Consider the following 52,589-nt stretch of genomic DNA (forward strand, 5'->3'; position numbering starts at 1 on the left):
CAGTAATAAAAATAAGACAATAACCACGTAACGGCTACTGTCTTGATATTATTTTTGGGCTTAAAGCATTGATATACTTGACAAATGGTAGAAAAGCAAATCAAGGAGATTTAGTAGTTGCGACAACCAGCGAAAATATTGAAGATGTAGGAAAGGCGTTGGTTTGGTTAGGAAAAGATGAATTAGGTATTGGAGGTCATTCTTGTATTTTAAAAACGGATGTTGACACGAAATACCTTAGTTATGTTTTTGAAACGGTTCATTTCCAAAAACAAAAAGAGAAATTAGTAGTGGGTACAAAGGTTATAGAATTATATCCAAAGAACCTTGCTAAAATAGTAGTTCCCGTTCCACCTCTTATAGTCCAAAAAGAAATCGTCAAAATACTTGACAAATTCAGTGAATATGTTACAGAATTGACCGCAGAATTGACCTTACGCCAAAAGCAATACTCTTTTTATAGAGATAAACTCTTATCTTTTGAAGGTGAGGTTTATGAAGTAGAGTGGAAGACATTGGAGGAAATTTGCGATGTTCGTGATGGCACACATGATTCTCCCACTAAACAGAATTATGGTAACTATTTAATCACTTCAAAAAATGTAAAGCAGGGTTCAGTAACATTTGAAAATGCATACTACATTAGTCCAGAAGATTTTGAAGCTATCAATAAGAGAAGTAAAGTAGATGTTGATGATTTACTTTTTACAATGATTGGAACGGTAGGGGAAGTAGCTCATGTGGTGGAGGAGCCAGATTATGCGATTAAGAATGTAGGTTTAATAAAAACATCTAATAGAGTTTTATCCCGTTATTTATTTCATTATTTGCAGTCAAGTAATGCAAAGCAATATATCGAAGAAAATAAGAGCAAAGGCAGTCAGGTTTTCTTGGCTTTAGGAAAAATAAGGAAATTTCCTATCCCTTATGTTAGTCATAATATCCAATCCCGCATCGTTCAAGTTCTGGATAACTTTGATACAGTCTGTAACGATTTGAACATCGGATTACCCAAAGAGATTGAACAGCGTCAGAAACAGTATGAATTTATTCGAGATAAACTCTTGACCTTCACCGCCGAAGGCGTGTATGCTAAGAGTAGAGTAGAGTAGAGTAGAGTAGAGGAGTGGGATGCTATTATCATCAAGATTCTGCAATGGGTATTTGGACCGATTCGAGTGGAGTTGGGCAGTATTTGTGCTTTTACACGAGGAAATGGACTGCAGAAAAAAGACTTTGTAGAGGTTGGTCTTCCAGTTATTCATTATGGTCAAATCTACACCAAGTATGGATTCTCAACATCAGAGACAATTTCATTTGCTGAAAAATCTGTATTTGAGAAATTGAAGAAAGCAAAGCCAAATGATATTATCATGGCAACGACGTCTGAAAATGTTGAGGATGTTGGCAAGGCTACAGTTTGGGAAGGTAATGAAGAGGCAGGGATTTCTGGCGATGCTTATATTGTTCGTACCAGTCAGAATAGTCGATTTTTGAATTATTATTTTAAGTCAATACATTTTCAAATGCAGAAAGAGAAGAAAGTTACGGGAACAAAAGTTATTCGTATCAATTCTAAGGATATGGAAAAATTTCTTGTTGACTTACCTCCCCTTACTCAACAAGAATTAATCGTTTCTACTCTAGATAAATTTGATATTTTAACTCACTCCCTTTCTCAAGGTTTGCCAAAAGAAATTGAACAAAGACAAAAGGAATATGAGTATTTTAGGGATAAATTATTACGCTTTTAAATAGGGAAATAATATGGGTAAAAGACTAGAAGAAATTGCTGAAGAATTAAAACAATCTCAAAAATCTGTACAGTTGATATATGCCTTTAATGGTACAGGAAAGACAAGGCTATCTAAGACGTTTGCACAATTAGTTCAAGGGGATCGTGGTAGTCTTACACGAGATAAAATTCTTTATTATAATGCTTTTACAGAAGATTTGTTTTATTGGGATAATGACCTTGAAAATAATCAGGAATATAGTTTAAAGATACAACCCAATTCCTTTATTTCATGGATAATTGAGGAACAAGGTCAAGATCAAAATATTATTACGAATTTTCAGCATTATACAGACGATAAACTAAATCCTAATTTTGATTTGAGAAATAATCAAATTATCTTTACATTTCAAAGAGGAAATGATGAGGATGTTGAGAAAATCAAACTTTCCAAAGGAGAGGAAAGTAATTTTGTTTGGTCTGTCTTTTTCACGTTGCTAGAGTTAGTGATTAGTGAAAGAAAAATTGTAGAAGTAGAAGAACGAAGTACTAGGGATTTTGATAATTTAGAGTATGTTTTTATTGATGACCCTGTTTCATCACTGGATGAAAACCATTTGATTGAGGTAGCTTCAAACCTTGCACAGCTTATCAAGGAAAGTAATAGTGAAAAATTGGGCTTGAAATTTATTATTACAACCCATAATCCTCTATTCTATAATGTATTGCATAATGAACTTGGAAATGCAAATAAGCATAGATTGGAAAAGTATGAAGATGGCACCTATCAACTCCATACCCAGCGTAAGGACTCTCCTTTTGCGTATCATCTATTTCTGAGAAATGAGCTTAGAGCTGCTATTGATAATGATGCTGTTCAGAAATATCATTTTAATTTACTAAGAAATCTTTTTGAAAAGACAGCGACATTTTTGGGGTACAAAGAGTGGAAAGAGATATTACCTGAAGAAGCAGATGATAGAGCTAGAGATAGTTACAAAAAACGGATTATAGAAATTTCTAGTCATTCAAAGCAGTCAGGTGATGAAGTAGCTGCATTGACTCAGAGTCATAAAAACATGTTAGCATATCTATTTAATGATTTTGAGAGTCGCTATCATTTTTATAAAGAAGAAACAAGAGAGGAGTAGCTATGTCTGAAGTGAATAAAACAGCGACTATTGCTGAATCCAATAATTTCATCGTTCTAGAGAAATACACAAAGCTAGAAAAGCCAAGTCACTATCAAACAGAGGCTGATTTGGAAAGGGAGTTAATTGCAGACTTGCAGCAACAAGGTTATGAGTATCTGCCTGGTGTGACGACTCCTGAAACCTTGATGAAGAACCTTAAAGTTCAGTTAGAGGATTTGAACCATGCAAGTTTTACAGATGATGAATGGCGTCGTTTCCTTGATGAGTATTTGAATAGGGCTAGTGATAGTTTGATTGATTGTACGAGAAAGCTTCACGATGACTATGTTTACGATTTTATTTTTGATGATGGACATATCCAGAATATCTATCTATGGGATAAGAAGAATATTCATCGAAATAAGCTTCAGGTCATCAATCAAATGCAGCAGACTGGAAGGACTGCTAATCGTTATGATGTGACCATTCTGGTCAACGGATTACCGCTCGTTCAGATTGAATTGAAAAAACGTGGTGTCGCTATCAGAGAGGCATTTAACCAAGTTCATCGTTACAGTAAGGAAAGTTTTAATGATGAAAGTTCGCTCTTTAAATACCTGCAGTTGTTTGTTATTTCAAATGGGACAGATACACGCTATTTCGCAAATACGACCAAACGTGATAAAAATGCCTTTGAATTCACGATGAATTGGGCTTTAAAGAATAATGATCCAATCAATGATTTAAAGGATTTTACACAGACCTTTCTAGGAAAAAATACGCTCCTAAATGTTTTGATCAATTACACTGTCTTTGATACTAATAATACACTCTTAATTATGCGTCCCTATCAGATTGCGGCGACGGAGAGAATTATTTGGAAAATAAGCTCTGCTATTGCTTCAAAGATCAAGAGTGGTCCAGAGACTGGAGGCTATATTTGGCATACGACGGGTTCGGGTAAGACACTGACGAGTTTTAAGGCAGCTAGATTAGCGACAGAGATGCCTGAGGTAGACAAGGTTTTCTTCGTTGTGGACCGAAAAGATCTGGACTACCAAACCATGAAAGAATACCAGCGTTTTTCACCTGACTCTGTGAATGGTTCTGATAGTACAGCGGGTCTTAAGCGAAATATTGAAAAAGAGGACAATAAAATTGTTGTCACGACCATTCAAAAGCTCAATAACTTCATGTCAAGTGAGGCTCAGCATGAGATTTATGGAAAGCAAGTCGTCTTTATTTTTGATGAATGTCATCGTTCTCAATTTGGTGAAGCCCAGAAACGCTTACGCAAGAAGTTTAAGAAGTTCTGTCAATTTGGTTTTACAGGGACACCGATTAAGGTTGAAAATGCCTTAGGCTCTGAGACGACAGCCTCTGTATTTGGGCAAGAATTACATTCTTATGTTATTACAGATGCTATCAGAGATAATAAGGTTTTGAAATTCATGGTGGATTACAATGATGTCCGACCACAGTTTAAATCTTATGAGACGGAACAAGATTTGCAAAAGTTATCTGCTGCAGAAACCAAAGAAGCTCTTTTACATCCAACACGTATCACAGAGATTACAAGCTATATTTTAGAGCATTTTAACCAAAAGACACACCGACAGTCAGGTCAGGGATTCAATGCTATGTTTGCAGTATCCAGTGTTGATGCTGCTAAGGCTTATTATCAAGAATTTCAGCGCCAGCAAATGGGCAAAGAAAAACCCTTAAAGGTAGCGACCATATTTTCTTATGCAGCTAATGAGGAGCAGTCAGCTATTGGGGATATTGATGATGAGACTTTTTCACCAGCTGACTTAAAAGACAGCAGCAGTAAAGAATTTTTGAGTCATTGTATTTCTGATTATAATCAGCTATTTGGAAGTAGCTTCAGTATCAATGGCAATGAATTTCAGAATTACTACCGAGATTTGGCCAAGCGAGTTAAGAGTCGTGAGGTGGATTTACTGATTGTTGTTGGGATGTTCCTAACAGGTTTTGATGCACCAACTTTGAATACCTTATTTGTAGATAAAAACTTACGTTATCATGGCTTGATTCAAGCTTTTTCACGAACCAATCGTATCTATGATGCGACTAAATCCTTTGGGAATATTGTCACTTTCCGTGATTTAGAGAAAGCAACAGCGGATGCTATTAAGTTATTTGGAAAGTCTGAGACAGCAGATGTTCTTCTAGAACGACCTTACCGTGATTATATGGAAGGCTTTACAGAGAATGGTGAGGAGCAGGAAGGTTATTTACAAATTGTTCAGGAGTTGAAGGAACGCTTTCCAGATCCAACTGCGATTGTTAAAGGTGCGGATAAAAAATCCTTTGTTACCTTATTTGGGAAATTTCTAAAACTAGATAATATTCTTCAGAATTATGATGAGTTTGCAAGTTGGAAAGCTTTGCAGGAAATTGACAAGAGCGATGCAACAGAGGTTCATGAATATCAGGAGACTTATCATGTAACGAGAGAGAAACTTGATTCAATAATGACGACTGATTTTCTATCCGATAGAGAGATTCAGGATTATCGCTCTACTTATAATGATATTCGAGATTGGATAACACGTGGACGTCAGTCGACAGAGGCTGAAAAATCAGATGTTGATTGGGACTCTGTCGTGTTTGAAGTAGAGTTATTGAAGTCACAAGAAATTAATTTAGATTATATTTTGGAATTAATTTTTGAAAAACACCAAAAAGTTAGTGATAAAGAGCAGTTGACTCATGAAATTTCTCGTCTGATTCGATCTAGCTTGGGGAATAGAGCCAAGGAAAGTCTGATCGTTGATTTTATTCACCAGACAGATTTGAATAAGTTGAAGGATAAGACTGAAGTGATTGAAAGTTTCTTCTTATTTGCTAGAGAAGAGCAACAAAAAGAGGCAGACGAGCTTATTCAAGAAGAGCAATTAAACGAAGCGAGTGCTAAGCGTTATATCACAACTTCATTAAAACATGAGTATGCGAGCGAGAATGGTAATGGTTTAAATGAAGTGTTACCTAAAATGAGTCCGCTTAACCCTAAATATCGTAGTCTTAAACAAACCGTCTTTCAAAAAATTAGTCATTTCGTTGAGAAGTTCAAGGGAATAGGAGGAGATTTGAAATAGAGGGGTCTTATAGGTTCATTATTTTTGAGACTGGGAAATCATTTTCCAGTCTCTTTTACATATCAATTTTTCCAACTTTATGGTAAGTTAGGGGCAGGTATTAATAGAAAAAAGAAGGAGTCGGTTGTGCGCTATTGTCTATTATTAAGAGGAATCAATGTTGGTGGTAAGAATAAGGTTGTCATGGCAGAGCTTAAGGCTCTCTTGGCGGAGCAGGGTTATGAGGATGTGGCATCTTATATCAATAGTGGTAATCTCTTTTTTACCTCTAGCAAACCAGAGCCTGACTTGAAGGAAGAGCTTGAGCATTTGTTAGCGCAGCATTATCCTTTTGTGACGCAGTTTAGTTTCTTCAATCAAGAGGCATATGAGGTGGAGCGCCAGCAATTGCCTGCCTGGTGGCAGGAGGACTTGGCAAGAAAGGATACGCTTTTCTACACGCAGGCAGTGACCCGCCAGCTTTTGGAGCAGGAGCTATCTGGCTTGCCCATGGGTGATGAGGTGCTTTATCTGGGAGATTTGGCGGCCTATTGGGGTAAGTTTGATGAGGCTAGTTATGCCAAGACGGCCTATCACAAGCATTTTATCAAAACCAAGACTTACAAGCAGGTGACCATTCGCAATCACAAGACCTTTGCTAAGTTGGCAGATTTTTTGGAAAAATAGCAGAGCTCTTTTTGAAAAAGATGACATTTCTTTTGACTATTTCTGACCAAGTGATATAATAAGTTTTGTAATATTAGCACTCAGATAGTAAGAGTGCTAAAAATATTAAATGTATGAGTGGAGGGAAGTCTGATGACTTTGAAACCTTTAGGCGACCGTGTTGTCGTAATTTTTGAAGAAACAGAAGAAACAACTGCTAGCGGTTTTGTTTTGGCAGGTGCCAACCGTGAAAGCAGCAAAAAAGCGCAGGTTGTGGCAGTAGGAGACGGAATCCGTACCTTGACAGGTGATCTGGTTGCACCAAGCGTTAAAGCAGGAGATACCGTCCTTGTTGAGAACGGTGCAGGACTAGATGTTAAAGATGGCGATCAGAAAGTGACCATTATCCGCGAAAGTGACATTTTAGCGATCATCAAATAAGCTTGCTTGCAGGCAAAAAATTCAAAGTTTAGAAGAAAGGATTCAACCTATCTGATAATATAGGTTCGGTAATCTATTATGGCAAAAGACATTAAATTTTCATCTGATGCCCGCTCTGCAATGGTGCGTGGTGTCGATATTCTAGCAGATACGGTCAAGGTAACCCTTGGCCCTAAAGGACGCAATGTCGTTCTCGAAAAAGCTTTTGGCTCACCGCTTATCACTAATGACGGTGTGACTATTGCGAAAGAAATTGAATTGGAAGACCACTTTGAAAACATGGGTGCTAAATTGGTTAGCGAAGTTGCTTCAAAAACCAATGATATCGCAGGTGACGGAACAACTACGGCAACTGTTTTGACCCAAGCAATCGTCCGTGAAGGTCTTAAAAATGTGACAGCAGGTGCTAATCCAATCGGCATCCGTCGTGGAATTGAAGCAGCTGTTGAAACTGCGGTTGCAGAGCTTAAAGCTATTGCGCAGCCTGTTGCCAACAAGGAAGCTATCGCTCAAGTTGCTGCCGTCTCATCACGCTCAGAAAAAGTCGGCGAATACATTTCTGAAGCTATGGAACGTGTCGGTAAAGACGGTGTTATCACTATCGAAGAGTCTCGTGGAATGGAAACAGAACTCGAAGTGGTAGAAGGTATGCAGTTTGACCGTGGTTACCTCTCACAGTACATGGTAACTGATAATGAAAAAATGGTCGCAGAGCTTGAAAATCCATTCATCCTCGTCACAGACAAGAAAATTTCAAACATCCAAGACGTTCTTCCTCTCTTGGAAGAAGTGCTTAAAACCAACCGTCCACTCTTGATTATCGCTGATGATGTGGATGGCGAAGCCCTCCCAACCCTTGTCCTCAACAAGATTCGTGGAACCTTCAACGTGGTTGCTGTTAAGGCTCCTGGCTTTGGTGACCGCCGCAAGGCCATGTTGGAAGATATTGCAGTCTTGACTGGCGCTACCGTTATCACAGAAGACCTTGGTCTTGAGTTGACTGATGCGACAATGGCTGCGCTTGGACAGGCAGCTAAGGTTCAAGTTGATAAGGATAGCACAGTTATCGTCGAAGGCGCTGGCGCTGCGGAAGCTATTGCCAACCGTGTCCACCTCATCAAGTCACAATTAGAAACAACAACATCTGAATTTGACCGTGAAAAATTGCAAGAGCGTCTGGCAAAACTTGCTGGTGGTGTGGCAGTTATCAAGGTCGGAGCTGCAACAGAAACAGCTCTGAAAGAGATGAAACTTCGTATCGAAGACGCCCTCAATGCCACTCGCGCAGCTGTTGAAGAAGGTATCGTAGCAGGTGGTGGTACTGCCCTTGTCAACGTTATTGAAAAAGTAGCAGCGCTTTATTTGGAAGGTGACGATGCCACAGGACGTAACATCGTACTCCGTGCCTTGGAAGAACCAGTGCGTCAGATTGCCTTTAACGCAGGTTATGAAGGCTCAGTTGTCATCGAGCGTTTGAAAAACTCTGAAATCGGAATCGGCTTCAACGCTGCCAACGGTGAGTGGGTTAACATGGTTGAGACAGGAATCATCGACCCTGTTAAAGTGACTCGCTCAGCCCTTCAAAATGCAGCCTCAGTTGCTAGCCTTATCCTAACAACAGAAGCCGTTGTCGCTAACAAACCAGAACCAGAAGCTCCAGCAATGCCAGCAGGAATGGATCCAATGGGCGGTATGGGCGGCTTCTAAAAATAAAGATTGAGCTTAAGCTTATTTTAAGTAGGCGACTATATACTATAGTCAATCCTAAAACTTTTCTTTTTCATAAATCTCCTGAAAGAACGTTGAGAAATCAACGTTCTTTCGTTTTAAGAAATAATAAATATAGAGAGGTATAACAATGAAAGCAACAACAATAGAAAAATTAGCGCATGAATTAGTAGAGGTAAAAAATAACCTTGAGTTACAGAGTGTGTCAATAGATATGTTAGGTGGTTATAACAAACCAAATAATCGTGAGTTATTAACAATTTATCTATATAAAATGACAGAAGTTTTATATGATAATCTTCAGAATGTGTCTCATAAAATTGATGATGTAGTCTGTGAATTATATCAGGCGGCGGAAAATTTAAAAATCACAGAAGATACTAAACTAAAACATTCTTAATTAACATAGAATTTTATCTGCCAACATTATTCCTTTAAAATTTAAGAAATAAACGGATAGCCAATTTATTAGCTATATGTATTCATAATCCGTACTTATTAAAGATTATTGCTAACGAAACTAATGGTGCTTATTTGAAAGAGTTATTGGAGTATCTCTTATTCTTATACTAAAATTCTTTTAGAACTTAAGAAATATTTAAGCAAGACTTCATATACTATAACCATCCTAAAACTTTTCTTTTTCATAAATCTCCTAAGCAAGTTCAGCATGATGTTGGACTTGTTTTTGTCGTGACAGATGAGGTTAGTTCCTATACTAAAATTCTTTTGGAGATTAAGAAATATTTAAGCAAGTGACTATATACTGTACTCAATCCTAAAACTTTCACCGAACAAGTTCGGTATCCGCCACTGTAATGGGCTAAAGCCCAAACAGTGGACGTATCTTTTTCATAAATCTCCTGAAAGAACGTTGAGAACTCAGCGTTCTTTCATTTTATTTTGTCAAAGGGTGACTTTGCCTTTTCTGGGTCACCCCTTCAAAAGTCCACTGGACTTTTGAACTCATAAATCTCCTGAAATAGCTAACTTCGGTTAGCTATTTCTTTTTGTTTTCCAAAATTTTTTGCTTTTAGAGGGAGTCTTGACGAATAGATATAGTGTAGGCCTTTAAGGGCTTACAAATTTAGTTTTTGGAGGTTCTTTTTTGAAGAGAAAAGTTAGCAAATTGATGTCACTGATGGGTCTTGCTTTGGTGACTTTGGGGATGAGCCATTCAGCCTTAGCGGCAACCTATGTGCGACCAATCGACAATGGAACAATTACAACAGGCTTCAATGGCTATCCTGGTCACGGAGGTGTCGATTATGCGGTACCAACTGGAACTCCTATTCGAGCAGTTGCGGACGGCAAGGTTAAGTTTGCTGGTCCAGGTGCGCAGCATTCGTGGATGACCTGGCTTGCTGGAAATAGCGTCCTGATTCAACATAACGATGGCATGCACAGCGGTTACGCCCATCTCTCAAGTATCGCTACAAGTACAGGCGCTAGCGTCAAGCAGGGTGATATCATTGGCTATGTTGGCTCAACGGGGATGGCTACAGGTCCCCACCTCCATTTTGAATTTTTACCAGCTTCTCCTAATTTTAAAAATGGATACTCTGGGCGCATCGATCCGACTGGTATGATTGCGTCAGCTCCAAACTTTTCAGGGCAAACAGCTGCGCAGAGCGCACCAGTAACTCCTGTAAATCAGACAACAAGCACCGCTCCATCGACCAGTGCTAAAAAACAGAAAATTTATCGTGTTGATCAACTTCAAAAAGTCAACGGTGTTTGGCTCGTTAAGAACAATGCCCTTGTGCCAACTGATTTTGCTTGGGCAGATAACGGTATTCCAGCGTCTGAGATTGACGAGGTTGATGCCAACGGAAATCCAACTTCAGACCAAGTTCTCCAAACGGGTGGCTACTTCGTCTTCAATCCTAAGACGGTATCGCGCGTGGACTCACCTCTGCAAGGGACTGCAGGTTACCGCTGGGCTAAGACGACCTTTGCAAATGGTCGTACTGGCTGGTTTGTCGTTGATGGACGAGATCAACTCATTTATGGACAATAATTAGAAATAATAGAAAGAGCGAGCCAGTAGGCTTGCTTTTTGTTTGGTTAAAAAGAGAGTTATCAAATAAAATAAAGACCTCTTTTATAAGAAATGTATTTTTTCCGAACAAATATGTTATAATATTTTTATAAAATTCGTAAATAAAAAGACTGGTGCTTTTTATCATTTTCAACATGAGGTATCTTTGTTATGAAACTTTTGGTTGTTGGTTCTGGTGGTCGTGAGCATGCGATTGCTAAGAAGTTGTTAGCGTCTAAGGGTGTGGATCAGGTTTTTGTGGCACCTGGTAATGATGGTATGACCTTGGATGGTCTAGACTTGGTAAATATCGGAATTTCCGAACATTCTAGACTGATTGACTTTGCTAAGGAGAATGAGATTGCTTGGACCTTTATTGGTCCTGATGATGCGCTTGCAGCTGGTATCGTTGATGATTTCAACAGTGTTGGACTCAGAGCTTTTGGTCCAACCAAGGCAGCAGCGGAGCTAGAGTGGTCAAAAGACTTTGCCAAGGAAATCATGGTTAAATACAATGTTCCAACAGCAGCCTATGGCACATTTTCAGATTTTGAAAAAGCTAAAGCCTACATCGAAGAGCAGGGCGCACCAATCGTGGTCAAGGCTGACGGCTTGGCGTTAGGTAAGGGCGTGGTCGTGGCTGAAACCGTTGAGCAGGCGGTAGAGGCGGTGCAAGAGATGCTTTTGGACAACAAGTTTGGCGACTCAGGTGCGCGCGTGGTTATCGAGGAATTCTTGGATGGTGAGGAGTTCTCCCTCTTTGCCTTCGCTAATGGAGACAAGTTCTACATCATGCCGACAGCACAGGATCATAAGCGTGCTTTTGACGGAGACAAGGGACCAAACACTGGCGGTATGGGTGCCTATGCACCCGTTCCTCACCTGACTCAGAGCGTGGTGGATACAGCTGTTGAGACCATCGTTAAGCCTGTCCTTGAGGGGATGATTGCCGAAGGGCGTCCTTATCTGGGTGTCCTCTATGCAGGGCTTATCCTGACGGCTGATGGCCCTAAGGTTATTGAGTTCAACTCACGTTTCGGTGACCCAGAAACTCAGATTATCCTCCCTCGCCTGACTTCTGATTTCGCTCAGAACATCGACGATATCATGATGGGCATTGATCCTTACATCACTTGGCAGAAGGACGGCGTGACTCTGGGCGTTGTTGTTGCCTCAGAAGGCTATCCGCTCGATTACGAGAAAGGCGTGCCACTTCCTGAGAAGACCGACGGCGACATCATCACCTACTATGCAGGAGCTAAGTTTGCGGAAAATGGCAAAGCACTGCTCTCAAACGGTGGACGTGTCTACATGCTCGTCACCACAGAAGACAGCGTCAAAGCAGGGCAGGACAAAATCTATACCCAACTGGCTCAACAAGACACCACAGGTCTCTTCTACCGAAATGACATAGGAAGCAAAGCTATTAAGTAATAAGACTACTCATTCAAATATTAGCGTCAGCAATCAGCGACCGAAGGTCGCTCCAAAAAGATAATGGGCGCCGTAGTGAAAAGACCGTAACTATAAGTTACGGTCGAGGGAACTGTTGAGACCTTAGGCTCAACAGTTAGGGATGAAACCGCAGGTTTGCTCCCGACCTCACTACTTAAGCCCATTATCAAAAAGAAAGAAGAAAGGAACTGAACACGGGACTAATTTTCTAGTGAAAAAGATAAATCTTCCTAGATGCTAAAGCATCTGCGTAAGATTTCCTATTTTCATACGAAAATTTTCGACAAGTCGAAACGTCCCTTTGTATCTTATATATGAACCCAATTATTTCTATTATCATGGGCTCCAAATCCGACTGGGCAACCATGCAAAAAACCGCTGAAGTTCTAGATAACTTTGGCATTGCTTACGAGAAGAAAGTCGTCTCTGCCCACCGCACGCCTGACCTCATGTTCAAGCATGCTGAGGAAGCACGTGGTCGAGGCATCAAAATCATCATCGCTGGGGCAGGTGGGGCAGCTCACTTGCCTGGTATGGTAGCAGCTAAAACAACCCTGCCTGTTATCGGTGTACCTGTCAAATCACGTGCCCTCTCAGGTTTGGATTCGCTCTATTCCATTGTGCAGATGCCTGGCGGTGTGCCTGTGGCAACCATGGCTATCGGAGAAGCGGGAGCGACTAACGCTGCCCTGACAGCCCTCCGTATCCTCTCTATCGAGGACCAAAATCTAGCTGATGCGCTAGCTCATTTCCATGAGGAACAAGGAAAAATCGCAGAGGAGTCAAGCAATGAACTCATTTAAGACCATTGGGATTATCGGTGGTGGTCAGCTGGGGCAGATGATGGCGATTGCGGCTATCTACATGGGCCACAAGGTCATCACGCTGGATCCTGCTAGCGACTGCCCTGCCTCCCGCGTTAGCGAGGTGATTGTGGCGCCTTACGATGATGTTGAGGCTTTGGGACAATTAGCTGCGCGTTGCGATGTTTTGACCTATGAGTTTGAGAATGTCGATGCTGACGGCTTGGACGCCGTGGTGTCAGCAGGTCAGCTACCGCAAGGGACAGATTTGCTCCGCATTTCTCAAAACCGTATCTTTGAAAAAGACTTCTTGGCAAATAAGGCTGGTGTGGCTGTCGCTCCCTATAAGGTGGTGAGTTCTAGCCTTGACTTGGAGGGGCTTGACCACTCTAAGACCTATGTCTTAAAGACCGCGACAGGTGGTTATGACGGTCATGGGCAAAAGGTCATCCGCTCTGCGGACGACATGGCAGAGGCGAGCCAGCTTGCCAACTCTGCCGAGTGTGTCTTGGAAGAGTTTGTCACCTTTGACCTTGAAATCTCAGTCATCGTGTCTGGTAACGGCAAGGATGTGACGGTTTTCCCAGTACAGGAAAATATCCACCGCAACAATATCCTCTCAAAAACCATCGTGCCAGCCCGCATTTCCGAACAGCTCGCTGAAAAAGCCAAGAGCATGGCAGTGCAAATCGCCAAGAAACTAGAGCTTTCAGGAACCCTCTGTGTGGAAATGTTTGCGACCGCAGACGACATCATCGTCAATGAAATCGCCCCACGCCCCCACAACTCAGGGCACTATTCTATCGAAGCCTGCGACTTTTCACAGTTTGACACTCACATCTTGGGTGTACTGGGGCAACCTCTCCCCAAAATCAAACTCCATGCCCCAGCCGTCATGCTCAATGTCCTGGGACAACATGTCCAACAGGCAATTGACTATGTTGCCCAAAACCCTAGCGCCCACCTTCACATGTATGGTAAACTAGAAGCGAAACATAACCGCAAAATGGGACATGTGACGGTGTTTGCAGAGGATGCGGATGAGGTGGAGGAGTTTGGAGAAGGGGTGGAATATTAGGAAGAGGTTATTATATTATTTTTGTTAGTATAATAGCTTAGGAATATTATGACGAGTAAAGAATGGTATTATAAAAATTTTAATATGGTTTCAGAGTTAGATATCTCGGGAGAATTTATATACACTGGGATCTCTATTGTGAATAATATGAGTAGTATTAACCCCGAAATGCCTACAGAATTATTTTTAGCTTTATATAATATTTCTGTGGGAATTGAAAGACTACAAAAAATAATTTTAGTATTATGGGAATTCAATGAAGATGATTCTATTGAGGATTTTTCTGAAAATATAAAGATTCATAATCATGTTGAATTACATAACAAGATTGAAAAAGCAATAAATAAGAAAACTAATTTTAACAAACAAGAGCACCAATTTTTAGATCTTTTAAAAGAATTTTATTCTAATGCGAGATATGATAGATTTTCAAAAGTGGGAAATAACTGGGAATATGAACTTATTAGTAAGTTTTTCTCTAATAATCAAATTAGTTATGAAAAGTCAGTGTCTGATTCACGTGTAATTCTAATCAACAGTAGTATTAGGGAATTGATAGGGCGAGTGCTCTCTAAAATAGTAAAAAAATACTATTTACTTGTTGAGGAGGGAAGTAGTAAATCAAGGACTTATTCATATGAACTTAGAAATGATTCAAAGGCTCAAAAGATATTTTTACATATGGAGAATGGTCGTCGAGGATTAAGTTCCATAAAAATAGATGAACGGATAGCTTTAAGTGAAATTATTATTTATTTGAAAAATACATCTGATAAATCATCATATTTAAAATTTATCGAGGGAATATCTCCTCTTAATTTTGATAAAATGGAAATTAGTGGGTATTTATCTGTAATTTTGTTGGAGAATAGAGTTCCTCAACGTTTAATTGATGAAATTGACTATATTTACGCAGAAGAAGATATTGATATAAAAGAACGGATAGCAAATTTGGATTTATTAACAAAAGATAATATGCAAGTTTTATTCGAATATCCTTATCTGAAGGATGTTTATATAATTTTAAAAGATGTAAAAAAACAGGAAGATATTAGTGCTGAGGCAATAAATAAACTACAAGAGTCTAATTGTTATATTGATGATAGTGATACTCAAGAAGTTATAGAATCTATCATTGATGTTGCCAATCAATACCGTAATAATGAAATTTCAAGGGAAGTGTTTATTAATGAATTTAATAGGCATTACAAAAACTTAGAGGATGAATCTATATTAGAATTTGTCAGTGGCTTAATATCTAATGAAATGAAAAGTAAATAATCTCAAATGTCATTTCTTGATACAAAAACAATTTACAAAGTTGGCTTTTAAATAAATAACATGAAAACAATCGGTTCTTTGGGTACCAAGTACACCATGACTCAAGATTTTTATATGGAAAAACTGCTTGAGACAGGGTTTGAGGTGCTGATTCCAGTGGAAGTGACATATTACACTGCTCATACTAAATTTTGCAAAAAGTTAATTGATTATTTTAATTCGCTAAATGCTCCGACTCATGCTACAAAGATACACGATGAAAATAATTATTATATTAACGAGTTAAATAGCGATTTAGCTAGAGCGAGTGACTATAAAGAGAAAATTACTATATTAAAAGAACAGTTAAATAAAATGAATTAAGGAGAAACAAAATGATCGAACGTTATTCACGCCCTGAGATGGCGGCAATTTGGACAGAGGAAAATAAATACCGTGCTTGGTTGGAGGTCGAGATTTTGGCTGACGAGGCATGGGCTGAGTTGGGTGAGATTCCTAAGGAAGATGTGGCTAAGATTCGTGAGAAGGCGGATTTTGACATTGACCGTATTCTTGAGATTGAGCAGGACACGCGTCACGATGTGGTGGCTTTCACTCGTGCGGTTTCTGAGACGCTCGGTGAGGAGCGCAAGTGGGTGCACTACGGTTTGACATCAACTGACGTGGTGGACACTGCCTACGGTTACCTCTACAAGCAGGCCAACGACATTATCCGTCGTGACCTTGAGAATTTCACAAATATCGTGGCTGAGAAAGCTAAGGAGCACAAGTTCACCATCATGATGGGTCGTACCCACGGTGTTCACGCCGAGCCAACGACTTTCGGTCTTAAGTTGGCGACTTGGTACAGCGAGATGAAACGTAATATTGAGCGTTTTGAACATGCTGCCGCAGGTGTGGAAGCTGGTAAGATTTCAGGTGCCGTTGGTAACTTTGCTAATATTCCTCCATTCGTGGAAAAATATGTCTGTGACAAATTAGGCATCCGTCCGCAAGAAATTTCAACACAGGTTCTTCCACGTGACCTCCACGCAGAATATTTTGCAGTGCTTGCAAGCATTGCAACTTCTATCGAACGTATGGCGACAGAGATTCGTGGTCTGCAAAAATCAGAACAACGTGAAGTTGAAGAGTTCTTTGCCAAAGGTCAGAAAGGTAGCTCTGCTATGCCTCACAAACGCAACCCAATCGGCTCTGAGAACATGACTGGGCTAGCGCGCGTGATTCGTGGTCACATGGTGACGGCTTATGAGAACGTGTCACTTTGGCACGAGCGTGATATTTCGCACTCATCAGCTGAGCGTATCATCACACCTGACACAACGATCTTGATTGACTACATGCTCAACCGCTTTGGGAATATCGTCAAGAACTTGACGGTTTTCCCAGAAAATATGATCCGCAACATGAACTCAACATTCGGGCTTATTTTCAGCCAGCGTGCCATGTTGACCTTGATTGAAAAAGGCATGACTCGTGAGCAGGCTTACGACTTGGTACAACCAAAGACAGCCCACTCATGGGATAACCAAGTGGACTTCAAACCATTGCTGGAAGCAGACCCAGAAGTCACAGCCCGCCTGAACCAAGACGAAATCGACGAAATCTTCAACCCAGTCTACTACACAAAACGTGTCGATGAAATCTTCGACCGTATCGGACTCGGTGAGTAAAAGAGTAACTTCAAACATTCTAGTATTTTCCAGAATGTTTTTTTCTTAAGAAATATTTAAGTGAGCGACTATATACTATACTCAATCCTAAAAAACTTTCTTTTTCATAATCTCCTGAAATAGCTGACTTTGGTTAGCTATTTCTTTTTGTTTTGTCAAGGGTGACTTTTCCATTTCTGGGTCACCCCTTCAAAAGTCCACTGGACTTTTGAACTCATAAATCTCCTGAAAGTCTCAGCTTATAAGAGTTGGGGCTTTCTTTGTTTCTCGAAAAAATATGTCTTTTATGATAGAATTAAGGAGCTATATTGTGTATTTGAACATAGGCTATGGACAGTATTGTTCTATCGCCCTTTGTATCATGTGATTTGAACACGGGACTAAGATCTAGGGAAAAGAGACGTAGCTGTTGCAATTTTAATTGCTTACAGATATGGCTACTTTTAAGTATGAATTGTACCTAGACGCAAGCGTCGTCGGTAAATTTCCTACTTTCGCTCTTTTGTTTTAAAGCTCAAGGCTAAAACAGTTCACTGAACTGTTTTACTCCCTTACGAAAATTTTCGGCAAGCCGAAACGTCCTTTTGTATCATTTATTAGAACACGGGCTACGAGCGGTGCAAAAAAGATAAACATTTCCTAGACGCAAGCGTCTTCGGAAAGTTTCCTATTTTTGCTTTGCTCGCTTAACGCCCTTTGTATCATTGTTAGGAGTTGTCATGTCAGAACTTTTCAAGAAATTGATGGATCAGATTGATATGCCGCTTGAGGTTAAGTCTTCAAGTGCTTTTTCGTCTGCGGATATTATTGAGGTTAAGGTTCACTCAGTCAGTCGTCACTGGGAGTTTCATTTTGCCTTTCCTGAGATTCTGCCGATTGAGCATTATCGTCTCTTGCAGTCTCGTTTGACGGCTTCGTTTGAGGCGGCTGATATTAAGGCGACTTTTGATATCAAGGCGGAGCGTATTGATTTTTCAGATGATCTGATTTCGGCTTACTATAAGGAAGCTTTTGAGCAGGCGACTTGCAACAGCGCCAGCTTTAGGTCTTCTTTTGCCAATCTCAAGGTCTCTTATAGGGACGGGAAGCTCATCATAGAAGCGCCAGCTTTTGTCAACAACGACCACTTTAGGAAAAATCATCTGCCTAATTTGGAGAAGCAGTTTGAGCTGTTTGGTTTTGGCAAGTTGACTGTGGATATGGTATCTGATGAGGCTATGACCCAGCAGTTGCAGGAGGATTTTACGACCAGTCGCGAGGCTTTGGTGGAAAAGGCGGTGCAGGAAAATATGGAGGCGGTCAAGTCTCTGGAGGCTTCTATGCCACCGCAGGAAGAGGCTGCGCCTAAGCCACAATTTGACTATAAGGAGCGTGCAGCCCAGCGTCAGGCTGGTTTTGAAAAGGCTGAAATCACGCCCATGATTGAGATTGAGACTGAGGAGAATCGTATTGTTTTCGAAGGTCTGGTCTTTGATGTGGAGAAAAAGACAACCAGAACAGGTCGCCACATTATCAACTTCAAGATGACTGATTACACATCAAGCTTTGCCATGCAAAAATGGGCTAAGGATGATGAAGAACTTAAGAAGTTTGATATGATTGCCAAGGGAAATTGGCTGCGCGTGCAAGGGAATATTGAGAACAACCAGTTCACTCGCAGCTTGACCATGAATGTTCAGCAGGTTAAGGAAATTGTCCACAATCCTCGTAAGGATTTGATGCCTGAGGGGCAAAAACGTGTGGAACTTCACGCTCACACCAATATGTCGACCATGGATGCCCTGCCGACTGTTGAGGACTTGATTGACACAGCTGCTAAGTGGGGGCATAAGGCAATCGCCATTACAGACCATGCCAATGTGCAGAGCTTCCCACACGGTTATCACAAGGCACGCAAGGCTGGTATCAAGGCAATCTTTGGCTTAGAGGCAAATATTGTTGAGGACTCGGTGCCTATCACATACAATGAAGTGTCTATGGATATCCGAGAAGCAACCTATGTTGTTTTCGACGTGGAGACCACAGGGCTTTCTGCTGTCAATAATGATCTGATTCAGATTGCGGCTTCTAAGATGTACAAGGGTAATATCATTGAACAGTTCGATGAATTTATCGATCCTGGTCATCCATTGTCTGCCTTCACGACAGAATTGACAGGGATTACAGACAATCATGTGCAGGGCGCTAAACCTATTAAACAGGTTCTAGAAGAGTTTCAAGCTTTCTGTCAGGACACGGTCTTGGTTGCCCACAATGCCACCTTTGACGTTGGCTTTATGAATGCCAACTACGAGCGTCATGGACTGCCCCGCATTACGCAACCAGTTGTTGATACCTTGGAGTATGCCCGCAATCTCTATCCTGAGTACAAGCGTCATGGTTTGGGACCTTTGACCAAGCGTTTCCAAGTGGCGCTTGAGCACCACCACATGGCCAATTACGATGCGGAGGCTACAGGTCGCTTGCTCTTTATCTTCATCAAGGAAACGGTGGAGGAGAAGGGGATTACAGACCTAGCCAAGCTCAATACAGACCTTGTCTCGGAAGACTCTTACAAGAAAGCGCGTGTCAAACATGCCACTATTTATGTGCAAAATCAGACAGGTCTGAAAAATATTTTCAAGCTGGTCAGCTATTCTAACGTTAAATACTTTGAAGGTGTGGCTCGTATTCCAAGGACGGTCTTGGATGCTCATAGAGAAGGGCTGCTTCTGGGAACAGCCTGCTCAGAAGGGGAAGTTTTTGATGCAGTGCTGTCATCAGGTGTGGATGCTGCAGTCCAAGTGGCTAAGTACTATGATTTTATTGAAGTCATGCCACCTGCTATCTATGCTCCCTTGATTGCCCGTGAATTGATTAAGGATGAGGCTGGTATTGAGCAGGTTATCCGAGACTTGATCGAGGTAGGCTGTCGTCTGGATAAGCCCGTCATGGCGACTGGGAATGTCCACTATTTGGAGCCAGAAGATGAGATTTACCGTGAAATTATCGTGCGTAGTCTGGGACAGGGTGCCATTATCAACCGTACTATCGGTCGTGGTGAAAATGCCCAACCAGCTCCGCTTCCAAAAGCACACTTCCGTACAACCAATGAAATGCTGGATGACTTTGCCTTTCTAGGTAAGGATTTGGCTTATGAGATTGTCGTGACCAATACCAATGCCTTCGCTGATCGTATTGAAGAGGTGGAAGTGGTCAAGGGTGACCTTTACACGCCATTTATCGACAAGGCTGAAGAAACGGTTGCTGAATTGACCTATCAGAAGGCTTTTGAGCTCTATGGTAATCCCCTTCCTGATATTATCGACCTGCGTATTGAGAAGGAATTGACCTCTATTTTGGGGAATGGCTTCGCCGTGATCTATCTAGCCTCTCAGATGCTGGTTAACCGCTCTAATGAGCGTGGTTATCTGGTTGGTTCTCGTGGGTCTGTTGGTTCTTCCTTTGTAGCGACCATGATTGGGATTACTGAGGTTAATCCTATGCCACCACACTATCTCTGTCCAAATTGTCAGCACTCAGAATTCATCACAGATGGTTCTTATGGTTCGGGCTATGATTTGCCCAATAAGGATTGTCCAGAATGTGGGACTCTCTATCGCAAGGATGGACAGGATATTCCTTTCGAAACCTTCCTTGGTTTTGATGGGGACAAGGTTCCCGATATTGATTTGAACTTCTCAGGTGATGACCAACCGTCAGCCCACTTGGATGTTCGTGATATTTTTGGTGAAGATTATGCCTTTCGTGCAGGAACGGTAGGAACGGTCGCAGACAAGACTGCCTACGGTTTTGTTAAGGGCTACGAACGTGACTATGGTAAATTCTACCGAGACGCCGAGGTTGACCGACTTGCTATGGGCGCAGCTGGTGTTAAGCGAAATACTGGTCAGCATCCAGGGGGGATTGTTGTTATTCCTAACTACATGGACGTTTATGATTTTACGCCTGTCCAGTTCCCTGCAGATGATGTGAGCGCTGCTTGGAAGACGACCCACTTTAACTTCCACGATATCGATGAAAACGTCCTGAAACTTGATATTCTGGGACATGATGATCCGACCATGATTCGTAAACTGCAGGACCTTTCAGGTATTGATCCTAAGGAAATTTTGGCAGATGACCCTGGTGTTATGGCCCTTTTCTCAGGAACTGAGATTCTTGGTGTAACACCGGAGCAGATTGGTACCCCTACGGGAATGCTGGGCATCCCAGAGTTTGGGACAAACTTCGTTCGAGGCATGGTTGAGGAGACGCATCCGACTACTTTCGCGGAGCTTCTGCAATTATCAGGGCTTTCTCACGGAACAGACGTTTGGCTGGGAAATGCGCAAGACCTGATTAAGCAGGGCATTGCCACCCTATCGACCGTTATCGGTTGTCGTGATGATATTATGGTTTACCTCATGCACGCAGGTCTTGAGCCTAAGATGGCATTTACCATCATGGAGCGTGTGCGTAAAGGCTTGTGGCTAAAAATCTCAGAAGACGAGCGTAATGGCTACATTCAAGCTATGCGTGACAATAATGTGCCAGACTGGTACATCGAGTCCTGTGGAAAAATCAAGTACATGTTCCCTAAAGCCCATGCGGCAGCCTATGTTCTTATGGCACTTAGGGTAGCTTACTTTAAGGTTCACCATCCGATTTATTACTACTGTGCTTATTTCTCTATCCGTGCCAAGGCATTTGAGCTCCGCACCATGAGTGCAGGTTTAGAAGCTGTTAAGACCCGTATGCAGGATATTACGGATAAAAAGCACCGCAATGAAGCAAGTAATGTCGAAAATGATCTCTTCACAACCCTTGAAATCGTTAATGAGATGCTAGAACGTGGCTTCAAATTTGGTAAGTTAGACCTTTACCGCTCAGATGCTACGGAGTTTATCATTGATGGCGATACCCTCATTCCACCATTTATTGCCCTTGAGGGACTTGGTGAGAACGTTGCTAAGCAAGTCGTTTCAGCACGAGCCGAAGGTGAATTCTTATCCAAAACAGAACTCCGCAAACGAGGAGGGCTTTCACAAACCCTAGTTGAAAAAATGGACGACATGGGCATCCTCGGCAATATGCCAGAAGATAACCAACTCAGCCTTTTTGATGATTTCTTTTAGAAAATAAAAAACAGCTTAAATTTGGATTGTTTTTGAGCTTGAAATTCTTTCAAAAAACTTATAAATTACAGTATATAAGCGATTGACAATATAACAATATATATATATATAATAAGTCTAGGATAAATTAGACGTAATAAATGAAGTGATTTAGGAGGAAACCGTTTTGTATTGTAAAGCATGTGGGGAAGCAATGAATGATAATCAGGCTATTTGCTTAAATTGTGGAGTTAAAACTGGACAAGGAAACGCCTTTTGTTCAAATTGTGGAAATTCAGTAAATCCAGAAGCTGAAGTGTGTTTGAGCTGTGGAGTTGCCACTAAACGTAGTAAATTGGGAAGTCTTGACTTTGGGACTAGTCACTCTGGAAATGGAGACTTAGGTAACTATAATAAGGTAACAATGGCACTGATCGCATTCTTTGTTGGTGGTTTGGGTATCCATAACTTCATGTTAGGGGAAACTAAAAAGGGTCTCGTAAAGATAGGTGCCACATTATTAACATACGGTTTAGCTGGTGAGGTTCTTGCTATTATTGATTTTGTTAAAATTCTTACTGATAAATACGAAATTAATCCAGATAAGTTTATCTAAAATATTTAGATTTATCCAGCTATATAATTATTCAGAGAGTTGATTTAGGTCAGCTCTTTTTATTTTCTACATACGATCTTATTTGTCAAAAATACTAATTAGTGATAAAATAGACCTATCAAGATGATATCTGTAGAAAGGAGAATTTATGGGAGAAGAATTAGATAAAGACTTGGCAATCAAGTCCATGGTAGTTATGAGAAAGGCGTTTCGAACGATTGATGCCTACGTATCCGAATCTTACAAGTATGATGATTTGACACCGACTCAGTTTGGTGTTCTGGATGTCCTTCTTGCCAAAGGGACTATGAAAATAGGAGCCCTTATCGACAGCATGTTAGCCACATCAGGCAATATGACCGTCGTGATCAAGAATATGGAGAAAAAAGGTTGGATTACTAGAACAACCTGCCCCAGTGATAAACGTTCCTATCTGGTTGCCTTGACTGATGAGGGGCGTCGTATCATTGAGCATAATTTGCCAATCCACCAGCAGAGGGTAAGAGAGGCATTCTCTGTTCTAACAACAGATGAGCAAGCGCAGCTCATTGATTTATTGAAGAAATTTAAAAATCTTTAAAAAAGTGAGCAAATGACTTTACAAAAGAAAAAAGAAGGTCTATACTTACTACATAGTAATAAATAACACTACTTAGTGATAAGTGGTTTAGAGGAGTTCTAGATGTCAATCTTAGACACAATCAAAAACATTTTTAAAAAAGAAGAGGAAATTCAAATGAAAAACATTTTATTCGTCGTAGGATCACTTCGTGAAGGATCATTCAACCACCAACAAGCTCAAAACGCTGAAAAAATTCTTGAAGGTAAAGCAAATGTCACTTACCTTGACTGGTCACAAGTTCCTGTCTTCTCACAAGACTTGGAAGGTCAAACACCAGAAGCTGTTAAAGCAGCTCGTGAAGCAGTTCTTGCTGCGGATGCTGTCTGGTTCTTCTCACCAGTTTACAACTTTGCTATTCCTGGTTCAGTGAAAAACTTGATCGACTGGCTTAGCCGTGCCCTTGATCTTTCAGATACAACAGGTGTATCAGCACTTCAAGATAAAGTGACAACAGTATCGCTTGTTGCTAACGGTGGTCATGAGCAAGCAGCTGATCAATATCGTTCATTGCTTCCATTTGTTCGTACACAATTCGTTGACGAATTGACATTTGCACGTGTTAACGACTCAGCATGGGCTGACGGTAAATTTATTGCAGAAGAAGATGTTTTGGCACAATTGACTAAACAAGCTGACGCTCTTCTTGCAGCAATCAACTAAGATTTTTAGAAGACTTCACCCTAGGGTGGAGTTTTTTGCATTTCTGAAAATAGCTGACGCCACTTTCAAAGATTGGTATTTTTTTCACAAACTTTTTCAAAATTTTGGAAATCCTTTTAATATCAAACGTTTGTAATAGCTAGAAACACGGAAAAGAAAGCATTTTCAAAAAAACAGACAAAAATGTTGTACTTTGTGAAATTTTGGAATATGATAGTAAGGTAGGAAAAAAATTTTTCGGAGGAAAGTATGGTTAACATTACTAAAGAACAACACTTGGATATGTTCCTCAAAATGCAACAAATCCGTGATGTTGATATGAAACTTAACAAACTTGTTCGTCGTGGATTTGTCCAAGGGATGACTCACTTCTCAGTTGGTGAAGAAGCTGCTTCAGTTGGTGCTATCCAAGCTCTTACTGATCAAGATATCATCTTCTCAAACCACCGTGGTCACGGTCAAACTATCGCTAAAGGAATTTCAATTCCTGGTATGTTTGCGGAGCTTGCTGGTAAAGCAACAGGGACTTCAAAAGGGCGCGGAGGCTCAATGCACTTGGCTAACCTTGAAAAAGGAAACTACGGAACTAATGGTATCGTTGGTGGTGGTTACGCCCTTGCTGTCGGTGCTGCTTTGACACAACAATATGAAGGTACTGATAACATCGTTATCGCTTTCTCAGGTGACTCAGCAACCAACGAAGGATCATTCCACGAGTCAGTTAACTTGGCTGCCGTTTGGAACTTGCCAGTTATTTTCTTCATCATCAATAACCGTTACGGTATCTCTACAGATATCAGCTACTCAACAAAAATTCCTCACCTCTATACACGTGCTGATGCCTACGGTATCCCAGGTCACTATGTAGAAGACGGAAATGATGTTGTTGCGGTTTACGAAAAAATGGCTGAAGTCATTGATTATGTTCGTTCAGGAAATGGCCCTGCTATCGTCGAAGTAGAATCATACCGTTGGTTTGGTCACTCAACAGCCGATGCAGGTGTTTACCGTACAAAAGAAGAAGTGGATAGCTGGAAAGCTAAAGACCCACTTAAAAAATACCGTGCTTACTTGACAGAAGAAGGTATCGCAACAGACGAAGAACTTGATGCCATTGAAGCACAAGTTGCTCAAGAAGTGGAAGAAGGGGTTAAATTCGCAGAAGAAAGCCCATTCCCAGACTTGTCAGTTGCCTACGAAGACGTTTACGTTGACTAATCTTCTCAGAAATTGAGTAGAGATGGATTTTACTGGTCCTCTCGGCTCACTTTAACAGTCAAATAATCGGATAGCTCAGTCTATTACTAGAAAAATAAATCTAAAGAATAAAATGAAAGGAAGAGAACGAAGAGACTTGCTCGTAAGCGGAACTGAACCCGAGCGGAAAGCTCGGAAAAAAGATAAATTGCTTAGAAAATCAGGATTTTCTGCAATTTCCTATTTTTCAGTCGCTTTCTCTTCGCTCTTAGTATCTTAAATTATGTCAGAATTTAAAGTGATGGCTTTGCGTGAGGCGATCAATCTTGCACAAAGCGAAGAAATGCGTAAAGACGAAAAAGTATTCTTGATGGGTGAGGATGTCGGTATCTATGGTGGTGATTTCGGTACATCTGTTGGAATGCTTGCAGAATTTGGTGAAAAACGTGTTCGTGACACACCTATCTCAGAAGCTGCGATTGCAGGTGCTGCGGTTGGTGCTGCTCAAACAGGTCTTCGTCCAATCGTTGACTTGACTTTCATGGATTTCATTACTATTGCCATGGATGCTATTGTCAACCAAGCTGCTAAAACAAACTACATGTTTGGTGGCGGTTTGAAAACACCTGTTACCTTCCGTGTGGCTTCAGGTTCAGGTATCGGTTCAGCGGCTCAACACTCACAGTCACTTGAAGCATGGGTTGCCCACATTCCAGGACTTAAAGTCGTTGCACCAGGTACTGTAAATGATGCTAAAGGTCTTTTGAAATCATCTATTCAAGATAACAACCCAGTTATCTTCCTTGAGCCAAAAGCTCTTTACGGTAAAAAAGAAGAAGTTAACCAAGACCCTGATTTCTATATTCCACTTGGAAAAGGTGAAATCAAACGTGAAGGTACTGACGTGACAATCGTTTCTTACGGACGTATGCTTGAACGTGTTCTTAAAGCTGCAGAAGAAGTTGCTGCTGAAGGCATCAGCGTTGAAGTTGTTGACCCACGTACTCTTGTACCGCTTGATAAAGAAATCATCATCGAATCTGTTAAGAAAACTGGTAAGGTTATCCTTGTCAACGATGCTTACAAGACTGGTGGATTTATCGGAGAAATCGCCTCAATCATTACTGAAAGCGAAGCCTTTGACTACCTTGATGCCCCAGTAATCCGTATCGCATCTGATGATGTGCCAGTTCCTTACGCAAATGTTCTTGAAAATGCTATCTTGCCAAATGTTGACAAGATCAAAGAAGCAATCTACAAACAAGTCAATAAAGGCTAAGGATTTTAGCAGAAAAATAGAAAAACAAGAGACTAAAAGTAATTCTAAAAATCTAGCTGTTGTCTATTAAAAGACTGTCAAATGCAGCTAGCTTTTGAGTCTCTTGCTATCATGGATTTGAATAGGCCCTGACATAGTGTCACAAGATAAACTGCCCTGTGATCAGTACAGGATATGTTTTTTAAGATGACTCAAGTGTTCAGTGGCTTTGTATCATGCTTTAGAAAGGGAGAGAACAGTGTTCCTTAAGTGAACACGGATAAAATGGTGTTTAGAAAGAGCTGAGGTCTCTTTCTAAAGACAGCATTTTAAGTTCTTAGTATCATAAATATGGCTATTGAAGTAATCATGCCTAAGCTCGGTGTTGATATGCAGGAAGGTGAAATCATCGAGTGGAAAAAGGCAGAGGGCGATGAGGTCAAAGAAGGTGATATCCTTCTTGAAATCATGTCCGATAAAACAAATATGGAAATTGAAGCAGAAGAATCTGGTGTTCTTCTCAAAATTGTTAAAGGTGACGGTGAAGTCGTTCCTGTTACAGAAACAATTGCCTACATCGGTCAAGTTGGTGAATCAATTGATGTAGCTGCTTCTGCAGCACCTGCTACTGAGGCAGTTGTAGAAGCGCCAGCAGCTCAGGAAGCTCCTGTGGCAGCGCCAGCTATTGCCCCAGTGGAACGTCAAGAAGGCGAAAAAGTTCGTGCAACGCCAGCAGCTCGTAAGGCGGCTCGTGACTTGAACGTCGATCTTAACGCTGTACCAGGTACTGGTGCCAAAGGTCGTGTCCACAAGTCTGATGTTGAAGACTTCAAGGATGCAGCACCTAAGGTATCACCACTTGCAGGTAAGATGGCTCGTGACTTGGGTATCGACTTGACAACTGTTAAGGGATCAGGCTTCCGCGGTAAAATCATGCGTGAAGATATCTTGGCAGTCTTGGCAGCTAACCAACCAGAAGAAGCTAAAGCAGCAGCTCCTGTTAAGGAAGAAGCACCAGCTAAAGAATTGCCAGAAGGCGTAGAAATCATCAAGATGTCTGCAATGCGTAAGGCAATCTCAAAAGGTATGACGCACTCATACTTGACTGCACCAACCTTTACGCTTAACTACGATATTGACATGACTAACCTCATGGCTCTTCGTAAACAAGTCCTTGAACCAATCATGAACAAAACAGGTCTTAAAGTGACCTTTACAGACTTGATTGGTCTTGCGGTAACACGTACTTTGATGAAAGAAGAACACCGTTACCTCAATGCGTCATTGATCAATGATGCTCAAGAAATTGAGTTGCACAAGTTTGTTAACATGGGTATTGCCGTAGGTCTTGATGATGGTCTTGTTGTGCCAGTTGTTCACGGTGCTGATAAGATGAGCTTGTCAGAATTTGTGGTAGCTTCAAAAGATGTTATCAAAAAAGCACAATCAGGTAAGCTCAAAGCGGCTGAAATGTCAGGTTCAACCTTCTCAATCACTAACTTGGGAATGTTTGGAACTAAGACTTTCAACCCAATCATCAACCAACCAAACTCAGCAATCCTTGGTGTTGCGGCAACTGTTCAAACACCAGTCGTTGTTGATGGTGAAATCGTTATCCGTCCAATCATGGCAATGTGCTTGACTATCGACCACCGTTTGGTAGATGGTATGAACGGAGCTAAATTCATGGTTGACCTCAAACACTTGTTGGAAAACCCATTGGAATTGTTGATCTGATTACCATTTAGTTTATAAGTAAAAACCTTTAGAAAAATTAGAGAAAGGAAATGGAACGAGTTCGTGCGATTTGAACACGAACTAAATGCTTGGAATTTAGATAGCCTGCCTTGGTTGCAAGCATCCAAGGTCAGTCTCCTAAAATTCAGTCGCATTTGGACGTTCTTTGTATCATAATTATGGCTGTTGAAGTTATTATGCCTAAGCTTGGCGTTGACATGCAAGAAGGCGAAATTATCGAATGGAAAAAAGCAGAAGGTGATGTTGTCAATGAAGGTGACATCCTTCTTGAAATCATGTCTGATAAAACAAACATGGAAATTGAAGCAGAAGACTCAGGTGTCCTTTTGAAAATTGTCAAAGGTGACGGCGAAGTTGTTCCTGTTACAGAAGTAATTGCCTACATCGGTGCTGAAGGTGAAGTTGTTGGTGAAACTGCTGCCGCTGCACCAGCACCAGCTGCAGAAGTTGCTCAAGCCACTGCAGACCTTAAGGAAGCTGGTCTTGAAGTACCAGCTGCACCAGCTGCTCACGCTAAAAAAGCACCAACTGCAGACCTTGCTGACAACGAGTACGATATCGTTGTTGTTGGTGGTGGACCTGCTGGTTACTATGCTGCCATCCGTGGTGCTCAACTTGGTGGTAAAATCGCCATCGTTGAAAAATCAGAATTTGGTGGTACTTGCTTGAACGTTGGATGTATCCCAACTAAGACTTATCTTAAAAATGCTGAAATCCTTGACGGTTTGAAGATTGCTGCAGGTCGTGGTATCAACCTTGCCTCAACAAACTACACAATCGACATGGATAAAACAGTTGACTTCAAGAACTCAGTTGTTAAAACATTGACAGGTGGTGTTCAAGGTCTTCTTAAAGCTAACAAAGTTACTATCTTTAACGGACTTGGTCAAGTTAACCCAGATAAGACTGTTACCATTGGTTCAGAAACAATCAAAGGTCGCAACATCATCTTGGCAACAGGTTCTAAAGTATCACGTATCAACATCCCAGGTATCGAGTCTAAACTTGTCTTGACATCTGACGATATCCTTGACCTTCGTGAAATGCCTAAATCACTCGTTGTTATGGGTGGTGGTGTTGTTGGTATCGAGCTTGGTCTCGTTTGGGCATCATACGGTGTTGACGTGACTGTTGTGGAAATGGCTGACCGCATCATTCCAGCAATGGATAAAGAAATCTCACTTGAACTTCAAAAAATCTTGACTAAGAAAGGTATGAAGATCAAGACATCAGTTGGTGTTTCTGAAATCGTTGAAGCAAACAACCAATTGACATTGAAACTTAACAACGGCGAAGAATTGGTTGCTGAAAAAGCCCTTCTTTCAATCGGTCGTGTACCACAATTGAACGGACTTGAAAACCTTAACCTTGAAATGGATCGCAACCGTATCAAAGTTAACGAATACCAAGAAACATCAATCCCAGGCATCTACGCACCAGGTGATGTTAACGGAACTAAGATGCTTGCCCACGCTGCTTACCGTATGGGTGAAGTTGCTGCGGAAAATGCTATCTGGGGTAACGTTCGTAAAGCTAACCTTGAGTTCACACCAGCTGCTGTTTACACACACCCAGAAGTGGCTATGTGTGGTTTGACAGAAGAGCAAGCGCGTGAGAAATACGGAAACGTTCTTATCGGACGCAACAGCTTTACTGGAAATGGCCGTGCTATCGCATCAAACGAAGCTCACGGTTTCGTAAAAGTTATCGCTGATACAAAATACCACGAAATCCTTGGAGTTCACATCGTTGGTCCAGCAGCTGCTGAAATGATCAATGAAGCTGCAACAATCATGGAAAACGAATTGACAGTTGATGAATTGCTCCGTTCAATCCACGGACACCCAACTTTCTCAGAAGTTATGTATGAAGCATTCGCTGACGTTCTTGGAGAAGCAATCCACAACCCACCAAAACGTAAATAATAAATTATAGAAGAGAACTTAGAGCCTAGATCTAGGTTCTTTTTTAATTTTCTATTCTTAAGAAAAAGCTTATATATAAGCGATACTGTGTATAAAATGACTATGCATATAATAATTATTATAAAATAAAATGAGAATTATTATCGATATTATTATTTTCTGAAAATTGCCTCTTTTATCTTGAGATTTTTTTAGACTTTTGTTAGATTATAAGCAGAATGGAGCTTCTCCATTCCATTATGGGAGGTCATTATGAAAGTAACTTATTACTTATATCCTCTCTTCTTTGTTCTTATTTTCTTGTCGCTAAGCATCGGTGCAAGCTCACAATTTTCTTGGTCGGCATTCTTGCAAGGAGAGGGAGCTGTCGTTCAGGTTTTTTGGGAGTCACGCTTGCCTAGGACTTTGGCTATAGTTCTAGCAGCTGGAGCGCTTAGTTTAGCAGGTTTGCTGATGCAGACCATCACTCAGAACCCTTATGCGGCTCCATCGACCACTGGAACGGTGGAGGCAGCCCAGTTGGGTATGCTGGTCAGCCTCTTTTTCTTTCCTAAAGCTAGCTTGTTTCAAAAGGCTATTTTTGCCTTTGTTTTTGCTAATCTAGCTAGTCTTTTCTTTATTCGAGTGGTACGCAGGCTTTCTTTTTCTGAAAAATGGATGTTGGCGCTGGTTGGTTTGATTTACGGAGGGATTATTGGTTCCTTAGCTGAGGTGCTAGCTTATCGCTTTAATCTCATTCAGTCTATGACTTCTTGGACTCAAGGCTCCTTTGCCATGATTCAAAACCATCAGTATGAGTGGCTCTTTCTCAATTTGCTGACGCTTTTAGGCATCTGGTACTTTTCCGAATCCTTCTCCCTCATGAGTTTGGGAGAAGATGCTAGTCGTAGCTTAGGACTTTCATTTGAAAAGATGGAATCTCTTGCTCTCTTTCTAGTTTCACTGACAACGGCAGTAACCATGATAACGGTGGGCTCTCTCCCCTTTCTAGGTGTTATTGTTCCTAATGTCGTGAGACGATTTTCTGGGGACCATCTGAAGAAGTCTGCAGGGCTTGTTTTTTTAACAGGAATCTGCTTGGTGCTTCTGTGTGATATCTTTGCCAGATTGATTATCAGACCTTATGAAGTGTCTGTTTCAGTCGTTCTGGGGGTTATTGGCTCAGCTCTCTTTATCTTTATTCTCTGGTGGGGTGAAAAACATGGTTAAGTCATCAGCAAAACAAGTTCGTTGGCTTCTCATCGTCTTGGGAATCCTAGCACTCCTGGCAGCCATCTTTTACCTAGTACCATTTGGATCTAAGGCAGTGCCCTATTTGATTAAGCTGCGCTCGAAAAAATTGCTAACTTATGCCTTGGTTGCTATCTTATCAGGCTTTTCGACAATCAGTTTTCAGACAGTGACAGCCAATCGCTTTTTGACACCGTCAGTTCTGGGTCTAGAGAGTTTCTATGTTCTGATTCAATCAGCCTATCTCTTCTTTTACTGGCACTTTTCGAGCGATCAGTCTCCCAATGCTCTCTGGGAGTTTATCCTGGTTTTGGGAATGGAGCTCTTGCTTTTCTTACTCCTATTCCCAGCTATCGCAAAGCTTTTAAAAAAGGGATTTGGAACGATTCTGCTGATCTGTATGGCTCTGGGAACACTCTTTAGAAGTCTGTCTACCTTTATGCAGGTCTTAATGGATCCTAATGAGTATGACAAATTGCAGAGCAAACTCTTTGCTTCGCTTCAGAGTGTCAATAGTGAGATACTGGGTCTAGTGGCTATCCTGACGATAATATCAGTCGTCATTCTATATAGGAAAAGTGCTAAGCTCAACGTTTTCTATCTTGGTAAGGAGACAGCAACCCTCTTAGGAATCAATGTGGTTAAGGAGCAAAAGGAAGTCCTCTGGTTGGTTGTTCTGATGACAGCTGCCTCAACAGCTATGGTTGGTCCAATGGCCTTCTTTGGCTTTATGCTAGCCAATCTCACCTATCAGCTACTAGCCAGTTACGACCACCGCGCCAGCTTTATCCTATCTAGCCTACTTGGTTTTCTGATTTTGGTAATAGGGCAGAGCCTACTCGAGCGAGTCTTTAACTATAATCTGACCATTTCCATGCTAGTAGAACTCTTTGGCGGAGCCTTTTTCTTCTATCTACTCTATAAGGAGCGTGTGAAGCAATGATGCAATTAGAAGGGATTTCAAAATCCTATGGCGACAAGCCTATCTTAGATGCTATCGACTTGGAGATTCCAAGTTCCAAGTTGACAGCCTTTATCGGCCCAAATGGTGCCGGAAAATCAACTCTCTTATCCATTATGAGTCGCTTGTTAGAAAAAAATCAAGGGGCTGTCTTGGTTAAGGGAACAGACATCGATGCATGGAAGTCGGCTGATTTAGCCAAGGAACTAACCATGCTCAAACAACAAATTCATTATCAGAGCAAGTTCTCAGTTGAGGAGTTGGTGGCTTTTGGTCGTTTTCCTTATAGTCAGGGGAGATTGACTCAGGAGGACCAGACTAAGATTGAAGCTGCGCTAGCCTATATGAACTTGGAAGAGTTTCGTCAGCGTATGATTGATACTCTCTCAGGTGGGCAGCTGCAGCGGGTCTTTATTGCCATGGTTTTGGCTCAGGACACAGATATTATCCTCTTGGATGAACCGCTCAACAATCTGGATATCAAGCAGAGCATTGCCATGATGAAAACCTTGAGACGTCTTGTTGACGAACTGGGCAAGACTATCGTTATCGTCATCCATGATATCAATATGGCTAGTCAGTTTGTAGATCATATGGTTGCCTTTAAGGATGGCAAACTCTTTTGCTCGGGTTCTTGTCAGGAAGTCATGCAAAAGCCTATTTTAGATGAACTCTATGAAATGGATTTGCTTGTTGAGGAGATTGCTGGTAGACGACTTTGTATCTATCAGTAGAAAAGAAAGGAATAGATTATGAAAAAACGTTTTATTTTAGGGCTAGTGATGAGTTTTCTAGCAGTCTTTGTTTTGGTTGCTTGTTCATCAAGCTCATCAAATTCATCTAGCCAATCTAGCGCTGCGGATAGCAAGATAAGCATCACAGATGCTACTGGGAAGGTTTCAGTACCAAGCAATCCTAAAAAAATTGTAGTCCTAGACTTTGGTGTTGCGGATACCTTGCGTGCTCTCGGCTATGAAGACCGTATCGTTGGTCTTCCGACAGATTCTCTTCCAAGCTACCTGTCTGATTTAGGAGAGAAAGACAGCATTACCAATGTGGGTAACTTGAAAGAAGTGGATTTGGAAAAAATTGCTGAGCTAGAACCAGACTTGATTGTAGCATCAGGTCGTACACAAGGTCAGTTGGATGATTTCAAAGAGATTGCTCCAACCATTTACTTCTCAACTGAGACAGATGGTTACTGGGCAAGCGTTCAAAAAAATGTAAAAGCTATCGCAAGTCTCTTCGGAGATGATGCTGAAAAAACAGCTGAAACTAAAATCGCTGAAATTGACGATATTGTCAGTCAAGCAAGTAGCGACAATAAAGATACTCAAAAAACAACCTTGATGTTGATGCTTAATGAGGGTAACCTAGCTGCTATCGGCGCTCAAGGTCGCTACTCATTTGTTTATGGAGATCTTGGTTTCAAGGCAACAAGCCTTAAAATCGAAGAGCAAGAACACGGCGCAAAAAGAGGACAATCATCAAGCTCAAGCTCAAGCTCAAGCTCAAGCTCAAGTTCTTCTACAGATTCAAGCTCAACATCATCAACTGAGTCATCAAGCCAATCAGGTCAATCAAACCCACACGGAGATAGCCTCAGTTATGAAAGTATCGCAGAGGTTAACCCAGATATTATCTTTGTTGTAGACCGTACACTTGCTATCGGAGGAGATGATTCAAGCAATTCAGACGTCTTGAATAATGAGCTCATCCAAGCAACTAATGCTGGTAAAAACAAGAAAATCATTACATTGACTTCTGACCTCTGGTATCTATCAGGAGGCGGTCTTGAGTCAACAAAATTGATGTTTGACGAAGTCGCAAAATACGCAGGTCAATAATAACTATTGGTCAAGAGTTGGGAGCCCTACCCAGCTCTTTTTTTCTATAAATTTGGGGACCTAGCTAGAGACGATTAAGGTGACTTTTGCTATAATATTTGTATACGCTAACAAATTAGTAAAGGAAGGAAGATGCCCGCATATGTAAGCAATTTATTGCTGCTATATTTGGGTAAATTGCTATGAAATATATTGTAAACACATCAAATAATCCCGCTTATAACATTGCTCTTGAAGCCTATGCTTTCCGTGAATTGGTTACTGAGGATGAGATTTTCATCCTTTGGATCAATGAGCCTGCTATCATCATCGGTAAGCACCAGAATGCTATTCAAGAAATCAATAAAGAGTACACTGATGCTCATGGCATCCATGTTGTCCGTCGTCTGTCTGGTGGCGGTGCTGTTTACCACGACCTCAACAACCTCAACTACACTATCATTTCTAACAAGTCTGAAGAAGGAGCTTTTGATTTCAAGACCTTCTCTCAACCTGTGATTGAAACTTTGGCTGATCTTGGTGTTAAGGCAGAATTTACAGGACGTAATGACCTTGAAATTGATGGTAAAAAATTCTGTGGTAATGCACAAGCCTATTACAAAGGGCGTATGATGCACCACGGTTGTCTTCTTTTTGATGTTGATATGACTGTCCTTGGCGATGCCCTCAAGGTTTCAAAAGATAAGATTGAATCAAAAGGAGTTAAGTCTGTTCGTGCGCGTGTGACTAACATTCTCAACGAATTACCAGAAAAAATCACAGTTAATGAATTTTCGGATAAAATCTTGGATAAGATGAAAGAAACTTACCCTGATATGACTGAATACGTCTTGTCAGAAGACGAGTTGGCTAAAATCCAAAAATCATGTGATGAGCAATTCGGCACTTGGGACTGGACCTATGGCGTTGCTCCTGAGTACACTATCGAGCGTTCAGTTCGTTACCCAGCAGGGAAAATCACAACCTATGCTAAGGTTGAAAACTCAATCATCGAATCTCTCAAAATCTATGGAGACTTCTTTGGTATTGGAGATGTGGCAGACATTCAAGATCTTCTTGTGGGTGTTCGTTACGAGTACACAGATGTTCTTGAAAAACTCAAAACCATTGATACCACTCATTATTTCTCACGCATGACAGTTGAAGAAGTAGCTAAGGCTATCGTAGCTTAAGAATCAAAAAAAGCTCTGAACTTTCAAGTTCAGAGCTTTTTATATTAGTCAATCAAGAGCAGACCTTCTTCAATCTTGAAGGGATCATTTTCATTGATACGGTCATAGAACATGACACCGTTAATATGGTCGATTTCGTGTTGGACAACGATTGAGTTGTAACCTTTGAGCTTGATTTTATGCTTTTCACCATTCTTATCAAAGTACTCTACTGTAACACGTGAGTGGCGGATAACATAGCCTTCAACTGGACGGTCAACAGAGAGGCAACCTTCTCCATCAGCCAGCGCAGCATCTTGAACAGAGTGAGATACAATCTTAGGATTGTACATGATTTCTTGGATGCTATAAGCTTCTTTTGGTGGGTTTCCTTCAGCGTCTTCAACATTTGGAACCAAAACAGCGATGATACGTTTTGAAATATCCAACTGAGGTGCAGCTAGTCCAACACCTCCACGGAGTCCCATCTTTTCAGCCATAACAGGATCTTGAGAGTTTTTGAGGAACTGCATCATCTTTTCACCCAAGATGATGTCTTCGTCTGACAATGGCAGAGCAACTTCCTCAGCTACTGCACGCAAGGTTGGATTGCCCTCGCGAATGATATCGTTCATATCAATCTGATGGCTTGCGCGGATAATTTTACTTTGTGCGTCCATAATAGTCACAGCATTTGACCTCAAGGGTCAAATACCTTCCTTTCTTCTCTAACTAATCTATTCTAATATACCACAAAGCCTAGCTAAAATAAAGGGAATACAGCTCAGCTATTGTAACCAAAAAGAAAGATGAAAAAGCTCAGGTAGCCCAATGGCAGAGCTAGCAGAATGAGTATCAGGATAAGGCTGACTTTGAGCCAGAAGGGATAGAGGAGTTTGCGGTGCTGCTTGATTAGACAAAAGACGAGTAGCAGATAGGCAAGATAACCTAGACCAACGAAAACTTTAAGAGCAAGCATAGAACCATCTCCTTTCGTTTTTATTGTACACCTAGTTTCCTTCAATCACCAACTGCTCCAGAGCGGAGCGATTTTCAATTTGGTAGTGTTTGAAGCTGGGTTTGGAGATGATATTTTGGTCAAGCAGTTGCTTGATAACTCGCATGAGGTGGCGGTAGCTGGTTCCGAAGGTGTCTGCTAGTATGGGAAGGTTGAGCTGGAAGTGTCCGTCTTCTTGGACGGTTAGGATATGAGTGGCTAGCCTTTCTTTGACTGAGTAGGAGATATTGGTCGAGGCAGAGATATTCTGACGATAGAGGCTCTCTGCTAGATTTTGTCCAATTTTAAAGAGGAAAAGAGGGTCCTTGAGGAGTTGGTCCTTGTTATAGAGGGGGAGTTGTACCACCTGAACTTCCTCAAGAGCGATAACGGATGAGACAGCACCTCGTCTGGTCATAAGCTCGATATCTCCAATAATAGTTGGCTGCATGGGTGTTTCAAGGATGTATTCCTTACCATTAAAGAGTCTGCGGACGATTTTGAGCTTGCCTTTTAGGACATAGGAGAGAGCATTGAGCTCCTCACCTTGATGACAGATAGCCTGTCCTTTTTGGTAGGTCACTAATTGTAGTTGCGCGTGATAATTGCTTGGGAAAACCTCTTCAAGCTGGTAGTCTTTGACAATTTTTTCAATCTCTTGTCTTTGTGGAATCGTATTCATCTCCTTTTTAGGACCTAGGTCCTATTTTTGTTACTTGACATTGATTATACTGAAGTTAAGAAATTTAAGCAAGAATGGAATCTTATATGAAAGCATTTATGGAAAAGACCAGCCTCTTAGCCCTCTCGCTGATGCTGGTGTCGACCTTCTCAGTGTCCTCTGCTCTCCCGCAGATGATCAGCTACTATCAAGCGCAGGGCTATACCTCTAGTCAGGTGGAACTTCTGGTTTCCCTGTCCTCTTTTGCCATCATCGCTGTGCTTTTGCTCAACCCCATCATCAACCGCTTTATCCCTGAGCGTATCAGCATCATTCTGGGGCTTTTGCTCCTCTCAGTGGGTGGCTCGGCTCCCTATTTTAATCAGGCTTATCCCCTTGTCTTTGCCTCTCGCCTGATTTTGGGGATTGGTATCGGTTTGATCAATGCTCACGCTATCAACATTATCAGTCAACGCTTCTCAGGTAAGGAGAGGATTCGTATGCTGGGACTCCGTGGCTCAGCCGAAGTTCTAGGCTCAGCCATTTTAACCTTTATCGCAGGGCAATTATTAAGCAGCAACTGGTCAAATGCCTTTATGGTTTACGGATTTGGTTTGCCAATCTTGGCTCTCTATCTGATTTTTGTTCCTAAGACTAAGGAAGAAAAAGCCACCCAGGTCAGCCAAGAAAAAGAGAAGGTCAGCTTTGCGACCAAGGAACTCCTCTATATCCTTGGTTTAGCCCTTTATGCTGGCTTTGTTATTCTGATTAACTCCATCAATACCTTGCGTATTCCTGTTATTGTGGACAGTCTTGGACTGGGAACAGCCAGTCAATCCAGTTTGATTTTGAGTTTGATGATGCTAATGGGAATTCTAGCAGGAACTCAGTTCTCAGCTATGGTGTCTCTTTTAAGAGCCTACTTTATGCCTATTGTTCTCTTTGTTTTGGCTGCTGGTGTCCTTGTCGTTTGGACAGGAGCCTCACTGTGGTTGATTGGACTGGGAGCTATTTTGACAGGTTTTGTCTACAGTCTGGGTGTGACCTTTGTCTTCCATCTGGTTTCAGAACGCATGAAGGGTGAGAAACTAGCTACCGCAACGACCCTCGTTCTTCTGGGTTGTAACTTAGGTGGAGCAATAGCTTCGCTAGCCCTCAGACTTTTTGACAGCATTCTTCCAACTACGACAGGAGCCTTTCTGATTCTTGCCATCCTAAGTCTTATCTTAGGGCTTATTCTATTGTTGCCAGCGCTACGCCAAGGAAGAAAATAAGTCAGACGGATCAGCTTTTAAAGAAAATCATTTGACCCAGCTCGGCTATTTTGCTAAAATAAAACAGTCGGAAAACGACATACCAACTTCTTCTTGGTCCTAGGAGCGCCAATCCTAGCACTCGGTTGAAGCAATAAAAGGAGAAAAACATTATGGCAATCTCAAAAGAGAAAAAAAATGAAATCATTGCTCAATACGCACGTCACGAAGGTGATACAGGTTCAGTTGAAGTTCAAGTAGCTGTTCTTACTTGGGAAATCAACCACCTTAACGACCACATCAAACAACACAAAAAAGACCACGCTACTTACCGTGGTTTGATGAAAAAAATCGGTCACCGTCGTAACTTGTTGGCATACCTTCGCCGTACTGACGTAAACCGTTACCGTGAGCTTATCAGCTCTCTTGGTCTTCGTCGTTAATTTTAAGGCTAAAATCTTTTCAAGCTTCGTTATGGCTCGTTGATGAACTCAAGTTCAATCAGCCTCGCCCTGCCTAGCTTGATTAAGATTTTATCGTTTAAAATTATAAGCATCTCGTAAGGAGGTGCTTTTTTTCTATATTTAGAGCGACTCGATAACCTCAAGGTTAATCGTTGTCAACTCTGCCTAGATAAAAGCAAACTTATCGGAAAAAATAGAAAGCTCTTCGTTTGAAGGGCTTTTTTTGATATAGAGAATCTTCTCGTATTGATGAACTCAAGTTCAATCAGCCTCGCCCTGCCTAGCTTGATTAAGATTTTATCACTTAAAATACAAAGCATCTTGTAAGGAGGTGCTTTTTTCTATATTTAGAGCGACTCGATAACCACAAGGTTAATCGTCGTCAACTCTGCCTAGATAAAAGCAAACTTATCAAAAAAAAATGGAAAGCTCTTCGTTTGAAGGGCTTTTTTGATATAAAGAATCTTCTCGTATTGATGAACTCAAGTCCAATCAGCCTCGTCCTGCCTAGCTTGATTAAGATTTTATCACTTAAAATACAAAGCATCTTGTAAGGAGGTGTTTTTTTCTTTGTCTGGAATGGTTTGATAAGGTCAGTTCTGATAAAGAAAAGCTAGGAGAAATGTATATAATCATTTTTTATGAATATTTTACTATCGAACATGACTTATTGTTTGCTTTTTCTGACCATTCGGGACGAATAAGCGACTATTTAGGATATTTTAGGCAAAATTTGCAAAAATGAGATATAATAGGAGTGATATGAAAACGTTTTTTGTTTTTATGACTTTAGGATTTTTCCTGGATTTTTAGAAAGGACTTTTGAGATGAAAAGGACAGTTTATCTTTATATTTTATTGGCGACTTCTGTGATTGCGACCCTGAGTCGTGTTTTCAGTAGTTTTTTCTCTGGACAGCCTGAGACGATTCAATCTTCGGAGTATATTAGTTCAGATATGGCGACCTATCTGAATGAATTGGCTAAGGTTCAGTATGCTTATTCGACAGGTGTCTTCTATCGTAGCCTGGTTATTTTGATGGTTATCGCTTTATTGGCAAGCCTTTTCTACTTGCTCCGTAAGGATCTCAAGGCAGTCTTTATCTACCTCTTTTATCTTGGCTTGACCTTTATTGAGAGTCTGCTGGCTTTGGTGCATAATCTGACTTGGGCGCCATCGCTTAGTTCGGGCTTGGAGTCAGGTGTAGCAACATCTGCAGCAAGCAGTTGGTTAGCTTTTGCTTTTTCTCTACTTCTATTGGCCATTTACCTGTTGGTCATTTATCTCAATCGAAATAGCAGAGCGATTAAGAAGGCTAAAAAGGCAAAATCTAGCATGGATCTTTGATAAGTTAGGGATTTCTTACAAATTTCCCTGACTTTCAGGTTTAGCTTATGTTATAGTGGGAAAAGAATGTTCAAAAGGAGGAAAATCAGTGGCAAAGAAAAGCAGACTCAGTGGTTTGTCCACTAAGACAAAATGGATTATCGGTGGTGCGGCAGCAGTTCTTGTTCTAGGAGGATTAGGCATCTGGGGTCTAACCTCATCAAGCAGTACAGGAACATCAGAAGCGCAGGTCTATGATTTGAGCGAGGTGCAAAATGGCGCCATTGCCTCATCGACACTTTTGACAGGAACAGTCAAGGCTAAGGAAGAGCAGTATGTTTACTATGAATCTAGCAAAGGTTCTAACTACAGCCTATCTGTTAATGTTGGCGACCAGGTTTCTGCTGGGCAACAGCTTGTTCAGTACGACCAAACAACAGCTCAGGCTAATTACGACGAGGCCGTTCGTAAGGAAAATGCTGCGCTCCGCGACCTTAACTACTATAAGACCTATGGTCGAAACGCAACAACATCAACAACAGCTGACGCTTCAAGCTCAACGGCAACAGATGGAGACAGCACTTCAAGTGACCAATCAGCGACAACAACAAGTTCAAGTGTCAGCGCAGCTCAGACAGAAGCAGACTACCAAAAACAATTGGCGGCCTACCAAGATGCCTATGCCTCAGCTCAAAACGAGGTATCAAAAGCACAAGATGCTCTCAATCAAAATGTTATTGTCAGCGATGTCTCAGGAACTGTGGTCGAAGTCAATAACAATGTAGACACTTCATCTCAGTCTAGTCAGACCTTGGTTCACATTGTCAGTCAAGGTAGCCTACAGGTTGAAGGAACCTTGACAGAGTATGACCTAGCTAATGTTTCAGTCGGTCAGGCTGTTAATATCAAATCAAAAGTGTATTCAGACCAAACTTGGACTGGAACCATTGCTTCTGTTTCTGATTATCCACAACAATCAAGCTCAACTAGCTCACAAACGTCAACATCATCAGGTTCAACAGGTTCAAGCTATGACTACAAGGTTGACATCACAAGTGACCTTGGTCAATTGAAACAAGGCTTTACAGTATCTGTAGAGGTTGTCAACAACAAGACAGCTCTGCTTGTTCCATTGACAGCTGTGACAACTGAGGGTGACCAGTCTTATGTCTGGGTTTACAGCGATGCGACTAAGACTGTCAAGAAGAGAGAAGTAACTCTTGGCTCTGCTGATGCTGTCAACCAAGAAATCTTGGCAGGAGTAAACCTAGGCGATATTGTCCTTACAAGGGCTGATTCTAGCCTAACAGATGGAGCTAAGGTTACTGTCAATGCTGATAGTAAGGCAAGTTCGTCATCTGAATCAAGTACAGCCTCAGAAAGCAGTTCATCTTCAGAAACCAGCAGCACAGAAAGTGAGTAAGCTATGACAGAAGGAAAAACATTGATGCAGCTCAAAGGCATCACCAAATCCTTCCATAATGGTGACCAGGAGTTGCAGGTTTTAAAGGGGATTGACTTGACCGTCGAGGAAGGGGAGTTTCTGGCTATCATGGGTCCGTCTGGTTCTGGTAAGTCAACTCTCATGAATATCATTGGGCTTTTGGATAGACCTTCGACAGGCTCTTATGACTTGGCGGGTCAGGAGGTTGATGACCTTTCGGAAAATGAGCTGGCGCAGCTAAGAAATAAGGAGATTGGTTTTGTCTTTCAACAGTTCTTTCTCCTGTCTAAATTGACAGCTCAGCATAATGTGGAACTACCCCTCATCTACGCTGGCATGTCAGTCTCAAAACGTAAGAAGTTAGCGCAGCAATTTTTAGAAAAAGTAGAACTGACCGAACGCATGAAGCACCTGCCATCAGAGTTATCAGGTGGTCAAAAGCAGCGTGTGGCTATCGCGCGTGCCTTGGTTAACAGTCCCTCAATCATCTTGGCTGATGAGCCGACGGGTGCCTTGGATACCAAGACGGGTGATCAGATTATGGAACTTCTGACTCAACTTAATCAGGAAGGTAAGACCATTATTATGGTTACTCATGAGCCTGAGATTGCTGATTATGCAAGACGCAAGATTGTCATTCGTGACGGTGAGATTACGCTGGATACGACAGACAGTGTCCGTATTGACTAGGAGGTGCAGATGGAAAATTGGAAATTTGCCCTAAGTTCAATTATGGGGCACAAGATGCGGTCTATCTTGACCATGCTGGGGATTATTATCGGTGTGGCAGCGGTTGTGGTCATTGTGGCTCTGGGATCAGGGATGTCTAGCAGTATGTCTAAGGCGCTGAGCGGTGACAATACAGATGTTCAGATTTACTTTACAACCATGGCTTCAGAGACAACGACTGATGGCTTAGTAACGTCCACTGAGACAACGGATGTCAGCAACGAGACAGAGCCAGACCTAACGGATTCTATCCTATCTAAGTTGGCTGATATTCCTGGTGTAGATGGTTATTACACAACTAACTCAACCATGGCAGATCTGAGTTATGGTAAGAACAGCGCTAAATCAGTTAACATAACTGGTGTTAGCTCGACCTACTTTTCAATCAAAGAGTACAAGATTTTGGCAGGGCGTCAGTTTACACAGACTGACTACAATAACTTTTCACGTATTGTCATGCTAGATACCAAGCTGGCTAAGAAACTCTTTGGCTCTAATAAGAAGGCTCTTAATAAAACGGTGGCAATCGGCAACCACGATTATCTGGTTGTTGGTGTCTATGAGGATCCAAATGCTGGCTCTGCCCTTTACGGAGCTAGCTCTGGAGGAAATGCCGTTATGACCAATGCCCAACTAGCTTCAGAATATGGGCAAAAAGAAAATGCCAATGTCTATGTTCATGTTAAAGACTTTAGCCAATCCTCAGTAATAGGAACAGCTGCTGCAGATTATCTGACTAAGGCAACTGGACTCAAGGAGGCTAAGTATGAAATCTATGACTTGCAACAGATGTTGACCCAGTTCAATCAGAGCATGGGCTTGATTACCGTCTTTATCGGTGCAGTTGCGGGAATCTCTCTCTTGGTTGGTGGTATCGGAGTTATGAACATCATGCTAGTGTCTGTAACTGAGCGTACCCGTGAAATCGGTCTGCGTAAGGCTCTAGGAGCTACTCGTCGTAATATTCTGGTGCAGTTCTTGATTGAGTCTATCGTTTTGACCAGTCTTGGTGGTCTTATCGGACTTGCCCTGGCTTGGGGAATCGTGACCTTGGTCAATGTCTCTCAAGTCATGGGACAGGGCATGGTAGCAGTGATTTCTCTACCAATTGTCTTGGGAAGTCTTCTCTTCTCAGCAACAGTCGGAGTGCTCTTCGGGGTTCTTCCAGCTAATAAAGCAAGTAAACTCAATCCAATCGAAGCTCTTAGATATGAGTAGGAAAATTCCAATCAGTTTAGGCTGGTTGGTTTTTTTATCACTAAAATCAGACAATAGTTTTTCATTTTTAATCTTTAAAGCTCTGCTATTTTTCTGGAAACGGTTTAATATTTTCTTATAAGGAAATCGATTTTTGAATATTAGAAAATAAAAAGTTTATATGATATGGATTATAAAGGTTGTAAACAGGTTATTTTTGTTCGTGTTTTACGCCTACATGACGTTGTATAAGTGCAAATTTATTGACATATATTTTGGACGTTTGGTAGAATGTGTTGAATTTAATGAAAAATTAGAGGAGATATTGATGTTTAACAAACACAATTTTGAAAAAGAATTGAAATTCTCGATTCGTAAGTTCTCTGTGGGTGTAGGCTCTGTGGTTATTGGAGCTCTGCTATTTCTCTCTCCACAGGCTCTAGCGGACGAGGTGTCAGCTACGACATCTGAGGCTGTTGTGACTGCAACAGTAGCAGATTCAAGTCAGTCTACTAGTGCAGCTAGTGAGCTTACAGCGACTACGGTTGCTAGCCAAGAGTCAGCTTTATCTTTAGCGAGTTCAAATGTTGCTGATGCAAGCACGGATACTACTGTCCAAGCAAGTGAAGCTCCGCAAGCAGCAGAGGAAGCAACAGTTGCTGCCAGTGCAACAGCTAGCCAAGAGGTTAGCGACTCAGCAGAAACTCCTGTGGCAGCTGTAGCGGCAACGACTTCAGCAGCTACAAGTGATACAAGAAGCTATGCGACTAGTGGTACTTGGGAGTTAACGGATGCATTCCCATCTTCTGTTCAAAACCAGAATGTGGCGGCAGACTTTCAAGGTGAGGCTTATCAATCAGCCCAAACAACAGTAACACGTGATGATAATACAACAATTACAGTAACAGCAACGATTGCACCTGCTGATGGTGTGCAGGCTGGTGTTGGTCTTTTGACAAATGGTGCCAACCAATCTAGCTATCGTGCGACTTCGGACATGTTTGTCGGTACTCCAAACCCATCTACTCTCCCAGCTCTTGGAGTATACACTCAGTCAGCCCCTCTTGAAGATGATGAAAATGTTATCGACAAGATGAACTACAGTGGTAAAAAGGCAATTTCTATCTTGACATTGACCTTTAGCCAAGAGGTGACCGATCCAATCATTGACCTTTCAGGTATCGGTGGTAATGGACGTATTACCTTTAATGACTACATCTATAATACGTCTACAATGCGTTATGATGCTGTGCCTCTCTATGCGCGTGGGTCATTCAACTCGACTTATTTTGAATTGCTTTCATCTGATGTCACACTAGAAAAAGCTAGTGAGGGTGTCAACTTGACAGTCACGTCAAACTCAATTGATGTCACAGATAAGAACACTTATTTCCGTTCGGTCGTGGATCCAACAGATGACGATTTCTATGATACTTCAGATAGAACACCAGATGTATCTCCAGCCGGTACTGGTTCAATTCGTTTGAAAGGTACCTTTACACAGGTTCAATTCAAGTTGTATCATCAATCAACGCCTTTCACAGCCTTTTCACAAGAAGAGTATAATACAGGTTCTGACTACTTTAAAACAGATGTTGCCGTTCGAGATACCTTGATTACTCCAGATGCAACCAATGGTGCTAATAAACATTACTATACCATTATTGATGAGGATCTAGCTGATAATAACGAATTTTCAAATGATGATTTGTTGCGCCTGTCTGTTCGTTTGGAGAATCCTCGTGGCTCAGTTATCGTAAACTATGTTGACACAGAAGGCAACATCATTGGTACTGAGTACAAGGACACAACTGACGCAGCAGTAGGAACAGCCTACAACACTGCCGAATCAGCTGGCGATGTTGATTCAACAGCGACAGTAGAACGCCCTGCGACAATTACTAAAGATGGTAAAACCTATGAGCTGGTAGCTGAAGCAACAACAGCAACAGTTGGTACTATCAACGCAGACGGAACACTTGCAGCTAATGCTGGTTCATTCACTTACGGAACAGACGCAGCTTCAGGAGAAGTGACCGAAGGCACTAAGTCAGTTACTTACGTCTACAAGCTTAAAGAAGAAGCCAAAGGCTCAGTTATCGTAAACTACGTTGACACAGAAGGTAATATCATTGGTACTGAGTACAAGGACACAACTGACGCAGCAGTAGGAACAGCCTACAACACTGCCGAATCAGCAGGTGATGTTGACTCAACAGCGACAGTAGAACGCCCTGCGACAATCACTAAGGACGGTAAAACCTACGAGCTAGTAGCTGAAGCAACAACGGCAACCGTCGGTACTGTCAATGCAGATGGAACACTCGCTTCTAACGCTGGTTCATTTACTTACGGAACAGACGCAGCATCAGGTGAAGTGACAGAAGGCACTAAGTCAGTTACTTACGTCTACAAAGAAGTTGTTAAAACTGGTAATGTTACAGCTCGCTACGTTATCGAAGGTACAGAAACTGAAATCGCAGATGATAAGGCAGTTAAGACAGACGCTCCAGTAGACGAAGCTTATTCTGATGAGGCTCCAGCTGAGATTACTGGCAAAGACGGTAAGGTTTATGTTCTCTCAACAACAGCACCAGTTCGTCAGAACGAAGGCGATGCACCTGCATCAGGAACTGTTACCGAGGCAGATCAAACAATCACTTATCAATACGTTCTCAAAACAACAGAAACTGAAACTGTTACAACTAAGGAAGGTAATGTTGTCGTTCACTATGTGACAGAAGACGGAACAACTCTCCAAGCAGACGTTGAAGACACTCCTGCAACAATTGTTGAAGTAACAACAACTAAAACAACGGTTGATAGCGATGGAGAAACAGTCGGAACTCCAACGGTGACAACTGAAGTTACTGAAGTACCGTACGACACAACAGACAACAAACCAGCTGAAATTACTGTTGATGGCAAAACCTATGTCCTCGTTGGAACAGCTGTAGAAACGAGCGACGGCGCTACACAACTTATCGATGGTAAAGTTGTCACAGCAGAGACAACCAGTGAAGAACAAGGCACTGTTGTTGAAGGTACAACTGAAGTAACCTACGTCTACAAGCTTAAAGAAGAAGCCAAAGGCTCTGTTATCGTAAACTATGTTGACACAGAAGGTAACGTCATCGGTACTGAATACAAGGACACAACTGATGCAGCAGTAGGAACAGCCTACAATACAGCTGAATCAGCAGGAGACGTTGACTCAACTGCGACAGTAGAACGCCCTGCGACAATCACTAAGGACGGTAAAACCTACGAGCTAGTAGCTGAAGCAACAACGGCAACAGTTGGTACAGTCAATGCAGACGGAACACTTGCTTCTAACGCTGGTTCATTCACTTACGGAACAGATGCAGCTTCAGGTGAAGTGACAGAAGGCACTAAGTCAGTTACTTACGTCTACAAAGAAGTCGTCAAGACTGGCAACGTCGTAGCACGCTATGTCATCGAAGGTACAGAAACCGAAATCGCAGATGATAAAGCAGTCAAGACAGATGCTCCAGTAGACGAAGCGTATTCTGATGAGGCTCCTGCTGAGATTACTGGCAAAGATGGTAAGGTTTATGTTCTCTCAACAACAGCACCAGTTCGTCAGAACGAAGGCGATGCACCTGCATCAGGAACTGTTACCGAGGCAGATCAAACAATCACTTACCAATACGTTCTGAAGACAACGGAAGAAGAGACAACAACAACTACTAGCGGTAACGTTATTGTTCACTATGTCACAGAAGATGGTGAAACTCTTCAAGATGATGTCGAAGATACTCCAGAGACCGTTGTTTCAACAACCGTTACTAAGACAGTTGTCGATTCAGACGGTGATACAGTTGGTACTCCAACAACAACCACAACAGAATCAGGTACCACTTACGATACAACGGATAATAAGCCAACAACTATTACAAAAGATAGTAAGACTTATGAACTCGTTCCAACTAAGACCGTTGGAAATGAGACAGGTACTGTTGTCGAAGGTACGACGGAAGTGACTTACGTCTACAAGCTTAAAGAAGAAGCCAAAGGTTCTGTTGTCGTCAACTACGTTGATACAGAAGGTAATGTCATCGGTACTGAGTACAAAGACACAACTGACGCAGCGGTAGGAACAGCCTACAACACTGCTGAATCCGCTGGCGATGTTGACTCAACTGCAACAGTAGAACGTCCAGCAACCATTACTAAAGACGGTAAAACATACGAGTTGGTCGCTGAAGCAACAACGGCAACAGTTGGTACTGTCAATGCAGACGGAACACTTGCGGCTAACGCTGGTTCATTCACTTACGGAACAGACGCAGCTTCAGGAGAAGTGACCGAAGGCACTAAGTCAGTTACTTACGTCTACAAAGAAGTTGTCAAGACTGGTAATGTTACAGCTCGTTATGTTATCGAAGGAACTGAGACAGAAATCGCAGATGACAAATCAGTTAAGACCGATGCTCCGGTGGACGAAGCCTATTCTGATCGAGCACCCGCTACGATTGTAAAAGACGGCAAAACTTATGAATTTGTTAGTGTGCGTACAAACGAAGGCGATGCGCCAGCTAATGGTACAGTAACCGAAGGAACTCAAACAATCACATATGAATATATTGAGATTCCAAAAGGTCGAGTTATTGTTGATTATGTTATCGAAGGAACAGATACACAACTCAAGGATACCTATGAAGATACAGCAGAAACTTATATTCGAGATAGCGAAGGTAATCCAATTACCTACGATACTGCTGAGAATACAACTGAAAAGCCAAGTTTCATTGAGAAAGACGGTGTTCAATATGAACTTGTTTCAGTAAAATCGGGATCTGATTCCGAATCGGGTGATCTTCGAGAAGGTACATTACATGTAACGTATGAGTACCGTAAAGTTGAGACTCCTCAAGGTAACGTTGTGGTCAACTACGTCGACGAGTCAGGGAATGTCATTAAAGATCCAGTTGTCGATACACCGACATCAGACGTTGATACGCCGTACGACACAACAGACAATAAGCCTACAACTATTGAGTTCAATGGTAAAACATACGAACTCGTTCCGACTAAGACCGTTGGAAACGAGACAGGTACTGTTGTTGAGGGTACAACTGAAGTGACTTATGTCTACAAAGAAGTTGTCAAGACAGGAAACGTCGTAGCACGCTACGTTATCGAAGGCACAGAAACTGAAATTGCAGATGGCAAGTCAGTTAAGACGGATGCCCTAGTTGATGAAGCATATAGCGATGAAGCACCAGCTGAAATCACCAAAGACGGAGTGACCTACGAACTTGTCCGCACTCGTGCCAACGAAGGTGATGCTCCAGCAGATGGAACAGTGACAGAAGCGACACAGACAATCACTTACGAGTACAAAGTTAAAGAAACTCCTGCAACTCCTCAAGGTAACGTAGTAGTCAACTACGTCGATGAGTCAGGCAACGTCATCAAAGATCCAGTCGTAGACACACCAACATCAGATGTGGACACACCATACGACACAACAGACAACAAACCAACAACCATCGAGTTCAATGGCAAGACTTATGAGTTAGTTCCAACTAAGACTGTTGGAAACGAAACTGGAACTGTAGTTGAGGGTACGACCGAAGTAACTTATGTCTACAAAGAAGTCGTCAAGACTGGCAACGTAGTAGCTCGCTACGTCATCGAAGGAACAGAAACTGAAATCGCAGATGATAAATCTGTTAAGACTGACGCTCCAGTGGACGAAGCTTATTCTGATGAAGCACCAACTGAAATCACAAAAGACGGCGTTACTTACGAACTTGTAGGAACTCGTACAAACGACGGTGATGCCCCAGCTGATGGCACAGTGACTGAAGCGACACAGACGATCACTTACGAGTACAAGGTCAAAGAAACGCCAGCTACACCAACTGGTAATGTCGTAGTCAACTACGTAGACGAGTCAGGCAATGTCATCAAAGACCCAGTCGTAGACACCCCAACTTCAGACGTTGATACGCCATATGACACAACAGATAACAAGCCAACGACTATTGAGTTCAATGGCAAAACATATGAACTCGTTCCAACTAAGACCGTTGGAAACGAAACTGGAACTGTAGTCGAAGGAACAACTGAAGTTACTTATGTCTACAAAGAAGTAGTCAAGACTGGCAACGTAGTAGCTCGCTACGTCATCGAAGGAACAGAAACTGAAATCTCAGATGATAAATCTGTTAAGACTGACGCTCCAGTGGACGAAGCTTATTCTGATGAAGCGCCAGCTGAAATCACAAAAGATGGTGTTACTTATGAACTCGTCCGTACACGTGCCAACGAAGGTGAAGCGCCAGCTGATGGTACAGTGACTGAAGCGACGCAGACAATCACTTACGAGTACAAGGTCAAAGAAACACCAGCAACACCAACAGGGAACGTCGTAGTCAACTACGTCGACGAGTCGGGGAATGTCATTAAAGATCCAGTTGTCGATACACCGACATCAGACGTTGATACGCCGTACGACACAACCGACAATAAGCCTACAACTATTGAGTTCAATGGTAAAATATACGAACTCGTTCCAACTAAGACCGTTGGAAACGAAAATGGAACTGTTGTCGAAGGTACGACAGAAGTGACTTATGTCTACAAAGAAGTCATTAAGACTGGTAATGTAGTGGCTCGCTACGTCATCGAAGGAACAGAAACTGAAATTGCAGATGACAAGTCAGTTAAGACCGATGCTCCAGTGGACGAAGCATATTCTGATGAAGCACCAGCTGAAATTACTAAAGACGGCGTGACATATGAACTCGTCCGCACCCGTGCCGACGAAGGCGATGCGCCAGCAGATGGCACAGTGACAAAATCGACACAGACGATCACCTACGAGTACAAGATCAAGGAAACGCCTGAGACTCCTCAAGGTAACGTCGTAGTCAACTACGTCGACGAGTCAGGCAATGTCATCAAGGATCCAGTTGTCGATACACCGTACGACACAACAGATAATAAACCAACCACCATCGAGTTTAACGGTAAAACCTACGAACTCGTTCCAACTAAGACCGTTGGAAATGAGACAGGTACTGTTGTCGAAGGTACGACAGAAGTTACTTATGTCTACCGTGAGGTTGTAACGCCAACACCAGTTACGCCTCAAGGAAATGTCGTGGTTAACTACGTCGACGAGTCAGGTAATGTCATCAAAGATCCAGTTGTTGACACACCAACATCAGACGTTGACACACCATATGACACAACAGATAATAAACCAACAACGATTGAGTTCAATGGTAAGACTTATGAACTTGTTCCAACTAAGACCGTTGGAAGCGAAACTGGTACTGTTGTTGAGGGTACAACAGAAGTAACTTATGTTTACCGTGAGGTTGTAACGCCAACACCAGTTACGCCTCAAGGAAATGTCGTGGTTAACTACGTCGACGAATCAGGAAATGTCATTAAAGACCCAGTCGTCGACACACCAACGTCAGACGTCGATACCCCATATGACACAACAGATAACAAGCCAACAATCATCGACTTCAATGGTAAGACCTACGAACTCGTTCCAAATAAGACCGTTGGAAACGAGACAGGTACTGTAGTCGAGGGTACGACTGAAGTGACTTATGTCTACAAAGAAGTAGTCAAGACTGGCAACGTCGTAGCTCGCTATGTCATCGAAGGTACAGAAACAGAAATCGCAGATGACAAAGCGGTTAAGACAGATGCTCCAGTGGACGAAGCATATTCTGACCAAGCGCCAGCTGAAATTACTAAAGATGGTGTAACCTATGAACTTGTCCGCACCCGTGCCGACGAAGGCGATGCGGCAGCTGACGGTACAGTGACTGAAGCGACACAGACAATCACTTACGAGTACAAGGTCAAGGAAACGCCAGCTACACCAACTGGCAACGTTGTAGCTCGCTATGTCATTGAAGGAACAGAAACAGAAATCGCAGATGACAAAGCGGTTAAGACAGACGCTCCAGTGGACGAAGCATATAGTGATGAAGCGCCAGCTGAAATTACTAAAGATGGTGTAACCTATGAACTTGTCCGCACCCGTGCCAACGAAGGTGATGCGGCAGCTGACGGTACAGTGACTGAAGCGACACAGACGATCACTTACGAGTACAAGGTCAAAGAAACGCCGACTACACTAACTGGCAACGTAGTAGCTCGTTACGTCATCGAAGGAACAGAAACCGAAATCGCAGATGACAAGTCAGTTAAGACAGATGCCCCAGTGGACGAAGCTTATTCTGATGAAGCGCCAGCTGAGATCACTAAAGACGGCGTGACCTACGAACTTGTCCGCACTCGTGCCAACGAAGGTGATGCGCCAGCTGATGGAACAGTGACCGAAGCTACGCAGACGATCACTTACGAGTACAAAGTCAAGGAAACACCGGTTACTCCAACAGGCAACGTAGTAGTCAACTACGTAGACGAGTCAGGCAATGTCATCAAAGATCCAGTTGTCGACACGCCAACTTCAGACGTTGACACACCATACGACACAACAGATAATAAACCAACCACTATCGAGTTCAACGGTAAAACATATGAACTCGTTCCAACTAAGACCGTTGGAAATGAGACAGGTACTGTTGTTGAAGGTACGACTGAAGTTACTTATGTCTACAAAGAAGTAGTCAAGACTGGCAACGTCGTAGCTCGCTATGTCATCGAAGGTACAGAAACCGAAATCGCAGATGACAAATCTGTTAAGACTGACGCTCCAGTTGATGAAGCATACAGCGATGAGGCTCCAGCTGAAATCACAAAAGATGGTGTTACTTATGAACTTGTCCGCACTCGTGCCAACGAAGGCGATGCGCCAGCAGATGGTACCGTAACTGAAGCCACACAGACAATCACTTACGAGTACAAAGTTAAGGAAACTCCAGCTACACCAACTGGCAACGTAGTAGCTCGCTACGTCATCGAAGGAACAGAAACGGAAATCGCAGATGACAAGTCAGTTAAGACAGATGCTCCAGTTGATGAAGCATACAGCGATGAGGCTCCAGCTGAAATCACAAAAGATGGTGTTACTTATGAACTTGTCCGCACTCGTGCCAACGAAGG

37 protein-coding genes and 1 pseudogene are annotated in these 52,589 nt (G+C 42.0%); 35 read left to right on the forward strand and 3 right to left on the reverse strand.

All coding sequences use genetic code 11. The annotated features are described in order from the left end of the window. Positions 1-77: 77 nt before the first annotated feature. From JOC28_RS03760 to JOC28_RS03895, 28 genes and pseudogenes are all read left to right on the forward strand, one after another. The gene (locus JOC28_RS03760) at positions 78-1,112 is read left to right on the forward strand and encodes a restriction endonuclease subunit S (protein ID WP_239548870.1); all 1,035 of its coding nucleotides are present in this window, start codon (positions 78-80) and stop codon (positions 1,110-1,112) included. Between the two features lie 66 nt (positions 1,113-1,178). Further along, on the forward strand, positions 1,179-1,754 hold the full coding sequence (locus JOC28_RS03765; RefSeq protein ID WP_338058055.1) for a restriction endonuclease subunit S: 576 nt from the start codon (positions 1,179-1,181) through the stop codon (positions 1,752-1,754). 13 nt (positions 1,755-1,767) lie between these two features. Next, a complete protein-coding gene (locus JOC28_RS03770) occupies positions 1,768-2,886 on the forward strand; it encodes an AAA family ATPase (protein WP_205009314.1) in 1,119 nt (372 codons plus the stop codon). 2 nt (positions 2,887-2,888) lie between these two features. Next, the gene (locus tag JOC28_RS03775; RefSeq protein ID WP_205009315.1) at positions 2,889-5,987 is read left to right on the forward strand and encodes a type I restriction endonuclease subunit R; all 3,099 of its coding nucleotides are present in this window, start codon (positions 2,889-2,891) and stop codon (positions 5,985-5,987) included. Between the two features lie 126 nt (positions 5,988-6,113). After that, entirely contained in the window at positions 6,114-6,653 is a 540-nt protein-coding gene (locus JOC28_RS03780) for a DUF1697 domain-containing protein (RefSeq protein ID WP_205009316.1), read from the forward strand. Between the two features lie 132 nt (positions 6,654-6,785). Then, positions 6,786-7,073, forward strand: a complete 288-nt coding sequence (gene groES, locus JOC28_RS03785) for a co-chaperone GroES (protein WP_205009317.1) — start codon at positions 6,786-6,788, stop codon at positions 7,071-7,073. Between the two features lie 78 nt (positions 7,074-7,151). After that, entirely contained in the window at positions 7,152-8,780 is a 1,629-nt protein-coding gene (gene groL / locus JOC28_RS03790) for a chaperonin GroEL (RefSeq protein WP_205009318.1), read from the forward strand. A 151-nt stretch (positions 8,781-8,931) separates the two neighbouring features. Then, the gene (locus tag JOC28_RS03795; RefSeq protein WP_205009319.1) at positions 8,932-9,201 is read left to right on the forward strand and encodes a hypothetical protein; all 270 of its coding nucleotides are present in this window, start codon (positions 8,932-8,934) and stop codon (positions 9,199-9,201) included. 732 nt (positions 9,202-9,933) lie between these two features. After that, positions 9,934-10,821 (forward strand): lytic exoenzyme target recognition domain-containing protein, encoded by an 888-nt coding sequence (locus tag JOC28_RS03800; RefSeq protein ID WP_205009345.1) that lies wholly within the window; start codon positions 9,934-9,936, stop codon positions 10,819-10,821. 192 nt (positions 10,822-11,013) lie between these two features. After that, positions 11,014-12,276 (forward strand): phosphoribosylamine--glycine ligase, encoded by a 1,263-nt coding sequence (gene purD / locus JOC28_RS03805; RefSeq protein ID WP_205009320.1) that lies wholly within the window; start codon positions 11,014-11,016, stop codon positions 12,274-12,276. A gap of 335 nt (positions 12,277-12,611) precedes the next feature. Next, positions 12,612-13,100 carry a 5-(carboxyamino)imidazole ribonucleotide mutase gene (gene purE / locus JOC28_RS03810; protein ID WP_001068142.1) on the forward strand — a complete coding sequence of 163 codons (489 nt, stop codon included), beginning with the start codon at positions 12,612-12,614 and terminating at the stop codon, positions 13,098-13,100. Next, complete coding sequence (gene purK / locus JOC28_RS03815) at positions 13,087-14,178, forward strand: 5-(carboxyamino)imidazole ribonucleotide synthase (RefSeq protein ID WP_205009321.1); 1,092 nt, start codon at positions 13,087-13,089, stop codon at positions 14,176-14,178. Before purE ends, purK begins: the two co-directional genes overlap by 14 nt. A gap of 48 nt (positions 14,179-14,226) precedes the next feature. Continuing rightward, the gene (locus tag JOC28_RS03820; RefSeq protein ID WP_205009322.1) at positions 14,227-15,459 is read left to right on the forward strand and encodes a hypothetical protein; all 1,233 of its coding nucleotides are present in this window, start codon (positions 14,227-14,229) and stop codon (positions 15,457-15,459) included. Positions 15,460-15,531: 72 nt separating this feature from the next. Continuing rightward, a pseudogene (locus JOC28_RS10930) lies at positions 15,532-15,615 on the forward strand (aspartate racemase); the annotation flags it as partial. Between the two features lie 218 nt (positions 15,616-15,833). After that, entirely contained in the window at positions 15,834-17,132 is a 1,299-nt protein-coding gene (gene purB, locus JOC28_RS03830) for an adenylosuccinate lyase (RefSeq protein ID WP_205009323.1), read from the forward strand. Between the two features lie 719 nt (positions 17,133-17,851). Next, positions 17,852-22,249 carry a PolC-type DNA polymerase III gene (locus JOC28_RS03835; protein WP_205009324.1) on the forward strand — a complete coding sequence of 1,466 codons (4,398 nt, stop codon included), beginning with the start codon at positions 17,852-17,854 and terminating at the stop codon, positions 22,247-22,249. Positions 22,250-22,415: 166 nt separating this feature from the next. Continuing rightward, positions 22,416-22,844 carry a TM2 domain-containing protein gene (locus JOC28_RS03840; RefSeq protein ID WP_205009325.1) on the forward strand — a complete coding sequence of 143 codons (429 nt, stop codon included), beginning with the start codon at positions 22,416-22,418 and terminating at the stop codon, positions 22,842-22,844. Between the two features lie 148 nt (positions 22,845-22,992). Next, a complete protein-coding gene (locus JOC28_RS03845) occupies positions 22,993-23,424 on the forward strand; it encodes a MarR family winged helix-turn-helix transcriptional regulator (RefSeq protein WP_205009326.1) in 432 nt (143 codons plus the stop codon). Positions 23,425-23,526: 102 nt separating this feature from the next. Next, the gene (locus JOC28_RS03850) at positions 23,527-24,126 is read left to right on the forward strand and encodes an NADPH-dependent FMN reductase (RefSeq protein WP_205009327.1); all 600 of its coding nucleotides are present in this window, start codon (positions 23,527-23,529) and stop codon (positions 24,124-24,126) included. A gap of 249 nt (positions 24,127-24,375) precedes the next feature. Then, positions 24,376-25,344: a thiamine pyrophosphate-dependent dehydrogenase E1 component subunit alpha gene (locus JOC28_RS03855; protein ID WP_205009328.1), complete on the forward strand. Its 969-nt coding sequence runs from the start codon at positions 24,376-24,378 to the stop codon at positions 25,342-25,344. A gap of 262 nt (positions 25,345-25,606) precedes the next feature. Further along, complete coding sequence (locus JOC28_RS03860; RefSeq protein WP_205009329.1) at positions 25,607-26,602, forward strand: alpha-ketoacid dehydrogenase subunit beta; 996 nt, start codon at positions 25,607-25,609, stop codon at positions 26,600-26,602. A 330-nt stretch (positions 26,603-26,932) separates the two neighbouring features. Further along, positions 26,933-28,318 (forward strand): dihydrolipoamide acetyltransferase, encoded by a 1,386-nt coding sequence (locus tag JOC28_RS03865; RefSeq protein WP_205009330.1) that lies wholly within the window; start codon positions 26,933-26,935, stop codon positions 28,316-28,318. A gap of 179 nt (positions 28,319-28,497) precedes the next feature. Then, positions 28,498-30,264 (forward strand): dihydrolipoyl dehydrogenase, encoded by a 1,767-nt coding sequence (gene lpdA, locus JOC28_RS03870; RefSeq protein WP_205009331.1) that lies wholly within the window; start codon positions 28,498-28,500, stop codon positions 30,262-30,264. A 252-nt stretch (positions 30,265-30,516) separates the two neighbouring features. Beyond that, positions 30,517-31,473, forward strand: a complete 957-nt coding sequence (locus JOC28_RS03875; protein ID WP_205009332.1) for an ABC transporter permease — start codon at positions 30,517-30,519, stop codon at positions 31,471-31,473. Next, complete coding sequence (locus tag JOC28_RS03880) at positions 31,466-32,437, forward strand: iron chelate uptake ABC transporter family permease subunit (protein WP_205009333.1); 972 nt, start codon at positions 31,466-31,468, stop codon at positions 32,435-32,437. The genes JOC28_RS03875 and JOC28_RS03880 overlap by 8 nt, the downstream gene beginning before the upstream one ends. Then, positions 32,437-33,189 (forward strand): iron ABC transporter ATP-binding protein, encoded by a 753-nt coding sequence (locus JOC28_RS03885; protein WP_205009346.1) that lies wholly within the window; start codon positions 32,437-32,439, stop codon positions 33,187-33,189. Before JOC28_RS03880 ends, JOC28_RS03885 begins: the two co-directional genes overlap by 1 nt. An 18-nt stretch (positions 33,190-33,207) precedes the next feature. Beyond that, positions 33,208-34,302 (forward strand): siderophore ABC transporter substrate-binding protein, encoded by a 1,095-nt coding sequence (locus JOC28_RS03890; RefSeq protein WP_205009334.1) that lies wholly within the window; start codon positions 33,208-33,210, stop codon positions 34,300-34,302. A 182-nt stretch (positions 34,303-34,484) separates the two neighbouring features. Then, positions 34,485-35,474: a lipoate--protein ligase gene (locus tag JOC28_RS03895; RefSeq protein ID WP_205009335.1), complete on the forward strand. Its 990-nt coding sequence runs from the start codon at positions 34,485-34,487 to the stop codon at positions 35,472-35,474. Between the two features lie 44 nt (positions 35,475-35,518). On the opposite strand, the gene def is transcribed toward JOC28_RS03895, so the two are convergent. The 3 genes from def to JOC28_RS03910 form a co-directional block, all read right to left on the reverse strand. Next, the gene (gene def, locus JOC28_RS03900; protein WP_205009347.1) at positions 35,519-36,133 is read right to left on the reverse strand and encodes a peptide deformylase; all 615 of its coding nucleotides are present in this window, start codon (positions 36,131-36,133) and stop codon (positions 35,519-35,521) included. A 104-nt stretch (positions 36,134-36,237) separates the two neighbouring features. Continuing rightward, on the reverse strand, positions 36,238-36,432 hold the full coding sequence (locus JOC28_RS03905) for a hypothetical protein (protein ID WP_205009336.1): 195 nt from the start codon (positions 36,430-36,432) through the stop codon (positions 36,238-36,240). 31 nt (positions 36,433-36,463) lie between these two features. Continuing rightward, the gene (locus JOC28_RS03910; RefSeq protein WP_205009337.1) at positions 36,464-37,132 is read right to left on the reverse strand and encodes a cyclic nucleotide-binding domain-containing protein; all 669 of its coding nucleotides are present in this window, start codon (positions 37,130-37,132) and stop codon (positions 36,464-36,466) included. Between the two features lie 86 nt (positions 37,133-37,218). Between JOC28_RS03910 and JOC28_RS03915 the strand changes: the two genes are divergently transcribed. The 7 genes from JOC28_RS03915 to JOC28_RS10705 form a co-directional block, all read left to right on the forward strand. Beyond that, positions 37,219-38,385, forward strand: coding sequence for an MFS transporter (locus JOC28_RS03915; protein WP_205009338.1), 1,167 nt, complete (start codon positions 37,219-37,221; stop codon positions 38,383-38,385). A gap of 152 nt (positions 38,386-38,537) precedes the next feature. After that, complete coding sequence (rpsO, locus tag JOC28_RS03920) at positions 38,538-38,807, forward strand: 30S ribosomal protein S15 (RefSeq protein ID WP_008535715.1); 270 nt, start codon at positions 38,538-38,540, stop codon at positions 38,805-38,807. An 848-nt stretch (positions 38,808-39,655) separates the two neighbouring features. Continuing rightward, complete coding sequence (locus JOC28_RS03925) at positions 39,656-40,174, forward strand: hypothetical protein (protein ID WP_205009339.1); 519 nt, start codon at positions 39,656-39,658, stop codon at positions 40,172-40,174. 88 nt (positions 40,175-40,262) lie between these two features. Then, complete coding sequence (locus JOC28_RS03930) at positions 40,263-41,576, forward strand: permuted SH3 domain-containing protein (RefSeq protein WP_205009340.1); 1,314 nt, start codon at positions 40,263-40,265, stop codon at positions 41,574-41,576. A gap of 3 nt (positions 41,577-41,579) precedes the next feature. After that, positions 41,580-42,287, forward strand: coding sequence for an ABC transporter ATP-binding protein (locus tag JOC28_RS03935; RefSeq protein WP_205009341.1), 708 nt, complete (start codon positions 41,580-41,582; stop codon positions 42,285-42,287). A 9-nt stretch (positions 42,288-42,296) separates the two neighbouring features. Continuing rightward, the gene (locus JOC28_RS03940) at positions 42,297-43,544 is read left to right on the forward strand and encodes an ABC transporter permease (RefSeq protein ID WP_205009342.1); all 1,248 of its coding nucleotides are present in this window, start codon (positions 42,297-42,299) and stop codon (positions 43,542-43,544) included. A 307-nt stretch (positions 43,545-43,851) separates the two neighbouring features. Beyond that, on the forward strand, positions 43,852-52,589 hold an 8,738-nt coding region (locus JOC28_RS10705; RefSeq protein WP_239548872.1), incomplete at its 3' end, for a MucBP domain-containing protein.

The organism is Streptococcus loxodontisalivarius, from assembly GCF_016908645.1.
Lineage (GTDB): Bacteria > Bacillota > Bacilli > Lactobacillales > Streptococcaceae > Streptococcus > Streptococcus loxodontisalivarius.

Coding starts and splice junctions, on each gene's coding strand:
- JOC28_RS03770 (WP_205009314.1), top strand. CDS start 1,768: ATGGGTAAAAGACTAGAAGAAATTGCTGAAGAATTAAAACAATCTCAA.
- JOC28_RS03775 (WP_205009315.1), top strand. CDS start 2,889: ATGTCTGAAGTGAATAAAACAGCGACTATTGCTGAATCCAATAATTTC.
- groES (WP_205009317.1), top strand. CDS start 6,786: ATGACTTTGAAACCTTTAGGCGACCGTGTTGTCGTAATTTTTGAAGAA.
- groL (WP_205009318.1), top strand. CDS start 7,152: ATGGCAAAAGACATTAAATTTTCATCTGATGCCCGCTCTGCAATGGTG.
- JOC28_RS03795 (WP_205009319.1), top strand. CDS start 8,932: ATGAAAGCAACAACAATAGAAAAATTAGCGCATGAATTAGTAGAGGTA.
- JOC28_RS03800 (WP_205009345.1), top strand. CDS start 9,934: ATGTCACTGATGGGTCTTGCTTTGGTGACTTTGGGGATGAGCCATTCA.
- purD (WP_205009320.1), top strand. CDS start 11,014: ATGAAACTTTTGGTTGTTGGTTCTGGTGGTCGTGAGCATGCGATTGCT.
- purE (WP_001068142.1), top strand. CDS start 12,612: ATGAACCCAATTATTTCTATTATCATGGGCTCCAAATCCGACTGGGCA.
- purK (WP_205009321.1), top strand. CDS start 13,087: ATGAACTCATTTAAGACCATTGGGATTATCGGTGGTGGTCAGCTGGGG.
- JOC28_RS03820 (WP_205009322.1), top strand. CDS start 14,227: ATGACGAGTAAAGAATGGTATTATAAAAATTTTAATATGGTTTCAGAG.
- purB (WP_205009323.1), top strand. CDS start 15,834: ATGATCGAACGTTATTCACGCCCTGAGATGGCGGCAATTTGGACAGAG.
- JOC28_RS03835 (WP_205009324.1), top strand. CDS start 17,852: ATGTCAGAACTTTTCAAGAAATTGATGGATCAGATTGATATGCCGCTT.
- JOC28_RS03845 (WP_205009326.1), top strand. CDS start 22,993: ATGGGAGAAGAATTAGATAAAGACTTGGCAATCAAGTCCATGGTAGTT.
- JOC28_RS03850 (WP_205009327.1), top strand. CDS start 23,527: ATGTCAATCTTAGACACAATCAAAAACATTTTTAAAAAAGAAGAGGAA.
- JOC28_RS03855 (WP_205009328.1), top strand. CDS start 24,376: ATGGTTAACATTACTAAAGAACAACACTTGGATATGTTCCTCAAAATG.
- JOC28_RS03860 (WP_205009329.1), top strand. CDS start 25,607: ATGTCAGAATTTAAAGTGATGGCTTTGCGTGAGGCGATCAATCTTGCA.
- JOC28_RS03865 (WP_205009330.1), top strand. CDS start 26,933: ATGGCTATTGAAGTAATCATGCCTAAGCTCGGTGTTGATATGCAGGAA.
- lpdA (WP_205009331.1), top strand. CDS start 28,498: ATGGCTGTTGAAGTTATTATGCCTAAGCTTGGCGTTGACATGCAAGAA.
- JOC28_RS03875 (WP_205009332.1), top strand. CDS start 30,517: ATGAAAGTAACTTATTACTTATATCCTCTCTTCTTTGTTCTTATTTTC.
- JOC28_RS03880 (WP_205009333.1), top strand. CDS start 31,466: ATGGTTAAGTCATCAGCAAAACAAGTTCGTTGGCTTCTCATCGTCTTG.
- JOC28_RS03885 (WP_205009346.1), top strand. CDS start 32,437: ATGCAATTAGAAGGGATTTCAAAATCCTATGGCGACAAGCCTATCTTA.
- JOC28_RS03890 (WP_205009334.1), top strand. CDS start 33,208: ATGAAAAAACGTTTTATTTTAGGGCTAGTGATGAGTTTTCTAGCAGTC.
- JOC28_RS03895 (WP_205009335.1), top strand. CDS start 34,485: ATGAAATATATTGTAAACACATCAAATAATCCCGCTTATAACATTGCT.
- def (WP_205009347.1), bottom strand. CDS start 36,133: ATGGACGCACAAAGTAAAATTATCCGCGCAAGCCATCAGATTGATATG.
- JOC28_RS03905 (WP_205009336.1), bottom strand. CDS start 36,432: ATGCTTGCTCTTAAAGTTTTCGTTGGTCTAGGTTATCTTGCCTATCTG.
- JOC28_RS03910 (WP_205009337.1), bottom strand. CDS start 37,132: ATGAATACGATTCCACAAAGACAAGAGATTGAAAAAATTGTCAAAGAC.
- JOC28_RS03915 (WP_205009338.1), top strand. CDS start 37,219: ATGAAAGCATTTATGGAAAAGACCAGCCTCTTAGCCCTCTCGCTGATG.
- rpsO (WP_008535715.1), top strand. CDS start 38,538: ATGGCAATCTCAAAAGAGAAAAAAAATGAAATCATTGCTCAATACGCA.
- JOC28_RS03925 (WP_205009339.1), top strand. CDS start 39,656: ATGAAAAGGACAGTTTATCTTTATATTTTATTGGCGACTTCTGTGATT.
- JOC28_RS03935 (WP_205009341.1), top strand. CDS start 41,580: ATGACAGAAGGAAAAACATTGATGCAGCTCAAAGGCATCACCAAATCC.
- JOC28_RS03940 (WP_205009342.1), top strand. CDS start 42,297: ATGGAAAATTGGAAATTTGCCCTAAGTTCAATTATGGGGCACAAGATG.